This window comes from Streptomyces sp. ISL-100 (assembly GCF_018614615.1).
Classification (GTDB): Bacteria; Actinomycetota; Actinomycetes; order Streptomycetales; family Streptomycetaceae; genus Streptomyces.
Map to the genome: position 1 here is coordinate 57,672 of NZ_JAGGOK010000050.1, position 57,671 is coordinate 115,342.

A 57,671-nucleotide genomic window follows, 5' to 3' on the forward strand; every position below is an offset into this window, starting at 1 on the left:
TCGCCATCGCCCGCGCGTCCAACTACCTGCCGCCGGACGCCGGACGCGAGCAGGTCCGGGACATCCTCGACCTCTGGGTCGCCAACCTGCGGCTCGTCTGGAACTTCCGCCCCCTGCACGTCAAGGGACGGGTCACCCTGATCCGCGCGGCCGAGGAGACGTACGACTCGACCGAGGCGTGGCGCGAGCTGACCGCCGAGGGCGGCCTTGACGTCCGGGTGGTCGAAGGCAACCACTACACGATGATGCGCCACCCCCACATCGAGGGCGTCGCCACAATTCTGAACGAGGTGGTTGACAGTGCTTGAACTGCTCAAGGACCGGACGTACATCCGCTATTGGCTGGCTGTCGTCGCGTCCTTCCTCGGTGACGCGATCACCAAGATCACCCTGATTTACGTGGTGGCCACCGAGACCTCCAACCCGGTCCTGTACGTGTCCCTCGTGGTCATCGCGCAGCTGCTGCCCTCCGGCGTGCTGGGGGCGTTCGTCGGCCCGCTGGCCGACCGCTTCCCCGCTCGCGGGCTGATGGTCGGCTCCGACCTGGTCCGCGTCGCGCTGGTCCTGGCGATGATCCCGGTGCGCGATTCGCCGCTGCTGCTGCTCGTGCTGATCCTGCTCACCGGAATCGCCAAGGCGTTCTTCGAGACGGCGCGCATCACCGCGATCCCGCTGATCGTCCGGGGCCACAGCATCCCGACGGCGGTCGCCCTCTTCCAGTCCACGAACCACACGCTGAACCTGGTGGGCCCCGCCCTGGGCGGTCTGCTCCTCGCGTTCGGCAGCGTCTCCGCCGTATTCGTCATCGACGCGGCCACCTTCGTGGTCTCGGCGGTGCTGCTGGGCAGCATGGCGGTACTGCGCGAGGTCCCGGTCCCCGGCCCGAACAGCGGCCGGGAGTCGTACTGGAAGTCGCTCGGAACCGGCATCTCCGGCGTGCTCGCGGTCCCCTCGCTGCGCTTCCTCGCGGTCATCCTGGTGCCGGTGATGCTCGTCCTCGGACTCTTCACCACGAACCTCAACTCCCAGCTCCTCAGTGTCTTCGACCTGTCCGCCTTCAACTTCGGCCTGGCACAGGCCGCGTTCGGCGCGGGCTGCGTGATCGGGGCCCTGACCGGTCCGCCGCTGGTACGCCGGTTCTCCGACCGGGGGCTGCTCATCGGCTCGATCGTGCTGTTCGGGGTGTCCCTGCTGCTGCTCGCCCCGACCGGCTGGCTGCGGGACTCACTGGGGGACCAGCTGGGCCTGAGCGTCGTACTGGCCTGGTGCCTGGTGGCGGGGATCGGCTCCGGCCTCTTCCAGGTGCCGGTGGCCAACACCCTGATCAGCGACCTGCCCGAGGAACTGCGCGGGCGCGGAGTCGGGCTGCTCAACGCCCTGATGGTCAACTTCACCATCGTCGGTGTGGTCCTGGGCGGCCTGGCGGCCGACCTGATGGGCATCGCCGCGTCGATCATCGTGGCCGGCGGGCTGCTGCTGCCGGCCGCGGCGGTGCTGGCCGCGGCCTCGGTGCGTAACCGGAACAAGACCGAGGCCGAAGCGGGGGTGGCCTCGTGACGTCTGCGGAGCGGCTTCTCCCCCTCACACCCGCCCAGCGGCGGCTGTGGGCGCTGGCTCAAGTGCGGCCGGACGACCCCTTCTTCAGCATTCCGTTCGCCGTCGGCACCGACGGGCCTCTGGACGCGGCGGCTCTCGGGCGCGCCCTGGAGGAGGTCGTACGCCGCCACCCCGCCCTGCGCACCCGGATCGTGCGCGGCGCGGACGGGGAGCCCGCGCAGTGCGTCGGGGCGCCGGAGCCGGTGGCGCTGCCCGTCGTCGACGCGCGGGACGACTCGGCGGCGGTGGCCGAGGCGTTCGCGCGCGAGCCGTTCGCCGTGGACGGCGGTCCGCTGCTGCGGGTGCGGCTGCTGCGGCTGGACGACACGACGCACCGGCTGCTCGTCGGCGTACACCACCTTGTCTTCGACGGGGCGTCGCTGGAGGTCTTCACCTCCGAACTTACGGCGCTGTACGACGCGTTCGCGCAGGGACAGCCGTCGCCACTGCCGGAGCCGGTCGTCGAGTACGGGGCGTTCCTGGCGCGGCGTACGGAGGAGGACGAGCGAGCAGCGGCCGCGAACCTGGCGTACTGGACCCAGCGGCTGGCCGGCTCGCCCGAGGTGCTGGAACTCCCCCTCGCCGGGCCGCGCCCGGCGCGCGGCGGGCACGAGGGCGAGCGGCGCACGGCCGTGATCCCGCACGAGGTGGTGGAGCCGCTGCGGCGGCTCGCCCGTACCAAGCGGTGCAGCCTGTTCATGGTGCTCAAGGCGGCGTGCGACGTGGTGCTCAGCCAGTACGGGGGGACTGACGTCCTCACCGGCATGGCCGTCTCCGGCCGGGACACCACCGACAGCGCCGGGCTCGTCGGCTATCTCACGCGACCGGTGGTGCTGCGCGCCGACCTGTCCGGCGACCCGGAATTCGGGGAGCTGCTGCGGCAGGTGCGCGGTGATTTGCTGGACGCCCTGGACCACTGCGACCTGCCGGTCGACGAGGTCATGGACCGGCTCGGGGCGGCCCGTGACCCGAGCTATCACCCGCTGTACCAGGTCATGTACACGCATCAGCCGGCCGCGCCCGTGCGGCGGGTGGCGGACGCGGTGTTCACGGTGGGGGAGCTGCGGCTGCCCACCATGAAGACCGATCTGGCCATCGACACCATCGAGACCGACGAGGGCCTGCTCGCCCTGGTCGACTTCCGCACCGCCCTCTTCGAGACCGCGACCGCGGAACGGCTGCTGGTCCGGCTGCGGACCGTACTGGAGCGCATAGCCGCCGACCCCTCGTCGCGGGTGTCCGCGCTGCTGCGGCCGACCGCCGGGGAGCGGCGGCAACTGGTGGAGGAGTGGAACCCGGCGTGCGAGGGGTCTGCGGACGGCGATGTGCTGCACGCGATGGTGTCCGAGCAGGTCGCTCGTACGCCGGACGCGGTCGCGGTGGTGGATGGCGCGCGCACTTGGACGTACCGCGAACTGGACGATGCGGCGGGCCCGTTGGCTGCACGGCTGCTGGAGTACGACGTCACGCCGGAGACCCCGGTGGGCGTCTGCGCGCCCAAGTCGTTCGCGCTGGCCGCTGCCCAGCTGGGCGTACTCAAGGCGGGCGGGGTGTGCGTCCCGCTGGACCCGGAGCTGCCGGCCTTCCTGCTGAGGCTGGCGGTGGACGACGCGGGGCTGACGACGGTGCTCGCGGACCTGGACTCCTCCTCGCTCTTCGACCACACGCGGGTGCGGGTGGTCGACCTGGACGAGCCCGCGTCACCGGCCGGCTCTTCCTCGGCCCCGGCCGCTCCGCTGCCCGTCGTGTCGCCCGCCAACGCCGCCTGGGTGCTGCGTACGTCGGGCGCCACGGGTGAACCGCGCGCCGTGCTCGCCGAACACCGGAACCTGGCCTCCCGCCTCCGCTGGGCCCACCGGGAGCTGCCCGCCGGCACGCTCGACGCGGTGGCACAGCTCAGCCCGCCGGATTCACCGGGCGCGGTGTTCGAACTCTTCGCCCCGCTCACCGGGGGCGGCCGGGTGGTTGTGCCGGACGCTGCTTCCACGGGCACGGCAACGGTGAACGCTGCGCCCTCTGCCCTGGCGGGCTTTCTTGGCGACGGCCGGGAGGCCGTACCGGCGGCGGTCCTCGTCGGTGGTGAACTCCTCGCCCCGGCCGGCCTTCGTGCGGCGTACGCCGCCGGGGTCGGTTCGGTCCACCACCTCTACACCGCCGCCGAGACGGCGGGACCCGCCCTCGGCGGGCCGGCCACCCCGGACGGGACCGGCCGGCCGGTGCCGCTCGGGCTTCCGGCCGGCGCCACGGCGTACGTCCTCGACCGGCGTGGGGAACTCGTCCCCCCGGGCGTCGTCGGCGAACTCCACATCGGCGGCGCGGCCGTCACCCGCGGCTACCTGAACGATCCGCGCCGCACGGCGGAGTGCTTCCGCCCCGACCCGTACGGGGAGCGGCCGGGCGGGCGCCTGTTCGCCACCGGTGACCTGGTACGGCACACGCCCGACGGGCGGCTCGTGTTCGCCGGGCGGGCCCGGGAGCAGGCCCGGGTGCGCGGCGTCCGGGTGGCCGCAGCCGACATCGAGGCCGCGCTGCTCGCGCACCCCGGCGTCGCCCGCGCGCACGTACTGACGCCGACGGAGGCGGGCGACGGCATCGACGCCGCCGTCGCCGGCCGGCCGGGGGCAGGCCTCACCGCCGACGCCCTGCGCGCGCACCTGCGGGAGCTGCTGCCCGGTTACCTGCTGCCGACCCGGATCGGCGTACTGGAGCGGCTGCCGCTGCTGCCCGGCGGCCGGACGGACGGCGCCGCTGTCCCCAAGGCGCTGGCCGAGGCGCTCGCCGAGGAGGAGAAAGCCGCACAGCGCGAGGCCCAGCAGCCGCTGAGCGACACCGAGCAGCTCGTCGCCGGCGCCTGGCAGCAGGTGCTCGGCCGCACGGTCGGCCACGGCGAGAGCTTCTTCGATGCGGGCGGCAACTCGCTGCTGCTCATCCGGCTGCGCGACCGGCTGCGGACGGCGTTGGAGTGCGAGGTCGACGTGGTCGACCTGTTCCGGCACTCCACCGTGCGCGCCATGGCGGCCTTCCTGGGAAAGGGCACCGGCGGCAGGGACGGGGCCGGGGCCCCGCCCGTCCCGGTCACCGCCACCGGCGCGGAGGAGCGCGGCCAGGCCCGGCTGCGCGCCATGCGCGCCCGGACGACCAGGGAGCGCACCCCGGGGCGGTCGCGATGACGCCGAACCGCACGCTCGCGCCGGCACAGGCGCTCGTCCTGCGGCAGGGATACGCCGCCGACCGCGCGGCCACCGTCGGCGCGGACCGGACTGCGGCGGGCCTCCCACACACGGCAGCCCGCCGCGCCCGACGGCGCGCCATCGGGCGGCACGCAGACGGCTTGTGCGTCGAACTGGCCGTCGAGCAAGGGGAGTTCCCGCGCCCGGACGATCTGCCCGACCGTGCTGCCGGGCGGTCCAACCCGGCCGCAGACAGCGACCGCCGCGTCCCGCACGCGCGCGCAGAGCAGCCCGAAGTCCGGTTCCGGCACTGCCCGGCGGCCGACGCTGTGGCGCGGCGCGGGCGCCCGGCCGGCGGCGGTCTCGTGGAGAAGCTGGAACGTACATGGATATCGAGGAAGCGATGACCCCCGACACCGATACCGACACAGTCCCCCTCCCTCACCGCACGATGTACCAGTGGTTCGAGGAATCCGCCCTGCGCCTGCCGGACCACCCCGCGCTGGAGATCCGCGACGAAGTCCTGACCTACGCCGAGCTGCGCCGCCTCGCCCTCACCCTCGCCGCCCGCATCGTGCACAAGCACGGCGGGCTGCCCGACCGGGTCGCTCTGGCCGCCGCCCGTTCGGTGGGCGCGTACGCCGGGTACCTGGCGATCCAGCGGCTCGGCGCGGCCGTGGTGCCGCTGAACCCGGACTACCCGCAGCAGCGCAACCTCGACATCGCCCAGCGCGCCGGGGTCACCGTCGCTCTCGTGGACGACCGGTCCGCCGGTCTGTTCGGCCTGCTCCCCGAGCGTCACCGGCCGACGGTGCTTGAGCTGGGTGAGGACGAGCGCGCCGACCCGGAGCTGCTGGAGGGCGCGCTGGAGGAGACGCTGCCGCCGGTCCCCGCCGACCTCGAACGCGAGGCGTACATCCTGTTCACCTCGGGGTCGACCGGCCAGCCCAAGGGCGTACCGATCCTGCACCGCCACCTCTCGCCGTACCTCGAACACAACATCCCGCGGTACGAGATCGCGCCCGGCAGCCGCCTCACCCAGTCCTTCGGCCTGACCTTCGACGCGCACGCCTTCGACCTCTTCGCGACCTGGGGCGGCGGCGGCACCCTGGTCGTCCCGATGGCGGCCGACCTTTATACGCCGGTCGACTTCACCGTGGAGCGGAAGCTGACCCACTGGTTCTCGGTGCCGTCGGTGGTGCGTGAGGCACATCGGCTCGGGAATCTCCCGCTGGGACGCTGCGTAACGCTGAAGCACAGCATGTTCGGCGCCGAGCCGGTCACCGCTGAGCATGCCGCGCTGTGGCGCGAGGTGGCTCCGTACTCGCAGATCCACAATGTGTACGGTCCGACCGAGCTGGCCATCTGCTGCGCCAATCACCGCCTGACCGGGCCGAGTTCGGACTGGCCCGAGTTCACCGGCGGCACGGTGCCGATCGGCACGATGTACCCGGACACGGAGGGCGTCCTGCTCGACGAGGACGGACTGCCCGCCGACGAGGGTGAGTTGTGCGTACGCGGCCCACAGCGGTTCGACGGGTACCTCGACCCGCGCGAGAACACCGGCCGGTTCCTCTCGTACGAGGAAGGCGGCCGGGCCACCGTGTACGACGGCGCCGCTCCGCTCACCGACCGCCACTGGTACCGCACCGGTGACCGGGTCCGCCGCGAGGGCGGGCTCATGGTGCACTGCGGCCGACTCGACCAGCAGGTCAAGATCCGCGGCCACCGCGTGGAGATCGGCGAGGTGGAGGCCGTCCTGCGCCGCCATCCCGCCGTCGTCGACGTCGCCGTGGTCGCGCTCCCGACGGCGGAGGGCGAGACCGAGCTGGTCGCCGCCTACGCGGGCCGGGAGACGGACGTGGCGCGGTTCGACGCGTGGCTGCGCGAGCAGGTCCCGCTGCACATGGTGCCCGCGCGGATCAAGCGGCTGGACGGCCTGCCGCTCAACGACAACGGAAAGACGGACCGCAAAGCACTGGCGCGGATCCTCGGCACCCCGGAGGGGTCATGACTGACGCGACCGAGCTGAACCTGGGCCTGGGCCTGGACCACTGGCGCACCGAACTGGCCGGGCTCGAACCCCTGGAGCTGCCGGCCGACCGCCCGCGCCCCTCCGTGCGCGAGCCCGGTACGGCCCGTCACACCCGCACCGTCCCGGCCGGTACGGCGGACGCCCTGCGCAAGGCCGCGGCCGGATACGGCGCGCCGCTGCCGGTCGTGCTGCTCGCGGCGTACCAGCTGCTGCTGGGCCGCTGGAGCCGTCGGCAGGACGTTGCCGTCGGCACGCCGATATCGGGCGAACTCGCGGTCGTACGGACCGACCTGGCGGCAGCTGCGACCTTCGGGGACCTGGTGGCGCGGGTCGGTGCGGCGGTGCGCGCGGCTCAGGCGCGGGAGGCGCTGCCGTTCCATGACCTCGTCGCCGCCCTCGTGCCGGAGCCGGTCAGCAGCCACCACCCCCTGGTGCAGGCGCTGTTCGCCGCCTCGGATGCCGAGCTTCCCGCCCCGGTCGGCAGTTGCCCGCCCGACCTGGCGCTGGTCTTCGCGGACCGGGGGGAGTCGGAGATCGACGTCCACGTCGACTTCAGCACCGCCCTGTTCGACGAGGGGACCGCCGAGCGGTTCGCCGGAAACTACCTGACCCTGCTCGCCGCCGTCGCGGAGCGCCCCGGCGACCCCGCGCTGAACGCCCTCGACATCCTCGACGGGCCCGAGCGGAGCCTGCTGCTCACCGAGTGGGGCGTGCGCCCCGCCGAGTTCCCGACCGGGCGCGGGGTCGCGGAGCTGGTGGCTGAGCAGGCTGGGCAGAGCCCCGACGCTGTCGCGGTCGTCTTCGGGGACGAGGAAGTGACGTACGGCGGGCTCAACGTCCGCGCCAACCGGCTGGCTCACCACCTCCGCTCCCTCGGCGTCGCGCCGGACGTCCCGGTCGGCGTCTGCCTGGAGCGCGGCCCCGAGCTGATCGTCGCGCTGCTCGCGGTGCTGAAGGCGGGCGGGGCGTACGTACCGCTCGACCCCGAACACCCGGTGGACCGCCTTGACTTCGTCCTGCGCGACACCGCCGCGCCCGTCGTCGTCACGCAGGAGTCCCTGCGCGGCCGGCTCGCGGGGGAGGGCCGGGTGCTCGTCGCCGTCGACACCGACCGCGAGACGGTCGCCGCGCGCAGCGCGGCGGACCCCGCGCCGGCCCCCGCCGCCGGGCCGGACGATCTGGCGTACGTCCTCTACACGTCCGGGTCCACCGGCACCCCCAAGGGCGTCGCCATCACGCTCGGTTCGCTGGTCAACCTGCTCTTCGCGATGCGGGAGATCTTCCCGGCGCCCGCGAGCGACCGGGTCCTGTTCACCACGTCAGCGACCTTCGACATCGCGAACGTCGAGGTGTTCCTGCCGCTGATCACCGGCGGCCGGAACATCGTCGCCGACCGCGAGCAGGTCCACACCCCGCGCGCGCTGGCCGCCCTCGTCGACCGGCACGACGTCACTCTCGTGCAGGCCACCCCGTCGGCCTGGCGGCCGCTGCTTGACGCCCTCGGCGACCGGCCCGAGCCGCGCGAACTCACCATCTTCACCGCCGGTGAGGCGCTGCCCGCAGACCTGGCCGCGAAGATGCTGCGCGCGGGCCGCCGCGTCGTCAACGGGTACGGCCCGACGGAGACCACCATCTACGCGACGGTCGCCGAGATCCGCGACGCGGCCGGCCCCGTCCCGATCGGCCGCCCCACGCCGAACACCGAGGTGTACGTCGTGGACGAGGCCGACCGCCCGGTGCCCGTCGGCGTACCCGGCGAACTGCTCATCGGCGGCAAGGGCGTCGCCCGCGGCTACCTGGGCCGCCCGGAGCTCACCGGCGAGCGCTTCACCGCCCACCCCTTCCCGGCGTACGCCGCCGACGGGCCCGAGGCACGCGTGTACCGGACCGGAGACCTCGTGCGGTGGCTGCCGGACGGGAACCTGGAGTTCCTGGGCCGCCTGGACCACCAGGTGAAGGTGCGCGGCTTCCGCATCGAGCTCGGGGAGATCGAGTCGGCGCTCCTCGCCCACGAGGACGTGGCCTCCTGTGTGGTGACCGTCCGCGAGGACGTCCCCGGCGGCGTACCGGGCGAGAAGGCGCTCGTCGCGTACTGCGTGCCGGCGGACGGCCGCACGCTGAGCGTCGGCGCCCTGCGCGACTGGTGCGGACGCGGGCTGCCCGGCTACATGGTGCCCGGCGCCTTCGTCTTCCTCGACCGGCTGCCGCTGACCACCAGCGGCAAGACGGACCGCACCGCGCTGCCCGCCCCGGACGGCGAACGGACCGGGATGGACGCCGAGTTCGTGCTGCCCCGCACCCCCGCCGAGCGCGCAGTCGCCCGTATCTGGGCCGAGGCGCTGTGGGCCGACGAGGTCGGCGCCCACGACGACTTCTTCGAGCTCGGAGGCGACTCGCTGACCGCGACGCGGGTGGCCCTGCGGCTCCAGGAGGAGTTCGGCCTGGAGATCCCGGTGCGGGTGCTGTTCACCTGCTCAACCGTCGAAACGCTCGCCAAGGCGCTGACCACCGCGCGCCGCGCGGGGGGATTCACGGCCGCCTGATCCGTCGCCGTACGCCCAGCGGACTGTCACCCGACGACAGCCCGCAGGACCGGCACGCCCCTTTTCCTCGACCACTGCCCGACATCGCCCGACATCCACCCGTACGTCCACGCGCCTCGGCGCAGGCCCCTGCCCCGCACGGGCCCCGGAACACAGAGGTTGACCCATGAGTGACAAGCCGGTGCTTCTCGTCGTCTACGACACGGGGAGCCTCGCACCGACCCGGCTGGCGGAAGCCGCCCGGGACAACGGCTGCTCGCTGGTCTTCGTGACGGCGGGCACCGACCACGCGCGGGAGATGATCCCCACGCTGGAGACGGTCGGTTCCGTGGTGGACGCCGCGGGCCGCACCGAGGCGGAGCTGCTGGACGCGCTGCGGGCGCTCGCCCCGGCGGGCATCATCACCTTCAGCGAGTTCCAGATCGCGCGCACCGTCCGGCTCGCCGAGGCGCTCGGCCTGCGCTACCACCGGTCCGCCGACGTCGACGCGATCACGCACAAGGACCTCCAGCGGCAGCGCTTCGCCGAGGCGGGCGTCGACAGCGTCCGCTTCCGTACGATCAGCGCGCCCGAGCAGGCCGACGAGGCGATCGCGTACGTCGGACTGCCCGCCATCATCAAGCCGGTGATCGGCGCGTCCAGCCGCAACACCCAGGCCGTGACGACGCCGGAGGAGTGCCACGCCGCCCTGGCGCAGATGTTCTCGGGCGACGGCGAGGGCCAAGGCGGCCCCACCGAGACCGCCGTGATGCTGGAGGAGCTGCTGGTCGGCCGGGACACCCCGGCCCCCTGGGGCGACTACATCGCGGTCGACTGCGTCGCCGACGGCGACGACGTCCGCCCGGTGTTCGTGACCAGCAAGTTCGCGCTGGCCGAGCCGTTCCGCGAGCGCGGCGGATACGGCGGCTTCTCCGTCGTGCCCCAGGACGAGGAGCGCGCCGTACGGGACCTGGCGTGCCGCGCCGTACGCGCCCTGAACATCCACGGCGTCGCCGACGTAGAGATCAAGCTGACCGCCGAAGGCCCCCGGGTCATCGAGGTCAACGGCCGCCTCGGCGCCTGGGTCGACGACCTCGCGGTCCGCTCGGGCACCTCCGACCCCGCGTACGTGGCGGTCGCCGCCGCGCTGGGCCGCCCGTACGAGACGCCCGAGGTCAAGCAGGACGGGCCGATCGCCTTCCACTACCTGATCGTGCCCCCCGTCGGCGCCCGCAGGGTGGCGTCGATCCGCAACGTCTCCGCCCTGCGCCGCCTCCCGAACGTGGACCGCGTCACAGTGCTGGCCGAGCCGGGCGCCCCCGCGGACTGGCGCATCGGCGCGCGCGGCAACACGGCGGCCGTCATCGGCTCCGCCGCGAACCACCGGGAACTGGCCGCGACCGTCGCCGCCATCGAGAACGTGGACTGGATCACCTATGAGTGAGTTCGTCATCTTCGACCTGGACGGCGTCCTGGTCGACACCCAGGACGCCGAGAACGGCGGGCTCGCGTACATCGGCGAGCTGATGGGTCTTCACCTGACCAAGGAGCGGCGGGACGAGCTGTTCTCCGGAAAGAAGATGCAGGAATGCATCGACCTGATGGAGGAGATCTCCGGGGCCGCGCCGCCGGCCGACGCCATGGCGCTCGCGCGCGCCAAGTGCGACGAGCTCATCGGCTCCTGGCTGGAGCCCATCGAGGGGGTCGCGTACGCCCTTGAGCAGCTGAGCTCGGTCCTCGGCGCCGGGATGTGCGTCGCCTCCAACAGCCCGCCGGAGATCATGGCGAGCCGCCTGGGCAAGTCGGGCATCCTGCACCACTTCGAGGGGCGGCTCTTCTCGGCGTACGACATCAACGCCTGGAAGCCGGACCCGAAGCTGTTCCTGTGGGCGGCCGCCGAGTGCGGCGCCGACGTGGACGACTGCGTCGTGGTCGAGGACAGCCCGGTCGGCGTGGACGCCGCGCTCGGCGCCGGCATGCGGGTCCTCCAGTACACCGCCGATCCCGCCGTCGGCCCGCACCGCGACGGCGCCCTCGCCTTCCCCTCCATGCGTGAACTGCCCCGCCTGGTCCGCGACGCGTACCGGCTCGCGGCCCCCTCCTCGCTCGCCACCGCCCACCTCGGAGGTACGTCATGAACCAGCCCCGCAAGATCATGATCCTGGGCGCCGGCGACATCGGCCGCCGCGTCTTCCACGAGCTCGCCCACAGCACGCGCGAGCGCCACATCCAGCTCGTCGGCCGTGACGAGGAAGTGGCCCTGCGCGCCACGAACCTGACCCGCTTCTGCGCCGTGCAGCGCGGCTACACCCCCACCGTCAGCCACGCCCTCACGGACCTGACCGACGTGGCGCGCACCGCCGAGCGCATCGCGGCCTTCGCGCCGGACGTCATCTTCCTCGCCGCCAGTTACCAGTCGTGGTGGGTCATCTCGACGCTGGAGGCGTCCGCCTTCCAGCGGGTGTACGCCGCCAACTACGGCCCGTGGCTGCCGATGCACCTCGTCCCCGTGATGAAGGCCATGGAGGCCGTCAAGCTCTCCGGCACCGAGGCCGTCGTCGTCAACGCGGCCTACCCCGACGCCGTGCACCCGGCTCTCACCGCGATCGGCATGTCCCCCGACATCGGCATCGGCAACGTCGCCAACAACGTCCCCGGCATCACGGCCGCTGCCGCCGACGAGCTCGGCCGCAGCACCGCCGACGTCGAGGTGCGGCTCGTCGCCCACCACTACGTCTCGCACCGCCTGTCGCGCCACGGCAACAGCGGCCCGGCCGCCATGGGCCTCGGTATCCGTGTCGACGGCCGCGACGTCACGGCGGAGCTGGACATCGAGGCGCTGCTCAACCGGCTCCCCGGGCAGTACCGCCGCACCGGCGGCATGCCGGGGCAGACCATGACGGCGGCCTCGGCGCTCAGCGTCCTGGAGCCGCTGGCCGACGGCCGCGACGCCGTTGTCCACGCGCCGGGCGCGGACGGTGCGCTGGGCGGTTTCCCCGTGGCGATCGAGTCCGGCAAGTTCCGGCCGCTGCTGCCGGACGGCATGACGGAGGAGCAGGCGCACGCCATCAACGTGTCGGGCCAGGTTCAGGACGGCATCAGCGAGATACGCGCGGACGGCACCGTCGTCTTCGAGCCCGCCTCGATGGCCGTCATGACGGAGGAACTCGGTTACGAGTGCGCCGAGATGAAGCTGTCGGAGGCGGAGGACCGCGCCCAGGAGATCACCGACCGCTTCGCGGCATACCGCGCCCGGACGACGCTGTGAAGCTGCTGCTGCTCGGCGGTACGGGCTTCGGGGGCCGCGCGGTCGCCGAGGCAGCGCGGGACCGGGGCTGGGAGGTCACCGTCTTCCACCGGGGCGAGCACCCGGCGCCGGCCGGTGTGCGGGTCCTGCACGGCGACCGCACCGCACCCGACGGCCTGGCCGCCCTCGCCACCGGCGCGTGGGACGCGGTCGTCGACACGTGGTCGTCCGCCCCGTCCGTGGTGCGCGACGCGGCCCGGCTGCTCTCCGGCCGCGTGGGCCGCTACGCCTTCGTCTCCAGCCGCTCGGTGTACGCCTGGCCGGCCCCGCCGGGCCTCGACGAGGACGGCCCGCTGGCCGAGGGGGACCCCGACGCCGACGCGACCCAGTTCCCGGCGGACAAGCGCGGCGCGGAGCTGGCGGTGCTCCGCGAACTCGGCGAGGAGCGCACCCTGATCGTCCGGCCCGGCCTGATCCTCGGCCCCCGCGAGACCCCCGGCCGCCTGACCTGGTGGCTGGAGCGCATCGCCCGGGGAGCGGGCGGCGGTCCGGTGCTCGCCCCCGGCCCGCAGGACACGCCGCTCCAGTACGTCGACGCGCGCGACCTCGCGACGTGGGTGCTCGACGCGCTGGACGCTGGTCTGCACGGTCCGTACAACATGGTCGGCCCGCGCGACCACGCCACGATGGGCGACCTGCTCGACGCCTGCGTGCGGGCGACGGGCTCGGACGCCGAGCTGCGCTGGGTCTCCCCGGAGGCCATCGAAGCCGCGGGCGTAGAGGGATGGAGCGACCTGCCGATCTGGGCTCCACCGGGCAGCGAGCTCCACGCGGCGGTACACGCGGGCGACGTCTCCAGAGCCCTGGCCACGGGCCTGCGCTGCCGCCTGCTTCTGGACACGGTGAAGGACACCTGGTCCTGGCGTCAGTCACTGCCGCCGGACACGGAACCGCCGTTGGCGGACGCCCTGTCCCCGGAAAGGGAGGCGGAGGCACTGGCCAACTCCAGCCGTCCGGCTGATTCCAGCCCCTCCGGCGTCTGAGGAGCGGGGTCTGGGGCGTAGCCCCGCACACCAGGGCCCCGCCCCCCTGCGGAAGAAAGGTGGAGTATGCACGCATCTTGACGTGGAGCGGGGCCGGGCATAGCGTGCGGAGCGCTGAGCATGCGCTTGGAGAGGTCCACCCGTGCCGAACAATGATCCCCTGCGCGCCGCCGAAGCCGCGCTGACCGCCCCCGGCGCGCCCTTCGAAGTCGTGCGTGCGGAGGACGGCAGTCCGATGTACGCCGGCGGGCCCCGCACCTTGCGGGAGTTCGTCGAGGCGACCTGGGCGTACGGAGACCGGCCGTTCCTGATCGCGGAGAGCGGGACCTACACCTACGGCGAGTTCTTCGCCGCGGCCTGCGCCCTGGCCCGCCGCTTCGTCGAGGACTACGGCCTCGCCCCCGGAGACCGCGCCGTCATCGCCATGCGAAACCACCCCGAGTGGCAAGTGGCCTTCTGGGCCGCGCAGTTGGCGGGGCTAGTCGCCGTGCCGCTGAACGCCTGGTGGACCGAGGCGGAGTTCACGTACGCCCTCGACGACTGCACACCCAGCGTGCTGCTGGTAGACGGCGAGCGCCTGCCCAGAGTGCAGCCGTGGCTCACCACTCACAGCGAACGGCGGCCCAAGGTAGTCGTCTTCCACGGGGACGCGACCGAGTGGGCCGAGGCCTACGAGGGCATCAGGGCAGCCGACCCGCACCTCGCCCCGCCCGAAGTCGACGTACGCCCCGAGGACGACGCGACGATCATCTACACATCCGGCACCACCGGCCGCCCCAAGGGTGCGGTGGCCACCCACCTCGCCCAGGCCGGCGCCGCCACGCACCCCCGGTTCCACGCCGCGCTGTCCGCGCTCGGGCGCGGGCAGATTCCGGGGCAGGGGCCGACCCCCGTATCGCTCATGACGTTCCCGTTCTTCCACGTCGCCGCCTTCACCGCGCTGTACGCCGCCATGGCGGCCGGCGGCACCCTCGTCCTCATGCGCAAGTGGGACGCCGGGCAGGCGCTCGCGCTGATCCGCGAGCACAAGGTCACGCACTACGCCGGTGTGCCGGCCACCGCCCTCCAGCTGCTGGACGCCGCCGAAGCGGCCGGGGACGGGCTGGAGAGCCTCGCCATGCTCAACACCGGTGGCGCCGCCGCGCCCGCCGGCCTCGTCGGGCGGCTCACCGCCCGGCACGGCGAGCGCATCGAGCCGCGCAACGGCTACGGGCTCACGGAGACCAGCGGCGGCGTCATGGCCAACTACGGCGCGGCCTACCGCGCGTACCCCGGCAGTGTCGGCCGGCCCGCACCGGGCACCGAGGTCCGCATCGCCGGCCCGGAAGGGCAGCCGCAGCCCGACGGCGAGGTCGGTGAGCTGTGGCTGCGCGGGCAGTCGCTCGTCAGGGGGTACTGGAACGACCCCGAGGCGACCGCGCAGGCCTTCGCCGACGGCGGCTGGTTCAGGACCGGCGACCTCGCGACCGTGCGCGACCGGCGCGTCAGCATCGTCGACCGCATCAAGGACATGGTGATACGCGGCGGCGAGAACGTGTACTGCGTCGAGGTCGAGAGCGCGCTGCACGATCACCCGGACGTGCTCGACGCGGCCGTGCTCGGCGTTCCGCACCCCGTCCTGGGCGAGGAAGTGGCAGCGGTCGTGCAGCTTCGGCCCGGCGCCACGGCCGGTGTGGACGAGCTGCGCGCGCATGTCGCCAAGAGCCTCGCCGCGTTCAAGGTGCCCGCCCACGTGCTCGTACGGGAGGAACCGCTGCCGCGCAACGCCACCGGCAAGATCCTCAAGCGGGAGCTGCGCACCACCACGGACCGGCTCATCAGCGGCGGGTGACGCGGACCCGGAAGTTCCCGCGCTCGTCCTCCTCCGTCACCGAGATCCGTATCCCGTACTGCCGGTCCTTGAAGGTCTCGCCCTCCCCGAACGGCGCGTCCGACAGTTCCGCGTGCACATTGGGCCGCCGCGTGCAGCCCCCGCTGTCGCGCTCGCTGTCGGCGACGGTCACCGGGCCGTGGCCGGTGTCGACGTCGGCGTCGACGTGGTAGATCAGCACGCCCGGCTTGCAGACGGCCTCGTCGTTGCCGGCCCGGGTGCGTACCTCCACGGCGTACCCCGTCTTCTCCGTCAGAGGTATGAACACCAGCTTCACCCGGCTGTCCTCGCCGTCCTCGCTGTCCTCACTGCCCGCCTCGCCCTCGCGGCTCCCGGCGCGCGAGGCGAGCGGCGCGAGGACGTGCTCGCTGGTGCCGAGCTCGGACGTGCAGCGGATCTGCGCGCTGTCGAGCCAGCCCAGCTTCCACTTGTGCCAGCCGAGCAGATCGTTGTTGGCCCCCCAGTCCTCGGACATGATGTCCCAGTGCCCGACCGGACCTCCGCCGTCCACGGTGTAGAGGTCCGGCAGCCCGAAGACATGGCCGTTCTCGTGCGGCAGCACGCGAAAGCCCGTCTCGCCGTACGATCCCGACCCGTCGTCCTGGCGGCTGTAGACGAACGACGTGTTGGCGAGCGGGACGCCGTCCGCGCGCGGTGCTTCGTCGTTGCCGGAGAAGGTGACGGACAGGACGGTTTCCAGGGCGGAGGGCCCGGCGTTGGGCGTGACCAGGACGTTGATGAGATCGTACGAGCGGAAGTCCACCCGGTCGTCGGTCGCGGCGATGATGTCCTCGACGAGGCTGCGGTAGCCGGGTTCGTACGGTGAGCCGCGGTCTATCCCGTACTCCGCGAAGGGCATCGGCATCCGCACCCAGTCGGTGAACGGCATGACCGGCCGATAGCGCAGACGCCCGTACGAGCTTGTCGCGAACCACTTCGTCGTCTGCGGGAAGAACTCCTCGAACCGGTCGCGAGCCGGTCCTCTCCCTGGCGCGTCCGAGAAGTCGATCATGAGGGTGAGGGCGCGTATGTCGCCCGTGGAGCGCGCGAAGCCGGGCGGCGTCGGAAGACCCTCCGACATCTGTACGCCCATGGTGCCCGTGATCCGGCACGGTTCGAGGGCGGCTTCGTCGGCCACCGAAACGGCCTGGTCGGCGGTGGCCACCGGGCCGGCCGATGCCCTGGAGCCGTTGTTGAGCGGGGATCCGTCGGACGTCACGGAAGTGAACGCGAGGCCGGTGAGGGCGGCGACGCTGACTATGTGGCGGGGCTTGCGTATCCGGGGGCGGGTCCGCTGCATACGTTCGCCTTCGGGTCCGCGGCAGCCGGCCGTCCCCGACTGCTCTCGTTCGATCACCCTGTGCCGGGGGCCGTCCGGCCGCCCGCTGGGTGACCCGATCGTGGGAATTTCCGGGTCACGCTGTGTTCCGGGTCACATGTGCGACTTCGGGAAATAACCGGGGACGGTCTCCCCGTTTGCAGGAGAGTCAGCCGAAGCGGGGACTCGATCCCCGGTTACGTACGAAAGGAAGCGCCGTGGCCACCGTCACCCGCACCGAGACCGCCCAGCGCCGGATGCCGCGCCCGCGGGCCGACGCGCTGCGCAACCGGGAGCGGATCGTCGCCGCCGCGCGCGAGATGTTCGTCGAGTTCGGCCCCGAGGTGCCGCTCGACGAGATCGCCCGCCGCGCGGGCGTCGGCAACGCGACGCTCTACCGGCACTTCCCGGACCGTAACGAACTCATCCACCACGTGGTCGTCTCCGTCATGGCCCGCACCACGGACCAGGCACGGGCCGCGACCGCCGAAGAGGCCGACGCGTTCGACGCGCTGCGCCGCTTCGTCCACGCGGCCGCCGACGAGCGCATCGGCGCGCTGTGCCCGATGCTGGCCGACGGCTTCGACAAGGACCATCCGGAACTGCTCGCCGAGCGCGAGCGCCTCGAAGAGGCCGTCGACGGCCTCATGGCGCGCGCACGGCGGTGCGGACGGCTCCGCGACGACGTCGCCGTCGGCGACCTGCTGGTCGCCCTCTCCCAGCTCACCCGGCCGCTGCCGGGCAGCGCCTGCATGAACTTCGACCAGTTCGTGCACCGGCACCTGCAACTCTTCCTCGACGGCCTGGAGGCACCGGCGCGCTCCGTTCTCCCCGGCTCTCCCGCGACCTTGGAGGACCTGCGCCGGGAGTCCTGACTCCCACCGAACTCGCTCCTCCTCCTCCTCCTCCTCCTCCGACGACTTGGTTACGTACCTTTTCGCCTCTTCGCACCCCTAGGTGGATACCTCCATGCCAAAAACACCCGACACGGCCCTGCCTGATCCCAACCGCTGGAAAGCGCTGGTCTTCATCGCCCTCGCCCAGCTGATGGTGGTGCTCGACGCGACGATCGTGAACATCGCGCTGCCGTCGGCCCAGCAGGACCTGGGAATCTCGGACGCCAACCGCCAGTGGGTCATCACGGCGTACGCCCTGGCCTTCGGCGGTCTGCTGCTCTTCGGCGGCCGCATCGCCGACATCTGGGGCCGCAAGCGCACCTTCGTCGTCGGCCTGCTCGGCTTCGCGGCGGCCTCCGCGCTGGGCGGTGCGGCCACCAACGAGGCGATGATGCTCGGCTCACGCGCCCTCCAGGGCGCCTTCGGCGCGCTGCTCGCGCCCGCCGCGCTCTCCCTCCTCGCGGTGACGTTCACCGACGTACGCGAACGGGCCAAGGCATTCGGCATCTTCGGCGCGATCGCTGGCGGCGGCGGCGCGGTCGGCCTGATCCTGGGCGGCTTCCTCACCGAGTACCTGAACTGGCGCTGGACCTTCTTCGTCAACATCCCCTTCGCGATCGTCGCGGCCGCGGGCGCGTACTTCGTCATCCGCGAGCCGGCCGGCGGCCGCAACCGCTCGCCGCTCGACATCCCGGGCGTGGTCCTCTCCACCCTCGGCCTCGTCGCGCTCGTGTACGGCTTCACGCGCGCCGAGTCGGACGGCTGGGCGGCGGGCGCGACGGTCGGCCTGTTCATCGCTTCGGCGGTGCTGCTGCTCGCCTTCGTGTTCGTCGAGTCGAAGGTCAAGTCGCCGCTGCTTCCGCTGCGCGTCCTGATGGAGCGCAACCGCGGCGGCGTCTACCTGTCGCTCGGCCTCGCCGTCATCTCGATGTTCGGCCTCTTCCTCTTCCTCACGTACTACCTCCAGATCGTGAAGGGCTACTCGCCCGTCATGACCGGCTTCGCCTTCCTGCCGATGATCGCGGGCATGATCACGGGCTCGACCCAGATCGGCGCCCGCCTCATGACGCGGGTCGCGCCCCGCTACCTGATGGGCCCCGGCTTCCTGGTCGCGGCGCTCGGCATGCTGCTGCTGACGCAGCTGGAGATCGGTTCGTCGTACGCCGGTCTGATCCTGCCCGCGCAGCTCCTGCTGGGCCTGGGCATGGGTACGGCGTTCATGCCGGCCATGTCGCTGGCGACGCACGGCATCGAGCCGCGGGACGCGGGCGTGGCCTCGGCCATGGTCAACACCTCGCAGCAGGTGGGCGGCGCGATCGGCACGGCCCTGCTGAACACCATCGCGGCCAGCGCCACCACGGCGTACATCGCCTCGCACGCCGCCGGCGCCACCAACGAGCAGCTGCTCCAGGCGCAGGCGATGGTGCACGGCTACGCGAGTGCCATCTGGTGGGCGGTGGGCATCCTGCTCGTCTCGGCGACGATCGCGCTGACGCTGATCAACACCGGTCGCCCGGGAACGACGACGATCGCGGGCTCGGCCACGGAGACGGATGCGGAGGACGCGATGAAGATCCCCGTCATCGCGCACTGACGTAGCTGTCCGACCCGTCCTGACCTGCCCTGGTTCTGCTCAGCGGAGCCAGGGCAGGTCCGCGTCCGTGTCCTTCGGCTGCAGCCCCTCAGCCATGACCTGCATGATCTCGCCGAGCTGCCGCACCTGCTCGGGGGTGAGCCGGTCGAACATCGCCTGGCGGACGGTGGCGACATGGCCGGGCGCGGTCTCCTTCAGCGCCGCGTACCCCTCCTCGGTCAGTACGGCGTTCTGCCCGCGCCGGTCGGACGGGCAGTCCTCGCGGCGCACCCAGCCGTTGCGCTCCAGGCGGGCGACGGCGTGCGAGAGCCGGGAGCGGGTGATCTTCGCGATGCGGGCCAGCTCGGTCATCCTCAGCTGCCGCTGCGGCGCCTGGGAGAGCTGCACGAGCAGGCCGTAGTAGACGTGCGGCATCCCGGCGTCGCGCTGCAACTGGCGGTCGAGGTGGTCCTCCAAAAGCGTGGTTGCCTGGAGGTATGCACGCCAAGTGCGCTGTTCCTGTTCGCTGAGCCAGCGGGGTCCCGTCGTCATGCAACCACTCTACGACCCACTTCTTGAAACTTAAACTAGATGGAGTTAAGGTCCTTATAGGCAACACTTGAAACTTCAAGGAGGCTCGTCCGGCCATGGAGCGTATGCCCGCCCTCTACCTGAGCCACGGCGCCCCGCCGCTGGCCGACGACCCCGTCTGGCCCGGCCAGCTGGCGGCCTGGTCCGCCGGCCTGCCGCGTCCCCGCGCGATCCTGATGGTCTCCGCCCACTGGGAGGAGGCCCCGCTCGCGCTCGGCGCCACCGAGACGAGGCCGCTGGTCTACGACTTCTGGGGCTTCCCCGAGCACTACTACCGCGTCGAGTACGCCGCGCCCGGCGCCCCCGAACTCGCCGAATCCGTACGGAAGTTGCTGCGCGGCGCGGGTACGTCCGTCCAGGACTTCCCGGACCGCGGGCTCGACCACGGGGCGTACGTCCCGCTCGTCGAGATGTTCCCGGCGGCCGACATCCCCGTACTCCAGATCTCCATGCCCACCCTCGACCCGCAGCAGTTGCTGGACATCGGGCGCAAGCTCGCGCCCCTGCGTGACGCGGGCGTACTGATCGTCGGCAGCGGCTTCTTCACCCACAACCTGGCGGCCCTGCGGCACCAGGGTGGGGGAGTGCCCGGCTGGTCGGCGGAGTTCGACGCGTGGGGGCGCGAGGCGCTGGCGGCGGCGGATGTGGACGCGCTGCTCGACTTCGAGCACAAGTCCCCGGCCGGCCGGCTCGCCCACCCGCGCACTGAGCACTTCGCGCCGCTGTTCGTGACGCTGGGCGCGTCGATGGGCGAACTGGGTACGCAGCGCAATGTGATTGACGGCTTCTGGATGGGCCTCGCGAAGCGTTCGCTGCAATTCGGCTGATGCCGATGCCGCGCCGTCACACCAGCGGCTCGCTGAGCTCGATGGCGCGCAGCGCGGCCGCGAGCGCCTGCTCGTCGCCGATGTCGAGCGCGGTGTCGGTGAGCTTGATGACGTGCTCGTCGCCGTGCGCCGTCGCCCGCTCGAAGACCTCCTCGGGGGTGATGGAGCCGGGCGAGGCGTACGGCACGGGTGCGTCCGGGGCGTACATCGAGGTGACCGCGGCGGACGCCGTCCAGGCGGCGTGCAGGCTCGGTGCCCACAGGGTGCGGGGGAGTGCGGGCAGGACGCGCAGGACGGCGTTCGGGGCGGTCGCCGCGTGGACCAGCATGGTTTCGTCGCCGTGGCCGTGCGTGGCGTACCTGTGGGTGGCCGCCCGTACGAGCTCCGCCAGCTTCTGCCGCGCTTCGTCCGGTTCGATCGGCGCCTGCGACCCCTCCCAGACCGGGAGCCGCGTGACACGCGCGAGGCGGTCCGGGAAGCCTCCTTGCCGTACGTCGACGGGCGGTACGGCGTCGAGCGCTTGGGCAGCGGTGCGCGCGCCGGGGAGCGGGGCGGGCGGCTGGACGGGGAGGTGGCGGGCGGCCCAGTAGCCGAGGCCGTGGGCGAGCTCGGTGCGGCGGGGGGCGTTCTCGCCGCCCTCGCCGTCGGCCAGGAGGGTGCGTACCGCATGGCCCACGCGGATCACGGGGTGCGCGGCGCCGCCGTACATGCCGGGCAGCAGGCGGGGCCACCAGGCGGCGAGCACTTCGCGCCACGGCTGCTCGTCCACGAGGCGTGCGAAGTACGCAATCCAGTCGGCGGCACGGCGCGGATCGCCGAGCGCGGCCTGCCAGTTGCTGTCGTTCACCGGTGCGTGGAGGGCGGGGAAGTCTTCCAGCCTGTCGGCGTACAGATCAAGCCAGCGGTGGACGGAGCCGGCCTGGCCGTGCACGGCGAGCGATTCGACGGCCATCGGGGCGTGATTGGTGAGGCGGCTGAGGCGTTCGGGGCCGTGGGTGTGGAGGCGCTCCAGCGCTTCGTCGAGGGTGCCTGTCGTGTCCATGCGGTGGAGGCTATGTGCGGGGACGGGCGGGGCGTAACGGGCTGCGGACCTACGCCGGGGCGTAGGTCGCGAGGCCGAGGGGGCACTTCTGGGGCTCCGCCCCAGACCCCGCTCCTCAAACGCCAAAGGGGCTGGATGGTGCTGGCGAATTCAGCCCGTACGGCGTTCGAGGGCATGCCCGAAGGGCGTCTGTGTGGTCTGGGGGCCGGGGCTTGCCCCCCCAGACACGCACATCGCGAGCAACCAGAAGCCGGTGCGGGCCGTCTTCAGGGGTAAGAGCGCAACTGCGGGCGGCGCTGCCCGGCGGCCTCGGTGCCCGCGCTGACCTGCACCTCTGAGTGCGGCTGCGGCATGCGTCTCCCCTCAGCGGCCCTCGACGGGCCGACAGGGTACTGCAAGATCACGAAAATGAATGCACGCCATGGGAATTCTGTCCGGATTCCAGTCGTTGTTTCCATCGGAGGCAGGGCACCCGTAGGGAGTCCCGCAGCCAACCGACCGCGCAACCGCGACCTACTTACGCAAGGGAGCACCGCATGGCAACCCGTGCCGTCGCCCGTCGTCAGACCGCCACCGGCGGGTCCGGCGGGGTACGCAGCGTTCGCGCCGTAGGCGGGGAGATCGCCGACCGCGACCTGGTCGGCATGTACCTCGACGAGATCGCACGGACGCCGCTGCTCGACGCCGCCAAGGAAGTCGATCTCTCACAGACCATCGAGGCGGGCGTGTACGCCCAGCAGATCCTCGACAAAGAGGTGGAGAGCGAGGCGGGCGGTGCCTCCCGAGAAGAACTGGAAGCGCTGGTCGCCCAGGGCGAGCGGGCCAAGGACCTTTTCATCCGCTCCAACCTCCGCCTTGTCGTCGCCGTCGCGCGCCGCTATCCCCGCAGTGGCCTCCCCCTGCTCGACCTGATCCAGGAGGGGAACGCGGGCTTGGTGCGCGCGGTCGAGAAGTTCGACTACGCGAAGGGCTTCAAGTTCTCGACGTACGCGACCTGGTGGATCCGCCAGGCCATCACCCGGTCCATAGCCGACCAGTCCCGGACCATCCGGCTCCCCGTCCACCTGGTGGAGGAGCTGGGCCGCATCCGGCGCGTGCAGCGCGAGTTCAACCGCATGCACGGGCGCGACCCGGAGCACGCGGAGATCGCCGCCGAGCTGGACACCAAGACGGCGCGCATCAGCGACGTCCTGGACTGGGCGCGTGACCCGGTATCGCTCAACATGCCGGTCGACGACGCGGGCGAGACGCAGTTCGGCGATCTGCTGGAGGACACCTCGGCGGTGTCGCCCGAGCAGTCGGTGATGTCGCTCCTGCGCAGCGAGGAGCTGGAGGATCTCATCGGCCACCTCGACGAGCGCACGGCCTCGATCATCCGCATGCGGTACGGCATTGAGGACGGCCGCGAGCGAACCCTGACCGAGGTCGGCAAGCAGCACGGCCTGACGCGCGAGCGGATCCGGCAGATCGAGAAGCACGCACTGCTGGAGCTGAAGCGCCTCGCCCGCGACACGGGCTTCGAATCGGCGGCATAAGCGCCCCGCCCAGAGCCGAGCCCCGGTGCCCTCCCCCCCGGCGCCGGGGCTCGCCCTACCCCCTGTCCCTCATCCCCTGTCCCCGGTCGCACGGCTGATCCGTCCGCCGAGCCCGGCCAGATAGTCGACGAGTTCCGGCGGCTGGGACACGGTGAACTCGCAGTCGACCAGGGCGAGTCGGATCCCCAGCCACTCCATCGAGTCGGTGGAGGTGACGTCGAGTCGGCAGCGGCTGTCGTCGCCCGCCACCGGCTCCGGTGTGCCCAGCGAGCCCGGCAGCCGGGCCGCCACGAACTCGGCGGGCGCGTCGAACGTCGCCACCACCCGGTACTGCGCCTGCGAGCGGTTCAAGGACTGCCGGATGAACTCGGCGGCGTTCCCGCTCGGCAGCCCACGCGGCGTGAAGCGCGCCCCCGTGGCGAACGGTTCACTGACCCGGTCGACCCGGAACGTGCGCCACGCCTCCCGGTCCAGGTCGTACGCGACGAGATACCAGCGCCGTCCCGTGCTGACCAGCCGGTGCGGCTCGACGAGACGCCTGGTCTCGGACCCGTCCCCCGAGCGGTAGCCGAACCGCAGCCGCTCCTGCCCGGTCGCCGCGCCCGCCATCACCGTGAGCGTCCGCGGGTCGATCGTCGCGCCGTCGCCGCTGGTCAGCGGAATGGTGGCGGCCTGAAGGGTCGCCACCTGCCGGCGCAGCCGGGACGGCAGTACCTGCTCCAGCTTCGCCAGCGCCCGTACGGACGCCTCCTCGATGCCCTCGACCGCGTGGCCCGCGCCGGCCCGCAGCCCCACCGCGATGGCGACAGCCTCCTCGTCGTCGAGCACCAACGGCGGCATGGCCTTGCCCGCGACGAGCCGGTAGCCGCCGTCCGCGCCCATCGTCGCCTGTACCGGATAGCCGAGCTCGCGCAGCCGGTCGATGTCGCGCCGCACGGTCCGGCGACTGACGCCCAGCCGCTCGGAGAGTTCGCTGCCGGGCCATTCGCGGGGCGTCTGGAGGAGCGAGAGCAGGTGCAGCAGCCGGGCCGGTGTGTCGGTCGTCATGTTTCCAGGATGCCAACCATTTAGGACACGATCTGTCCTACATCACCCATAGCATCCCTCTCATGACTTCAACGCCCCCGCCCGACCGCCGCAGATGGTTCGCGCTAGCCATCGTGATGACCGCCGCCTTCATGGACCTGGTCGACGTCACGATCGTCAATATAGCGATCCCCAGCATCCAGCAGGACCTGGGCGCCGACTTCGGCGCGATCCAGTGGATCACCGCGGGATACGCCCTGGCCTTCGCAGCCGGGCTGATCACGGGCGGCAGGCTCGGTGACATCTACGGCCGCAAGCGCCTCTTCCTGATCGGCATCACCGGCTTCACGCTCGCCTCCGCGCTCTGCGGGTTCGCTCCCAACCCGGAGATCCTGGTCGCCTCCCGCATCCTCCAGGGCGCGATGGCGGCGCTGATGGTGCCGCAGGTGCTGTCGATCGTCCACGCCACGTTCCCCGCGCACGAACGCGGCAAGGTCTTCGGCCTGTTCGGCGCGGTCGTCGGCCTCGGCGCCGTGTCGGGTCCGATGCTGGGCGCGCTGCTCACCGAGTGGAACCTGTTCGGTCTGGGGTGGCGCCCGATCTTCCTCATCAACCTCCCGGTCGGCATCGCGGGCCTGATCCTCGGCATCCGCTTCATCACCGAGTCCAAGGCCCCCAAGGCGCTGCGCCTGGACCTCGTCGGCGTAGCGCTCGCGACGCTCGGCCTTCTCATGCTGATCTACCCGCTCACCCGGGGCGAGGAGCTGGACTGGCCGCTGTGGGGCCACCTGTCGATGATTGCCAGCCCGGCGGTCTTCGCGCTCTTCATCGCGTACGAGCGTTACAAGACCCGCAAGGACGGCTCCCCCCTCGTCGAACTCTCCCTCTTCAAGGTCAAGAGCTTCGCGGCGGGCATCGCGGTGCAGCTGACCTTCGGCGTGGCGCTCGGCATCTTCTTCCTGGTCTGGACGCTGTACATGCAGGTCGGCCTGGGCTGGAGCGCGCTGCGGGCCGGCACGACGGGCATCCCGTTCTCCATCGCGGTCTCACTCGCCGCAGGCCTCTCCGTACAGAAACTCGTCCCGCGCTTCGGCCGGAAGGTCCTCCAGGCCGGGGCGCTGACGATGGCGGCGGGACTCCTCCTCTACATCTGGGAGGCCGACCGGTACGGGACGGCCATCCAGTCCTGGCAGATGGCGCTGCCCCTCATCGTCATGGGCCTCGGCATGGGCCTGATCGTCGCGCCGCTGACCGACGCGGTGCTGTCCGACGTGCCGCGTGAGCACGCGGGCTCGGCGTCCGGCCTCATCAACACGATGGGACAGATGGGCAACGCGCTGGGCCTCGGCCTGGTGTCGGTCGTCTTCTTCGGCGTGATCGACGACGGCCTCGCACCGAGCGCGTTGGGCATGGCCTTCGTAGACGCGTTCCAGAACGCACTCTGGTGGACGACGGCGGTGCTGGTGGTCATCTTCTGCGTGATGTTCGCGCTGCCGGCGCGGCCGCGGCTGGGGGCGGAGGCAGCAGCCACCCCGGTGGCGAAGGAGCCGGCGCTCACTCTCTGACCCTTCTCCGCAGGCCACCCGACGGCGCCCGTGTCCCCTGGACACGGGCGCCGTACGGCATTCAGGAGGGCATCAGGCGCCCGAATATGTCCGTCGCCTGCCCGAATCTGTTTACATCCACGAAACCGAACCGTACTCTGCAAAGCGAAACCACAGGTTCGGGCATCGAACGGATGAAATCCCACATGTACGCACCGGAGCGCCAGCAGGAAATCCTCCGCCTCGCACGCGAGGGCGGACGGGTGGACGTGCTCTCCCTCGCCGAGACTTTCAAGGTCACCGCCGAGACCGTCCGCCGCGACCTCAAGGCCCTGGACCGCGCCGGCCTCCTGCGCCGCGTACACGGCGGAGCCATCCCCGCCGGCCGCCTCGACTTCGAGCCCGACCTGGCCGAGCGCGAGTCGACTGCCGCCGACGAAAAGGACCGCATCGCGCGAGCCGCCCTCGCCGAACTGCCCGACTCCGGCAGCGTCATCCTCGACGCCGGCTCGACGATCGCCCGCCTCGCGGCCGACGTACCGCTGGACGCCAGTCTCACGGTCGTCACCCACGCACTTCCCGTCGCCGCCCGCCTGGCCGACCACCCCGGCATCGACCTGCACCTCGTCGGCGGCCGAGTCCGCCACCGTACGCGCGCGGCCGTAGACGCCTGGGCCCTCCGTGCGTACGGCGAGATCCGCGCCGACGTGACGTTCCTCGCCACCAACGGCTTCTCCCCCGACAGCGGCCTCACCACCCCCGACCTGGCCGAGGCGGCAGTGAAACGCGCGTGTGTGGCGGCCGCCCGCCGCGTAGTGCTGCTGGCCGACTCCGCCAAGTACGGCCAAGAGCACTTCGCCCGCTTCGGCGACCTCACCGACGTAGATCTGCTCATCACGGACACCGGGCTCAGCCCGGAGGACGCCGCCGCCATCAAGGCAGCCGGCACCGAAGTGAAGTGTGTTTAGGAACGAGTGCACATGATCCTCACCATCACCCCCAACCCCAGCCTCGACCGGACGTACGAAGTCCCGTCCCTGGAGCGCGGCGAGGTGCTGCGCGCCACCGCCGACCGGATGGATCCGGGCGGCAAGGGCGTCAACGTCTCACGCGCGGTCGCGGCGGCCGGTCACCGCACCATCGCGGTCATGCCGCTGGGCGGGGCACCAGGGGCACTCGTAGCCGAACTCCTCAACGCCGAAGGCATAGAGGTCGCCCCGGTACCAGTAGCCGGCCACACCCGTTCCAACATCTCCATCGTCGAGCCCGACGGCACCCTCACCAAAATCAACGCCCCCGGCCCCGAACTCTCCCTCGCCGAGTCCGAGTCGCTGCTCACCACAACACAGAACGAGTCGACCGGCGCAGCCTGGATCGCCTGCTGCGGCAGCCTGCCACGCGGCCTCGCCCCCGAGTGGTACGCCGAACTCGTGGCCCGCGCCCACAAAGCCGGCGCCCGCATCGCCCTCGACACCTCGGGCCCGTCCCTCCTCGCGGCACTCCGCGAACGCCCGGACGTGGTGAAGCCCAATGCCGACGAACTGGCCCAGGCAGTCGGCCGCCCCCTCACCACCATCGGCGACGCGCTGAAGGCGGCGCAGGAACTCCGGGACGCGGGCGCGCGCATGGTCCTCGCCAGCCTGGGAGCCGACGGACAACTCCTCATCAGCGAAGAGGGCACGTACTACGCCACCTCCCAAGTCACCCTGATCCGCAGCAACGTCGGCGCGGGCGACGCCTCCCTGGCCGGCTTCCTCACCGCAGGAGGCGAGGGCCCGGACGCCCTCGCCTCCGCCGTAGCGCACGGCGCGGCGGCCGTGCAACTCCCCGGCAGCGTCATGCCGACGCCGGCCGACCTGAACCCGTCCGCGGTCACCGTGACAGCGGACGTGCCACTGGACCGCCCGCTGGCGGAGCCGGCCGCATGTGCACCACACCTTGTAAGGAGCCCGCGATGAGCCAGATGATCACCGCGGACCTGGTCGATCTCGACCTGGCCGCCGGCACGAAGGAAGAGGCGGCGCGTTCGCTGGCCGAGCGCATGGTGGCGCTCGGCCGCGTAACCGACCTCGACGGCTTCCTCGCCGACGTCGCGGCGCGCGAGGCACAGATGCCGACCGGCCTCGACGGTGGCATCGGCATCCCGCACTGCCGAAGCGAGCACGTCACCGAGCCCACACTGGCCTTCGGCCGCAGCTCACACGGCATCGACTTCGGCGCCCCGGACGGCCCGGCCGACCTGATCTTCCTCATCGCGGCCCCGGCAGGCGCGGACGACGCACACCTGACGATCCTCTCGGCCCTGGCCCGCCAGCTCATGAACGAGGATTTCACCTCGGCCCTCCGCGCGGCCGATGACCCGTCATCGACAGCGACCCTGATCCGCGGCGACACCCCGCAGGACGCGCCCACCACCGCTTCGCGGACCGAGGTGGCAGGAGGGGACGTGCTGGGGCGCTCCCCGCAGGGTGTCGAACGCGACCACCCCGAAGAAGGCGCGGTGCCCGAACGTTCGGCACCCGAGGAGACGCCGCAGCGCGGGACCGACCCCGAAGCACCCGCCCCGCCCGCCGCCGCTTCGCAGGCCGCTCCCTTCAGGATCGTCGCCGTCACTTCCTGCCCCACTGGCATCGCGCACACCTACATGGCAGCCGAAGCACTCGAACGGGCCGCAGTCCACAACAACGTCGAGCTGACGGTCGAAACCCAGGGCTCCGCCGGCTTCCAGCGCCTTGACCCCGCCGTAATCGCCGCCGCCGACGGCGTGATCTTCGCGCACGACGTGCCCGTACGCGACAAGGAGCGCTTCGCGGGCAAGCCAACAGTCGACGTAGGCGTGAAGGCAGGCATCAACCGCCCCGCCGACCTCATAACCGAAGTACGCGCCAAGCACCAACGCGGCGAGGTCACTTCACCGACCAAGGGCTCCCCAGTAGCCGAAACCGGAGAACCAGGCGAAGGCTACGGAACAAAGCTCCGCAAGTGGCTCATGTCCGGCGTCAGGTACTTGCGTCAAGACACTTGGGGAAAGTGCAGGTCAGAGCCATCATGGATGAAATTCTGGAGCGCTGGGCGACCGAACATGCGGCCAAGGCCCCAGCGATCGCCGTTGAAGAACTTCGCGAACTGGCAGACAGCCTCGGCATTGAACTGCCCGAATGATCCAACTACAGTGCGGCCCCCTCCCAGGAAGGTAGGGGGCCGCTCCGGCGTTACGGAGTGATCAGGACTGCTCGATCGCCTCGAAGATGTCGGCGTCGGTTTCCTTCTGCCAGTCCGGCAGTTCTGGCCAGTCCGCTACGTACCCCGGCTTGGGGTCTTCGAAGTGCTTGAACATTTGCGCTGTCCAGCAGATCGCGACGAAACGGCCCTTCTGCTCGCGCGACAGACGCGATGCGTGGTCGCCGCTGAGGTCGAGGAGTTGGCGCACCTGCTCGTACACAGAACCAGCGGCCTGGCGCTCCCACTCGGGGGTTTCCTCCCAAGGGGTGATGTAGCTCGCCTTCGGTTCACCAGGGAAGTGCTTTCGCACTCCAGTGAGCCACGCCTCTCGGAACACTCGTGCGCCCTCGATCTGCGGCATGCCTACCCCTCTCGTCATGTCTTGCTCAATGCGCCGATCTCGGCTCCAAGCTCGGCCACGCGGCTATCTCGGGCCAGTGGGCCGAACTCAGCTCGTAGCGTCTGGAGTCTACGGGCGACGTATCCGGAGGAAGATTCCCGCGCGAGTTGCAGGGCCTCATGGCCGAAGGTGATGACTTGGTCGGGATCGCGGCGCTTGGCTCCGATTGCGGCCAGGTCAGCAAGGACAACTCCTCGGCGGCGGAACGATTGTCCCTGGGCCAATGCGCCTTGGCCCAACGCTGCTTTCAGGGCTCGCTCAGCGAGGTCGAGACGGCCGAGCTGTACGTACCGGGCTCCGCGCTCCTCAGCCAGCCGTGAGCCGTCGAAGCGGAGCCATCCGCCGTTGTTGCCGGGCCCTGCCAGATGCGTAACTTTCTCTGCCTCATCAAGGGCACGTTCGCACGCTGTGAGGTCGCCCAAGCCCGCGTGGGCCTCGGCCTGGACGGATGCGACCCAATGCCGCGTGGCCAACGAGCTGTCCCCTCGCTTGGCGACCCTCTCGGCGGCCGACAGCACGTCTGTTGCCTCCTTAAATCGGTGCTCGTACACGTCGACGTATGCATGCCGCACGAGAGCGCAAGCCCAAAGGTCGAACGCTCCAGCCTCCTTGCTCGCTGACGCTGCAAGGGCATAGGAGTCGGTGGCGTCTGTGTACCGGTTGCTGTCGAAAGCGAGTTCTCCCGCGAGCTGGAAGAGGTCGCCGGCAGCACTGCACAACGGCTGCACCTGGGCGTCAGATCGGCCGGTCAACGTTCGGTTCAAGGACGATAGTTGCTCACTAACGATGGGACGCATAGAACGCTTGGAGCGTGCGAGCTGGTACACCTGCCATAGGTGACCGTTCATGCTTAGAAAGTCGGACGCAGTGCCTCGACGGGCGGCATCGTTCAGGGCCTCCCTGTCGTCGGCGGGCAGGGGTGCGAGCGTTCCGATTACCGCTATAGCCCGCAGAAATTCGCGTCGGATCATTTCCTCGGTGTCCCCCGAGCCGTAGTCGTTGCTGGGCGGTGTCCCCGCGGACTCCTGGGCTGGGGTTTGTGGCTGCGCAACCAGGGCGTCCAGTTCGGCAAGGTCTACTTGCAGGACCTCAGCGAGCTTGGGTCGTAGCGGCGGCTGAGGCGCGTTCTTATTGCTCTCCCAACGGCCGACCGTGGTGCGGTCGACGCCGAGTGCCTGGGCGAAGGTTTCTTGACTGTAGCCCAGGGCCTTGCGTCGCTCAGCAAGTCTCACGCGCGGTTCCCTCCTCCGCAGTGCCCGCAGTACGCGGACGGTGCACCCGGTGCATCGGATGTGCATCAAGACTGCCGCACAGATGCCGTGGAGCGCTTCGCCTTATGCCGGTTCCCTTGAGGTTGTCAGCAACGAGGGCAGCAAGGGGTGCCAATGGAGACGCAGAGCATCAACGCAGAAGCAAAACCACCACCTGAGCAAGAGGCGCAGGAGCAACCCATTACGGGTGTCACGGATGCGCAGCGGCGTGCGCTTGCTGAGGCGACGCAGACGTACACGGACATGGTGACGGCGCTTGCGGGGGCGGGCATCTACATGCCGGAGCTGCATATCGACATGGATCACCGGTCCAGCCACCCGCAACACATGATGATCTTGGGCTGGGTGTCGATGGGCAGTGCGCGGAAGCTGGTTCGCATTCTTGAGGCGGCCCGGCCGTGACTACTCGTCTCGTCCAGGTGGGCGACGTAGTAAGTGACGGTGCTCGATGCCAAGTTGGGGAAGTCAACGCCATCGACGGGGACCGGGTGGAGGTGTGCCGGCCTTCGGGCCTGACGTGGTGGGCGTCGAAGTACCACCTGCGTCCGGCGACTGCGAGGGAGCGCGAGCGCCTGGCGACGAACCGCCAACTCCGCCTGAAGTCCTTGGCGCGAACCGCCTTGTCTCCTCCTTCGTCGTCTTCCTGACCGCTGTCGCGGTCGGCGCGTTCTTCGTGGCCCTGTGGCTGAGGGCCAACCCGTAGAGACTCCCGAGACCTGGCAGAGCCTGTTTACCGGCAGTGGCAGGCGCGACGTACAGACCGGCGTCCTGTCGGGTCTCGGGGCACGACCACCACCCCCGCTGGGATGAGCTGTGCAAGCTCGGTCCCCCTTCGTCGCTTGCGCGGCGCGCGCCCCCTCGGCGGGGGTGGTGTACCAACCCTCGCTGATGGAGGCAACCACCAGCGAGACGCACTGAGGCGCAGCCATACCCGCAAGGCAATGCGGACGCCCGGTGCCGCCCCGTCTCCCGTTGATCAGTCGGGAGGCGGGGCCCCTAGACCCCCGTCCGCCTGCCCCTCGGTGGGGACGGAAGCAGGCGGGCGGGGTTGCACCACCATCGTGTCCGTACCGACAAAAGGGAGTCAGCCATGGCATGGGGAACCGGCAAGGGTGGCAGTGGCGGGGACGGCAAGCACTCGGGCGGCAAGGACCCCGGCACGTCCAAGCCGTCACCGGACAGTTCCAAGCCCAAGCCCGAACCGAAGCACGGGAAGTAAGGCGCGCTCCGCGATGACGAAGATGCAAGCGGCTGAGGAGATCGCCCTTCGCGGTCTCCTCGGCGCGGTTAATGAAGCCCTGGACGCGCCCCTTGCCCACGAGTGGGAACGCGCAATGTGGGCGGTACCCCGACACCAGTTCCTCCCGGACAAGATCTGGCTTGGGGATGACCTGACGACGTGTACGCGCGGCGTGGCCCCGGAAACGTGGCTGCGGACCGCGTACGCGGATGCTCCGGTGGTGACGCAGATCAACGACGGTGAGGACCCCGGTGAGGGGGAGCGCTGGCCTTCCTGCTCGGCGTCGGCCCCCTCGATCGTGCTGCGGATGCTCGACATGCTCAATCTGCTGCCGAACCATCGCGTTTTGGAGGTCGGCACGGGGACCGGATGGAACGCTGGCCTGCTGGCACACCGCCTGGGCGGTGATCAGGTGACCACCATGGAGGTGGATCCGGCCCTGTCGATGCAAGCTGCGGTCAACCTGAAGAACGTCCGCCTGGACCCGCACGTGGTCAGCGGCGATGGATCGGCCGGCTACCCGCCCGACGCACCGTACGACCGGGTCATTGCCACCTGCTCCGTGCGATCGGTACCCCCCGCATGGCTGGCGCAGACCCAATCGGGCGGCGTGATCCTCACCCCCTGGGAAACCCCCTGGTTCTGCTACGGCCTGCTACGCCTGAAGGTGACCGGTGACGGGAACGCCTGGGGCCGGTTCCATCCGCACTCGTCGTTCATGCTGATGCGCAACCAGCGCACTGACCTGCGCATCTACCGAGACGTTGTCCGCGATGATCACATGCCGCGCGAGTCGGTGACGCGCCTGTCCCCGTGGGCGGTGACCGGAGATGATTGGGCTGCCCAGTTCGCTCTCGGGCTCCAGCTCCGCGACGTGTGGCGGACCTGGCACGAGAGCCCCGGTGTGGACGGGGTGGCCTCGCGGCTGTGGCTGGCGACCACTGATGGGTCCTCGTGGGCGGCTGTCGACTGGGACGGGCACACCGATGAGCGGTTCACGGTGTGGGAGCACGGCCCGCGCGGCCTGTGGTCGGAAGTGGAAGCCGCTCACCACTGGTGGAGCCACGTCGGCAGTCCGGGCCCGGAACGCTTCGGCATGACCGTGACTCCGGACGGCCAGCACACTGCCTGGCTCGACTCCCTCGACCATCCGGTGCCCGTGATGGGCTGACCGCCTGCAACCTCCCCGGCCATCCACTCCCCTCCGTCGTGGGTGGTCGGGGCTGGCGTCGCAATGTTCCGGCCTTGCGGACGCAACCAAAGACCGGACCACCCCTGAGCCTGGCAGCACGCGGGGTGGTCCGGTCGGAGAGCCCCGTTCTGGACCCTGGTGCCGATGGTACCGGGGCTGTTGTCGTGCTCGCGTCCGGCCAGCCTCAACACTGCATGTGAACGTGTCGAGTTGCTGAACGGAAGAGAGTGAAGGCTTGCAGGATCGCGAGACGGTTGCTCGTTGCAACGCTGCCCCGTGGGTGGTGCACATGGTCACGCGGCTGGTTGGAGCGGCTTTGGCCGGTGTCCTGCCCGGTTTGGGGTCGGGCATGGTCAGGGGGCCGTACGCTGGCCCGGCAACTCGGGCAGGCTGTGCACCTGCCCGGAATTTGAACGAGTGGCCCCCTGGCCTTGCCCGACGCGGGACCCGAACCGGGGAGGTGGGTAAAGCCGCTTCGGCCGGCCGCCCCAGCCACAACAAACCCACCACGGCGGCGCGTATCCCTTCGGGCGGTCAGTCGTTGATGTGGCTGAGTGCACCACTCCCGTCCAGCTTGCTTCCCCTCGTGGGCCGGGCGGCATCCCTGACTGCCCCGAACACCGCGCCCGCCCCCCGGTCCCGTGGAGTTCGGGGCTTTCGGCTGCCTGGGTCGCCGCGGATTCCCGCTGGGGCGGGACAGCTGAGCTGTGCGCCTGGACGTGGTGTCTGCGTAGGTCGCTGTCGTGGATGTGGGCCTGGTGGTGTGGCTGCGGGATGGTCGGGTTGCTTCCTGGGCTCTGTCGGATCGCTTCTTGGGCCTTGCGCGCTGAGTGGACGGGGGCCGCCGGAGCGGTGGCGGAGACATGGAGCGTCGGCGGCCACGGGCCGCCAGCGCGCGCGGCCCGCGTGAGCGGGCCGCCTTGATCCAGTAAAGAAACTCTTAACAGCTCCGTTGCCGCCCTCATGGGACCTGATCCGCGAGGCGTTCCGGCTGCTGCCTCCCTCGCCCATGCCGCTCCCATCTCCGTATGACCTGATCTAGGCATGAATGCGCCGGTACGTTCCTCGGCTCGCCGGAAATTATCCACAGGGTCGCCGTTGCAGGATCGATTCCGTGGACACAACGCGCTTTCCATCAGCTTCCGCGTGCGCTCAAACCGGCTTGCTAACTGGGCGAGTTGGGCCGCGTGCTTCCTCTGCTTGCCGAACCGATGGGGGCTCGGTGGGGCCGGAGGGTTGTCCACAGGGTCAGGTGTTCGTGACTCGACGGGCTCGGCGGGGGCGAAACGCGAGAGGGGGCGTGTATGTGATCTGGGTCACGAGGCGTCACACGGCGGCAGATTCCGACACCTGTAGCAAGCGAACCCCCGGTTCTGCTCAATGCCGAGGGGCGGTGAGGGCGTGTGACGCACCGTCAGAAAAAAGATGAAAAAAGTCGGGCCCCGTTGTCTGAATCGGCCTTCTGGAACGGCTTGGTGTTAGTGAGGGGCAAAAAAAGGAGGGTCTGTGACGGGCGTCACAAATTGGCGGGGTCACACGCCCGCCCTCAAAGACACCTCTATGGGTGATCCCCCAGTCCATCCCCGCGCGTGGGATGGGCGCCTGAGCGGGGCGGGAGGGCAGGGCATGCGACAGAGAGGAAGTGAACGTGACGGGCGTCACAGAGTTTGGGCGGGGTGCGGTGTCACATCCGGGGGTTTCTCGCTCCCCTTCCTGGAGTGAGGGCGAAACGTCTGCCCGCCGGTCCGGTGGCGGCGGAACATAGCGCGCGATCGCCGGTTAGCCAAACCGGCGATTGTCCGGAACATCGAAGTCCCAGCACGAGAGGAGGGCGGCATGGCCCAGGTGAGTGAGCGCGCTTTGTGGAGGGCGCGGCCGGTGCGTGGAGCCGGTCTTTGCGGAATCTCTTCGACCTGTGTTGCCAGGGGTCGAACGGGATCGAAAAGGCATCGAGAGGGGTCGAGTGGGATTCACGCCCACTCCGTGTTTCCTCCGGGTGCTGGTGCCCGGTTCGATCTGTCCTCGGCCTTCATGCAGGGTGCTGGGAGGACGGCAATTCAGGGGCAGGTGGCGGCACTGCTGTGTGCCGGAAATGCCCGTCAGGCGGGACGGGCGGAAATTGGCTTCCCGCCTGGTGACCTGTTCGTCCATCCGCTCTTGGGTGTGGCCGGCGGCCCTGCTAAGCATGGCGGGGGCTTGCCCTGGCGGGTGATGGGCTTGCTGAGAGGCTTGCCGTGGCGGGTCAGGCGGTGGTTACCCCGGCGAGGGCAAGCCTTTGGGCAAGCCCTGCTGAGTTGGATGCGGAGCATGAAGGAACGGCACGGAAGCAAGGCGGGGAGACAGGAAATGACCGAGAACGAGATAGCGGCGCTGGACGAGGAATTGACCGACGTGTGTGCGTCGATCGCCCGTATTGATGCGATGGTCAGGGAAATAGCGGCGGCTATCGTTCCCGCTGTTCCTGCACATGCGCTGCGAGGCGAGACAGTGTTTCCTCGATCCGCTTGATGGCGGTCTTGAGCTCCGCGACTTCTTCGGCGAGGGATTCGGCGCTGGGGCCGGGAGTGAGGTCGGCTGTTTCGGCTATCTCCTCCCGGCCATCAGCCGGCGCGGCGGTGGCGCTGTTGCGAACGAAGCTGCCTCGCCCCTGGACGCTGTAGATCAGCCCCTCGCTTTTCAGCAGCCGCAGGGTGTTTTGCACGGTGGAGCTCGCGATGCCGTACCGCTCTTGCAGGGTCCGCGAGGAGGGCAGCTTGTCGCCGGGCTTCAGGCGGCCGGATGTGATCTCTTCCCGGAGGAGTTCGGCGGCCTGGAGGTAGGGGGGCCGGTCGTCGGCCTCGAAGTCCAGTGTCATGCCCGCAGGATACGGGCGCACCCGCTACGTGGCGACACACTCGCACCACCCGGCTCCATGCTGTAGCGCATCACTCCTCAAACCAACTGTTGCGCAACACTCACTGATGTGGCACTGTTGTGATCCGGGCCGAACACGCGGCCCAAACGATGGAAGGAAGTAACACCCATGGCACGCATCCGCGTTGGCCTGCTGGACACCACGGCGTTCATGGTCGGCACCCTGCCGGTGCCGAAGTACACCGATCAGGAGAAGACCCAGTTCGCCCTCGACCGTGAGACGAATCAGAGGCTCTACACGGTGACCGTGTTCCTGATGGAGGAAGAGCGGGCGGAGGCCATGAAGATCACCGTTGCGGCGGACGGCCTGCCGGACGGTCTCAAGCCCGGTGTGCCGGTGCGGCCCGTCGAGCTGTTCGCCACCCCGTGGGCCCGCATCTTCAACGGCTCCCTGAACGACGGCATCGCCTACCGAGCCGCTGCGCTCGAACTCCTGATCCCGGCCGCTGCCGGTGAGCCGGTCAAGAAGGCAGCCGCGTGACACAGCCCGCTCTCCGGTTCGGCGCTGAGGCGGTCTACCCGATCCCTCACGCCGGACCGGACCCCCGGTTCTCCGAATCCCTCATCAACTCCGTGGCCGCGCTCCTCGTCGGCTACGGATACCCGCCCTTCGCCGCCCTGGATGACTGGGCGGCCCTCGAAATGGCCCTTGCGGCCTTCCTCTACGAACACAAGGACACCAAGTGACAGTGCAGGAACTGAACGGCTACGCCCCCCTGGTGGTGGTAGCGGCCCTGACCCTCATCACCATCTGGGCGGTGATCTGGATAGTCCGCTACGCCCTGGCGGACAAGATGACGCGGGCCAGCATCCGGCAGGCAGTGCGGGTGCGCTGGACTTGGAAGCGGCTCGCGCCGATGGCCGGTCTGTCGGTCACAGACAAGACGCCCACCCCACTGGCGGCGTTCTCCACCACTGAGGGCAAGACGCCGAAACCGCGGGTCCTCATCCCGGCCCTGAAGGTGAAGCCCGACCAGTTCGGGATCGTCGGGCGGGCCAACTGCCTGCCCAAGGTCAGCTTGGATGAATTCCAGAAGGCCGCCCCGTATCTGGCGGACGCCTGGCGCTGTGAACGGGTTTCAGTCCTGCCGGACGGCCCCGGCCAGGTGATCATCCGTGGCGTGCGCGTGGACCCGCTCACCACCCGAACCGAACACGTCCCCACCGGTGCGGTGCCCAAGAAGGCTGCCATCTGGGACCTTGGGGTGGACGAGTACGCCCAGCCCGTGGTGGTGGACCTGTCCCAGGTGCCGGGCGTGACCGTGGCCGGCCTTCCCGGCTTCGGCAAGACCTCGCTCATCAACCGTCTGATCTGCGACTGGGCGCCCTCGCCCGCAATCCAGTTCGTCGGCTTCGACGGCAAGGTGTCCAAGGCGCACGAAGGCGACTACGCCGACCTGGTGAAGCGCATGTTCGCCTTCGTCGGGGACGACCTGGAGGACGCGAACAAGCTGTTCAACCGCCTCGTGGACCTGCGCCGGGCCCGCTCCTCCTCCATCCGTGCCGTGCTCGGCGTGAAGAGCATGTGGGATGTCGGTCCCTCCGCCGCGTGGCCGCTGGTCGTGGTGGTCATCGACGAAGCGCACACGTTCTTCCGCGACTACAAGGGCAGCGACCCCAAGACGAAGAAGCTCGCGGCGCTGGCGGCGGAGAACGCCCGGCTCGTGGAAGACCTGGTCAAGAAGGGCCGCAGCGTCGGCATCCTCGTCATCCTGGCCACACAGAAGTCCACGGGTGACGCCATCCCCACGTTCATCCGTGACGTGTGCCCGGTCGGCCTGTCCTTCGCGCAGAAGACCGCCGAAGCCTCGGTCGCCGCGCTGGGAGAGGACATCCGTAACTGGGACGACGCCAACCCCATCAACCTCCAGGACCCGGCCTATGTCGGCGTCGCCTCCATGAGCCACCAGTCACGCCCCGGCTTCGCCCGCATCCGCACCCCCTACGTGGCCGACGCCGACGCAGCACAGATCGCTGACGAGACCGCCCACCTCACCTACGACCCCGCCGAACTCCTCGAAGCGGTCATGGGCCCGCGCGTGTGGGACGCCCCGGTGGACATGACGAAGCCCGACGCACAGGCAGCCTGACCCCAACACCCCTGCACCTACGAATCACTTGAAGGGAGGTGAATCCTCATGAATGAGGACCGGATCACTCAGCGCACGGTGACCGTGGTCATGGTCGTCATCGCCGCCCTCGCGTTCGTCTTCTCCTTCGGTAACGTCTGGGCGCTGGCCCTGCGGCTCGGCGTCCCCGGCCCGATCGCCCCCCTGATCGCGCCCATGGTGGACCTGTCCGTGGTCGGGCTCCTGGTGGCCCTGCGCTACCTGTCCCTGCGCGGCGTCCCGCCCGAGGAGATGAAGGCGGCCACACGCCTCATGCACGTCTCCGGACTGCTGACCCTGGCCCTCAACATCGCGGAACCCATCGCCGCCGGACACTACGGACGCGCCGCCGTGGACGCGGTCGCCCCGCTCCTCCTCCTCGGATGGGGCACGGTCGGCCCCGGCCTCCTGCGCCACTTCCACGCCGTAACCGCGACCGCCCCGGCACCTTCCCCGGCCCCGGCCGAGGTGACCGACCCAGCCCCGGCGGCTGTCCCTGTCGAGACGGCACCGGAACCTGTGCCCGCCGTGGTCGATACGTCGCAACCGGTGCCCGCTCCCATCCCCGCCGCACCCGCGCCAGTGCCCGTCACACCTGCGGCACCTGCGGTGAAGGTCCCTGAGCCGCTTCTTGAAGAAGCCCGCTCCATCGCCGCGTCCCACCACACGGAGCACGGCGAGACCATCACTGCCGCCCAGCTCAAGCGACGGCTCGGCATCGGCCTGCCCATGGCCAACGCCCTGCACGCGGCCCTGTCCGCCTGACCTTCCGCCGGCCTTCCCGGCAAGCCCCGTCTCCCTGCCCTATCGGGCTCCATCAGTGACGCCCCGAACGGCACGTGCCGCGTTCAGCGCCGTTCGGGGCGTCGACCACTCAACCCACAAGGGGGCTATTCCAGTATGAACCGGACACCGATTCTGCGCCACATCATCAGCCCCGCCGTACGGGACCTGGTGGAACTGGCCAACCTCGACAACTTCGACCGCGTCACCGAACAAGTCCGCAACCTGCGCGGCTGCACCCGCCCCGTCAACCTCGTCGGCTGGACCACCACCACCGACACGGCGACCAACACTGTTCTGCGCTCCTACTCCACTGCTGACGAACCCACCGGACGGCTCCTGACCGCGTGCGGCAACCGCCGCTCGTCGCGCTGCCCGGCCTGCTCCCGCCTCTACGCCGCCGACACCTACCACCTGATCAAGGCCGGGCTGTCCGGCGGCAAGACCGTTGCCGAAAGCGTCCGCACCCACCCCCGCGTCTTCGCCACCTTCACCGCCCCCTCCTTCGGCCCCGTCCACAACCGCCCCACCACCCCCACGGGCAAGCGCCTGCCCTGCCGCTGCGGCGAACACCACCCCGAAGACGCCCCCATCCTCGGCACACCGCTCAACCCCGCCACCTACGACTACACGGGCGCCGTGCTCTGGAACGCCCACGCCGGTGCCCTGTGGGCCCGCTTCACCATCTACCTCCGCCGCGAGCTGGCCGCCCACCTCGGCATGACACAGAAAGCGCTGAAGGCTGCCCTTCGAATCTCGTTCGCCAAGGTTGCCGAGTACCAAGAACGCGGCCTGGTCCACTTCCACGCCGTCATCCGCTTCGACGGCCCCGACGGACACACCACTGCGCCCCCCGCCTGGGCCACCGTTGACGCACTGGATCACGCCGTGAAAGAGGCCGCCCGGCGCGCCGTGCTCACCGTCGAATCCGACACCGTTGGTGATCACCGCATCGCCTGGGGCGAGAGGATCGACGTACGCGAAATCACCGCCCTCGGTGACGGCGAACTCACCGATCAGAAGGTGGCTGGCTATGTCGCCAAGTACGCCACCAAGAGCGCCGAGGGCTCCGGCACCGTAGACCGCTCGTTGGTCTGCCACCCCTGCGGCGGACGCGGCTACCTGCGCGGCCCGGACAACTTCCGGGACCTGTGTACCGACTGCGACGGCACGGGGCAGGCCGAACCGCTCAAGGACCTCCGCGTGCAGCGCCACGTACGCCAGATGATCCACACCGCCTGGGCGCTCGGCCACCTGCCGGAATTCGCGGAACTCAAGCTCTGGAAGTGGGCCCACATGCTCGGATTCCGCGGCCACTTCTCCACCAAATCCCGCGCCTACTCCACCACCCTCGGGGCACTGCGCGACGTACGCCGCACCTGGCGCACCGAACAGGCCCGTGCCCGCGCCGGCCTTCCCGCCCCCGACGAAAACACCACCCTCGTCACCGAATCCTCCTGGCAATACCTCGCCTCGGGCTACCGCCCCGGCGAAGAGCTCCTCGCTGCCCAAGCCCGCCACGAGATCACACAAGCCCGCGAGCATGCCGAATGCGCCAAGACAGAGGGAGAGGTCTGGCAGTGACCACCGCTGTTAAGCATCCCGAATGCTCTCGGCCCCGTGAGGATGACCCTGTCGCCCAGCTCATCGAGGCGTGGGCAGCGCGACATGCGAAAGCTGCCCCCCGCTTGGGCGAGGGACAGCTTGAGACACTGCGAGACCTGTTTCAGTGAGGCGCCCGGAAGACTGGCTCCAACAGGTCGGGGTCGAACTGGCTGCTGCGCGCACGCCCCTTCGGAAGCGGATGGATGATCACCGCTTGCAGGACCGTCGCCGCTGCTTTGCGCTTCTGGCGCATGTCGAACTCGTCCCACTTCTCACGGGTGAAACCGGCAAGGAAGTTCTTGGCGGCCTGCTCGGCGTAGAACTCGGTGCGGTCCTTCTGGGACTCGCTGATCTGTGCATCGTTGCTGTCCCGGAACTCCAGGTACTCAGCCAGACTGAACGTCCCCGCGTCATAGCTGTTCTTGATTTCCTGGCGCTTGGCCAATAGCGCCTGCAACGTCTCTTCGCCGTACCACGTCTTCTCGTCGGGCTGCATGGCAGAGAACTGCTCTTCCAGCACCTTGATAACCACTAGCTCTATGGCCTTGTCCACGTAGTCAGCCCGGCGGCTCACCTTGTTGCAGCGTGGCTCACCGCACCGGTACCGGTCTTGCTTATTCGTCCCGCCGGGGCCCATGCCCTTGATCTTCGCCAGACACATGTTCCCCTTCTCGTCCACGTACCCACACCGCGCGATGTTGGTCAGGAAGAAGCGTCGGGTGGCCTCCGCGATCTCTCGGTAATCCTTCTTTCCTTCCCGCTTGACCTTGTCGCGGAAGCGGGAAGTTGCCGTATCTCCATCCAGGTTGAACCACACGCTGCACCGCCCAATGAGCTTGTACCACTCCTCTGGCGTGCAGATGGTGTCCCACTCGCCTACGACCGGTTCACCGGTCTTCGGGTCGGCCACCAGCTCGCCGTTGATCATCCTGTATCCGCAGAGAGCCGGGTTCGTGAGCATGTACTGAACCGGGGTGACGGCCCACTTGTTTCCCCGGTTCGTCAGATAGCCGCTCTTGTCCAGGTGCGCGACGATGCTGGTCCACGCCTTGCCCGCCAAGGCAAGATCGACTGCCTCGCGCAGAACCTTGGCTTCCTTCGGTTCCAGCTTCTCGTTCACCAAACGCCCGGTCTTGGGGTCTGGCCCCTTCCACCCGAAGCGGCGCGGCCCGGTTGGCTTCCCCTCCAACGCCTGGTCCCGCACATTGCGCTTGACCCTGCGCTTGACCTTGACTACTTCGCGCTCGCCCATGGCGGAAGTCAGCAGACCCCGGATCATCTCGGCGTCGCTGTGCACGTCCAAGACGGTCTTGGTATCGGTCACGCCGTACAGTCCGCGCTTGTCGACAGTGAGCGCCCGGTGCAGTCGTAGGTAGTCCTCGGGGAGTCGCACAACGCGCTCCTCCTCCACGACGAAGATGCCGTGGATGGGATAGCCCTCCTCGACCTGGCGGGCTCGAAGGTCGCGTACCAACCGCAAGAAGGCCGGCCGCTCGATGTCCGGGTCTGCTGCCGTGATGTGGTTGTCCGTGTACCGGTAGAGGATCGCGCACCCGTGCTGCTGGGCGAACTCGTCGCAGTTGCGGTGCTGGCGGGATACGCCGATCTCGTTGCGCTTGTCCCTGGTGATCCGGGCGTACGAACAGCATGGCTTGCGGCCGTCCAGCCACTCCTCGAAGGTTCGGCCCTCGTCAAGTGCCTGTTGTAGGTCGGGATGTATCTGCCACTTGGAAGACGCCTTCACCGCTGCTAGCCTCTCGCCGTCAGGTCAAGTACCTGGGCGATAGTAGCCCGTCAGCTACATGGTCCCGTTCGTGGCCGCAGGCGGCCTCCTCATAGCCCTGGGCTTCGCCATCGGCGGCTACGAGATCAACAAGGCCCCCTCGGTCATCGAGCACTTCGCCTGGACGGACACCACCAGCTGGGCCGCGCTGATGTTCCAGATCGGAGGCGTGGCCTTCGGCTTCCTGGTACCGGTCCTGGCCGGCTACATCGCGTACGGAATGGCGGACAGGCCAGGCCTGGTCCCCGGCTTCGTAGGCGGCGCAATCGCTGTATCCATCAACGCCGGCTTCCTGGGCGGACTGGTGGCGGGCCTCATCGCGGGCGCGGTAGTGATGGCGATCCAGAAGCTGAAGGTCCCGACCCCACTCCGCGGCATCATGCCGGTGGTGGTGATCCCCCTGATCTCCTCGATCATCGTCGGCTTCCTGATGTTCCTGGTGATCGGCGAGCCGATCGCGAAACTGCAGAGCGCGCTCACCGACTGGCTGTCCAGCCTCTCCGGCGCCAACGCGATCATCCTCGGCGTCATCCTCGGCCTGATGATGGCGTTCGATCTCGGCGGCCCGCTCAACAAGGTCGCCTACGCCTTCGCGGTAGGCGGTCTCGCCAACCCCAACGAGGGCAGCCTCAAGGTCATGGCCGCCGTCATGGCAGCCGGCATGGTCCCGCCCCTCGCGATGGCGCTGGCCACGACCGTACGCCGCAGGCTCTTCACCAAGGCGGAGCGCGAGAACGGCAAGGCGGCCTGGGTGCTGGGCGCGTCGTTCATCACCGAGGGAGCGATCCCGTTCGCAGCGGCGGACCCGCTGCGCGTGATCCCGGCGGCGATGGCCGGCGGCGCGGTGACCGGCGCCCTGTCGATGGCCTTCGAGTGCACGCTGCGCGCCCCGCACGGCGGCATCTTCGTGGTCCCGCTGATCGGCAACCCGTTCCTCTACCTGATCGCCATCCTGGCCGGAACGGCGGTCAGCACAGCCCTGGTAATCCTCCTCAAGGGCCTGCGCAAAACACCCCAGCCCACAACCGCCGGCCACGCCCCCACCCAGCCCGACAAGGTCGCGGTAGCGGCCTGACACCACCAGGGTCGACGCACCGTCACCGTCACCGCACCCGCGCGCGAAGCTCCATCGCTTCGCGCGCGGCGCGTTCCGTTTCGTACACCTCGCACATGTGGCGGCCGTCCGGCGTCGCCGTGTGCTCGACCTCCCAGAGGCTGACCTCGCTGTTGTCGCACAGCAGGAACGCGTGCTCGTACAGCGTGAAGCCGGCGTCCCGGCCTTCCACGCTGCACTGGCGGCCGAAGGCCTGCGTGATCTGGTGGGCGACGGCGCCGCTCAGACGCAGTGCGATGTCCTGCCCGGGCCGCCCGGCGTTCTCGGCGCGCCGGAGGACCCGGCGTGCGTGGTCGGCGGATTCGTCCGGGATGAAGATGCGCCGGGCAGCGGCCGGCCGCGTGGCCATGAGCGTGGCAAGGATTTCGAGGTCGGCGTCAAGCTCGGCGTCCCCGCCGTCCGGGTCGCGCCCGTCCGCATCCCCACCGGGCACCCCGAAGGCCTCCGCGCCGCCAGGGCTCGGCAGTCTGGACGCGGCCAGCCGGACCTCCGCCGCCTCCGCGTACAGCTCGTGCTGCGTGGAGCCGTCGCGCCCCGCGTTGTGCGCCAGCTCCCACAACACGAGCGAGGTGCCGTCAGCCAGCAGGAACGCATGCTTGAACGTCTCGCGGTGCAGCCCCGCGCTGTGGTGCGAGGAGTGCAGGGACGTGCTGTGTGCCAGCGCCGATTCGAGCCGCTCCACAGTCGCGTCGGGCAGGTCGAACGAGTTGAGTGCGCGCCCCAGGAGTCGCTCGAGGTGCTCCTCGGTTGTCTCGTACGGATCGCTCAAGGGTTTCTCCAGGCCGTCGCCGCTTGTTACTTGCCGAGTGCTCAACGTAGCCCCTGGGTCTGACAACGTCGCCGGGGTTGAGCAAAACGAAGGGGGCGCACCCAAGGTTCCCGCGCCTCCTGGCCAACTCGCCCCGCCAGTACGTCAGTAGAGGTCCCGGTACGCCGGGTAAACACCCCCGGGCCCCTCCACCCCCTCCGCCGCCAGCACGGCTTTCACCACCGCACGGGTCAGCGTGTCCGCACCCGCCCCCAGTACCTCGTTGAGGGCGGCCGCCCCGGCGTGCGCCGCGAAAGCGGGCTCCGCCGACCCTGCCAACAGCGGTTTCGTACCCGTAGCGAGCGCGAAAACGGTGTCCCCGTCGGTGAGCAGATGCACGGGCCGCACGGCGCGCGCGAGCCCGTCGTGCGCCGTACCGGCGAGCTTCTGCGCCTGCGCGCGGGTCAGCTCGGCATCCGTGGCGACAACAGCCAGGGTGGTGTTCAACGGGGGAAGCGCGGCACCATCCGCCCGCCGCTGGGTCTCCACCCGCGCGTCGGCCAGCCTGAGCTGCGCCGCCGCGTGCACCTCCGCCGCCGGATACTCGCACCGACCGTCGAAGTAGCTCCCGTAGAGCACCCCCGTCAGCGGATCGACGGCCGAACCGGCGGCGTTGACGACCACGAGCGCCCCCACCGTGGCACCCGAGTCCAGCATCACGGAGGCCGTGCCGACGCCGCCCTTCATCGCTCCCGCGACCGCACCCGTTCCCGCACCCACCCCGCCCTGCGCCACGGGCGCCCCGAGGTCCGTACGCGCGGCGTCCTCGGCGGCGGCCCGTCCCGTCGCGTCGTCCGGCCTGGCCCGCCAGTCGCCTCCGCGCCCCAGGTCGAAGAGGCAGGCGGCCGGGACGACCGGCACCACCTGCGCCGGGCCGGGCCCGACCCGGAAGCCCCGGCCCTGGTCCTCCAGCCAGGCCATCACCCCGGAAGCGGCGTCGAGACCGAAGGCGCTGCCGCCCGTCAGAACGATGGCGTCCACGCGCTGAACCAGATTGCGCGGGTCAAGGGCGTCCGTCTCGCGGGTGCCCGGGCCACCGCCCCGGACATCCACGGCTGCGACCGCCCCGCCCTCCGGCGCCAGCACGACGGTGGTGCCGCTCAGCGCCCGGTCACCCGGCACGTTCGCGTGGCCGACCCGCAGTCCGGCCACATCGGTCAGGGCGTCCGCCCTCGTCTGGTGTCCCATGAAGTCCTGCGTATCACGGGAGAATCCCCAGCAGGGCATGGCCGCGGAGACTGCCGGCGTACCCGCACGGGCCGTCCGCCGTACCCTGGAAACATGAGCACCGCCCCCGCCCACGGATCGCGAGACCCGGAGCAGACGTCCGAGCGGCAGGCCGAGAGCAAACCACGGCCGAAGCCGGCGCTGGACTTCGGCGATCCACTGGACCACCAATCAGCGGACGATACGGACCGAGGGTGGGGTGAGCGGCCTCCCGGCAGTGGTGGCAGCGCGGCCGACCTCGCCCGATTCCTGGACGAGAAGCCGCCGCACCACCTCTGAGCATGGGCTACGGCGTGTTGTCGTGGCCCGTGCCGCGCTGCGCGACCAGGACGTCCCTGATCTCCTTCAGCAGTTCGACCTCGGTGACCTCCATGACCTCCACGGTGGCTTCCCTCGCCTTGTCCCGCGCCGCCCGCCGCGCCAGGTACTTGGCCATGGGCAGGACCATGAGGAAGTAGACGACCGCGGCGGTGATCAGGAAGCTGAGGGCCGCGCTGAGAACGAGCCCCCAGTTGATCGGGATGCCCTGCATCACGCCGTTCTCGTCCAGCTTGCACGGATCCTTCAGGCAGGAGCTGTACTTCTCCAGGTCCTGTGTGCCGAACGCGCCGACCAGCGGATTGATCACGCCCTTGACGATCGAGTTCACGACGTTGGTGAATGCGGCGCCGATGACCACCGCGACAGCCAGGTCGATCACGTTGCCGCGCATCAGGAAGGCCTTGAAGCCGGCCAGCACGCTCTGCTTCTTCTCCTCGCTCACGAATGAGCCTCTTTTCGCATGTACGGGGGGCGGAGCAAACAGTTCCGAAACCTACGTCAGCAAGTGACGGCCCTGTCCAATCCCGGCCCACGCACCAGCGACTTGACAGGCGGCCAGTTCGAGACGGCACTCGAGTCAGCACAGTGTCACCGCCAGTTGGGACGTCGTGCCCACACCGGCCAGCGCCGCGGCCGTGGTTCGCGGGACGGACAGGACGACCAGCGCTCCGCCTCCCTCGGCCCCCGCGGCCTCGTGCGCCTTCGGCACCTCCGCCACCCGCGCACCTGCCGCCACCACCCGCGCCTCAGGCGGTTCACCGCCCGGCACCGACGAGTCGGCCGCCGCCGCGATCACGTCGACCCGGTCTCCGCGGCGCAGCAGCCGCACGGTTCCGGCGTCCGCGATACGCACCGGGGCGGACACCATCTCCACCGGACGGCGCTCGCGCCGCGCCGCCGCACCCGAGTCGGCCCGCGACAGCGCGTTTTCCTGCGCCCGAGCCTGTGCCTGCGCTCGCGCCTGTGCCGCGCCGCCCGTACGCCCCGCGTCGCGCGCCCCGGAAGCGGCCAGCGCGGCGGCGGTCATCGCGAGCCCGGCCGCCATCGCCCGCCTCCTGCGGCGCACCGCCCGCCGGAGCCGGTGCCTGCCGCCGCGCACCCGCAGCGGGGCGAATTCGGGCACACCGCACGGATCCGGCCCGGGAACGGGCGGCACGGGGGGAGTGGGGACGTAGGGATAGAGGGACACGGTGACCACCGCCTGCCACGAGGAGTTCCGGCTGAACGCTCCTCACGATCCACGGTCCGCCCGAATCCCACCCACGCCTGTGGACAGGCCTCCGGCTGTGGACAAACCGATCACCCGCTGGGGCGCCGATCACCCGCTGGGGCCCGATCACCCGCTGGCGCACCGATCACCGCTAAGGCAGCGTGATCCCCGTGTCGAGCCCGTCCAGCGCGTGCGAACACAGGCAGTCGCGCGTCTCGTCCGCCGGCAGCCCGGCCACCGCGTCGAAGAGCACATCGCGCAGCCGGTCCACATTCGCCGCGAACACCTTGAACACCTCTTCGTGGGAGACGCCCTCGCCCGCCTCCGCCCCGGCGTCCAGGTCCGTGACCAGCGCCAGCGACGTGTAGCAAAGTCCCAGTTCCCTGGCGAGCACGGCTTCGGGGTGTCCGGTCATGCCGACCACCGACCAGCCCGCCGCCGCATGCCACCGCGATTCCGCCCGCGTCGAGAACCGCGGCCCCTCGATGACGACCAGCGTCCCGCCGTCCACCGGCTCCCACTGCCGCCCGCGCGCCGCGTCGAGCGCCGCCTTGCGACCCTCGGGGCAATACGGGTCGGCGAAGGTCAGGTGAACGACGTTCGGCAGCACCCCGTCCACCGGCGTCTCGCCGTCGTAGAACGTCTGCGCGCGCGCCTTCGTACGGTCCACCAGCTGATCCGGTACGAGCAGCGTGCCGGGCCCGTACTCGACCCGCAGCCCGCCCACCGCGCACGGCCCGAGCACCTGACGCGCACCGACGGACCGCAGCGCCCACAGGTTGGCGCGGTAATTGATGCGGTGCGGCGGCAGGTGGTGACCGCGCCCGTGGCGGGGGAGGAAGGCCACCCGCCGTCCCGCGATCTCACCGAGGAAGAGCGAGTCGCTCGGCTTCCCGTAGGGGGTGTCCACCTCGACCTCGGTCACGTCCTCCAGGAAGGAGTAGAAGCCCGAGCCGCCTATCACGCCGATCTCCGCATTCACCATGGCGGCCACAGTAGCCGGGCGCGGAAACGCCGAGGACCCCGCCGTCGGAAACGGCGGGGTCACCCAGAAGCGGTGGGCCTAGGCGGCCGAGGAGCTGCTGGAAGAGCTGGACGAGCTGCTGGAGCCCGACGACGAGCCGGACGACGAGCTCGACGACGAAGCGGCCGGCTTCGAGTCGGACCCGGACGACGACGCGGACGAAGACGACGCGCCGGCCTTCGAGGACGACGACGTGGCCGACGTGCTGCTCGACGAAGAGCCGCGGCTGTCGTTCCGGTAGAACCCGGAACCCTTGAAGACGATGCCGACCGCGGAGAACACCTTCTTCAGGCGTCCCTCACAGCTGGGGCACACGGTCAGTGCGTCATCGGTGAACTTCTGCACCGCCTCGAGGCCTTCGCCGCACTCGGTGCACTGGTACTGGTAGGTCGGCACTTGCTCCTCCTGGCACTCTTACTCAATGAGTGCTAACGACGTTCCATACTGACGTATTCCGCTGGATCAGTCCACCGTCACAGGCACTCGGTGACTCACGCCACGTGCGGCGACCCGTCCCGGAGCCTTCGGTGCGAGCCGCGAGCGCAGTGCCACCAGGGTGGCGAGGGCGAGCGCGGTACCCACCAGAGGCACCAGGAATCCGGCGCTCGCGCCGTTGGCGTCCGCCAGCTGTCCCGCGACCGTGACGCCTGCGGCCTGGCCGAGCGCGACCGCGCCGGTCAGCCAGGTGAACGCCTCGGTACGTGCCGTGGCGGGCACCAGACTTTCCACCATCGTGTAGCCGGTGATCAGCGCGGGCGCGATGCACAGGCCGACGAGCAGTCCCAGACCGGCGAGCAGGGGCACGGAGTGCACCGCCCACAGCCCGGAGGCGGCCAGTGTCAGCGCGGCGTACCCGACCATCAGGCGGCGCCGGGGCCCGACCTTCCAGGCGATGGCGCCGCACGCGACACCGGCGAGCATGTTGCCCGCGGCGAACGTTCCGTAGAGCAGCCCGTTCACGCCGGGGTTACCGATCTCCTCGGAGAACGCGGTCAGCGAGACCTGCATTCCCCCGAAGACAGCGCCGATGCCGAGGAAGGCCACCACCAGCACCCGTACGCCGGGAATGGAGAGCGCGGAGGCGCGCGGCCCGTCGGACATCGACAGGCGTCCGGCCTGCGGCTGCGTACGTCGCTGTACGGCGAAGAACAGACCGCCGACCAGCGTGAGGACGGCCTCCGCGGCCAGACCTGCCGCCGGGTGCACACCGGTGCACAGCGCGGTCGCGAGAACCGGTCCCACGACGAAGGTGAACTCGTCCGTCACGGACTCGAAGGCCGCGGCGGTCGACATCAGCGGCGAGCCCTCCAGCTTGGCGGCCCAGCGGGCGCGCACCATCGGGCCGATCTGCGGAACAGAGGCACCGGTGGGAACAGCCGCGACGAAGAGCGCCCACATGGGCGCTCCCGAGAGCGCGAGCACGAGCAGCGTGACGACGGAAGCGGTGTGCACGAGAACGCCCGGAAACAGAACGGCGCTCTGTCCGAAACGGTCAGCCAGTTTGCCGCTCTGCGGCGCGAACAGTGCCATGGAAACGCCGGTGACGGCGGCGACAGCGCCCGCGCTTCCGTACGACCCTGTGGTGTGCTGCACGAGCAACACGATGCCGATCGTCAGCATCGCGAAGGGCTGCCGTGCCAGGAATCCCGGCACCAGGTACGTCCATGCTCCAGGGGTGCGGAGCAGCTGGCCGTAACCGGGACGGGGGGTAGTGACCGTGTCGGACACGGTCCTTGCCTTTCTGCCGCCTGGTGACGCTCCCCTGTGCACGCGGTGTGTGCGTGCGGGAGCCGCCGAGAGCTGTCCTCTTGCGCAGGACCGGCGGTAGATACCAGGACACCCACTGCGAGGGGGCCGGCCGCCGTACGGTCGCGCCAGCTCTGCGTCAGGCAGAGTTGGTCGATCAGTAGGCCTTCATGTTACGGGGCATCCGCCGCAGCGCACCTGCGATTACGTACGGATTACGTCACACCGCCTGTGATCAACGTGATCAATGGGAGCCGTTGCCGCCGGTTCCCAGCCACCCGGCGAGCTTGCCGCCCTGCCCGACGGCCCGCAGCCGCCGCTCGGCGGCATCCCGTACCGGATCGGTCGCCACCACGAGCAGCTCGTCGCCGCGCCGCAGCACGGTCGTAGGCAGAGGTACGAAGCTCGTCCCTTCCCGTACGACCAGGGTGACCGCGGCCCCGTGCGGCAGCCGCAGCTCGGCCACCTCCACGCCGTGCATCCTCGACTTCTCCGGGATCGCGACCGACAGCAGATGCCCGCGCAGCCGCTCCAGCGGCGCCGACTCGATGCCGAGGTCGGCGGCCTCGGAGGGGTCGTCGCCGAGCCGCAGCCACTTCGCCAGCCAGGGCAGCGTCGGTCCCTGGGCGAGGGTGTAGACGACGACGAGGACGAAGACGATGTTGAAGATCCGGTCGCTGCCCTCGACCTCCGACACCAGGGGGATGGTCGCCAGGATGATGGGCACCGCGCCGCGCAGCCCGGCCCACGACATCAGGGCCTGCTCCTGCCACGGGATACGGAACCGCAGCAGGCTGATCAGCACCGACAACGGCCGCGCGATCATGGTGAGAATCAGTCCCACCATCACCGCCGGCCAGAAGTCGACCAGTAGCTCGTGCGGCGTCACCAGAAGCCCGAGCAGGACGAACATGCCGATCTGCGCGATCCAGCCGAGCCCGTCCGCGAACCCGCGCGTAGCCGGCCAGTGCGGCAGCTTCGAGTTGCCCAGCACCATCGCGGCCAGATAGACGGCGAGGAAGCCACTGCCGTGCGCGATGGCCCCGGCGGCGTACGCCGATACGGCGATGGCCATGACCGCGATCGGATAGAGACCGGACGCGGGAAGCGCCACATGACGCAGTGCGTACGCCCCGAGCCAGCCCATCGCGAGACCGATGCTCGCGCCGATCGCCAGTTCCAGGACGATCGTGCCGAGCAGGACGTACCAGTCGTCCACCGGACCGACCGTAGAGAAGGCGACCACCAGGATCACGACAGGCGCGTCGTTGAAGCCCGACTCGGCCTCCAGTACGCCCGTTATGCGCGACGGCAGCGGCACCTTGCGCAGTACGGAGAAGACCGCGGCGGCGTCCGTCGACGAGACGACCGCGCCGACGATCAGGGACTGCCGCCAGTCCAGCCCCACCAGGTAGTGCGCACCGGCCGCCGTAACGCCCACGCTCACCGCGACGCCGACGGTCGACAGGACGACCGCGGCGGGCAACGCGGGTTTGATCTCCTTCCACTTCGTGCCCAGGCCGCCCTCGGCCAGGATCACCACAAGTGCGGCATAGCCGATCACCTGCGTCAGTTCTGCGTTGTCGAAGTGGACATCGAAAATGCCGTCCTGCCCTATGGCGATCCCGATCCCGAGGTACAGCAGCAGGCTGGGGAGCCCGCTCCGGGACGAGATGCGCACTGCCGCGACGGCGATGAGCAGAACGAGCGAGCAGATGAGCAGGAGTTCATTGAGCTGGTGGACAGTCAGCGGCCGTTCCTTCCCTCGCACGCCTGCCGGATCGTTCCTCCGGCGGCCGGTACTTCGTTACCTTACCTAATCTTTAACGTTTCCTTGACGCGCTCGATCGTCCGTACGATCGCCGTTGGAGGCACCGAGTCCAGGCCGCCTGAGCGCTGCGCCTATGGTTGCTCCAGCACTCAAGGACCACCCTGCCCCTCGAAGGACAGCGATGCCCGCCAACACCACCGCCTCTTCCGGCAAGAAGAAGGGGCGTCGCGCCCGCCTGATCGTGATCGTGCTGGTGTTGGCCCTCGTCGCGGGTGTCGGCTACGGCACGTACTGGAGCATCAGCACGGTGCGCGCCTCCTTCCCGCAGACCACAGGGTCGATCGAGATCGACGGCCTCTCGGCGCTCGTCGACGTCAAGCGCGACAATTACGGCATCCCGCAGATCTACGCGGACACCGACGAAGACCTCTTCCGCGCCCAGGGCTTCGTCCAGGCGCAGGACCGCTTCTACGAGATGGACGTCCGCCGTCACATGACGTCGGGCCGGCTCTCGGAGATGTTCGGTTCGGACCAGGTCGACACCGACGCGTTCCTGCGTACGCTCGGCTGGCGCCAGGTCGCGCAGCAGGAGTACGACACCAAGCTGTCACCGGAGACGAAGAAGAACCTCCAGGCGTACGCGGCGGGCGTCAACTCCTACCTCGAAGGCCGCGAGGGCAAGGACATCTCCGTCGAGTACGCCGCTCTGGGCTTCGTGAACGACTACAAGCCCGAGAAGTGGACTCCCGTCGACTCGGTGGCGTGGCTCAAGGCCATGGCCTGGGACCTGCGCGGCAACATGCAGGACGAAATCGACCGTTCGCTGATGACGAGCAGGCTGAGCGCGAAGCAGATCAAGGACCTCTACCCGTCCTACCCGTACGACCGGAACAACACGGTCGTCGAAGAGGGCGCGGTCGACGAGACGACGAAGAAGTACGACCCGAAGGCGTCAGCCACCTCGGACGAGGGAACCGGCAGCGGAATGGGAACAGCATCCGGCACCGGCACCGGCACCGGTACGGGCGTGGGCACAGGCACCGCAGGCACAGGCACCGCCGACAACGCCGCCGACGCCACCCAGGGCTTCCAGTCCCAGCTCTCCGGTATCTCCGACGCCCTCGACGAGATCCCCGCACTCTTCGGCCCGAACGGCAGCGGCATCGGCTCCAACTCCTGGGTCGTCTCCGGCAAGTACACGACGACCAAGAAGCCGCTGCTCGCCAACGACCCGCACCTCGCGCCCCAGTTGCCGTCGCTCTGGTACCAGATGGGCCTGCACTGCCGCAGCCTCTCCAAAACCTGCCAGTACGACACCGCCGGCTACACCTTCTCCGGCATGCCCGGCGTGATAATCGGCCACAACCAGGACATCGCCTGGGGCTTCACCAACCTCGGCGCCGACGTCACCGACCTCTACCTGGAGAAGGTCTCCGACGACGGCTACCTCTACGACGGCCGTACGAAGCCCTTCACCACCCGCGAGGAGACCATCAAGGTCGCCGGCGGCAATCCGAAGACCATCACGGTCCGCTCCACCACCAACGGCCCGCTGGTCTCCGACCGCAACGACGAGCTCGGGAAGGTCGGCGAGAAGGCCCCCGTCACCAACGCCGCCCCCGACCGCGGCGCCGGCTACGGGATCTCCCTCAAGTGGACCGCCCTGATGCCCGGCAAGTCCATGGACGCCGTGTTCGAGCTCAACCGGGCCACGGACTTCAAGACCTTCCGCGCCGCCGCCGCCCACTTCGAGGTCCCCTCCCAGAACCTCATCTACGCCGACACCAAGGGCCACATCGGCTACCAGGCCCCCGGCCGCATCCCGGTCCGTAACGCGGGCGACGGCACCACACCTGCCGCCGGCTGGGACTCCCGCTACCGCTGGAAGGGCTTCATCCCGCAGGCGGAGCTGCCGTACGAGTACGACCCGGAGCGCGGCTACATCGTCACCGCCAACCAGGCCGTGATCGACAAGAAGAAGTACCCCTACCTCCTCACCGAGGACTGGGGATACGGCGCCCGCAGCCAGCGCATCAACGACCTCATCGAGTCGAAGATCGCCGACGGCGGCAAGATCTCCACCGACGACATGCGCACCATGCAGATGGACAACAGCAGTGAGATCGCCAAGCTGCTCACCCCCCACCTGCTGAAGATCGACGTGTCGGACCCGAACGTCCGCGAGACGCAGAAGCTGCTCGAAGGCTGGGACTACACCCAGGAGCCGGACTCGGCGGCCGCCGCGTACTTCAACGCGGTGTGGCGCAACGTCCTCAAGCTCTCCTTCGGCAACAAGCTGCCCAAGGAGCTGCGGGCCAAGGGACAGTGCCTGAGCGTGCGTCCCGCCGACGCCACGGGCCCGGTCGACGACCTCGACGAGCGGGTGCGCGAATGCGGCCGGCGCGCCAAGGACTCGGCGCAGCCGGACGGCGGCGACCGGTGGTACGAGGTCGTCCGCAAGATGCTGGGAGACGAGAAGAACGAGTGGTGGCAGGCGCCGAAGAACCGCCTGGACGAGGCGACCGACACCCGTGACGAGCTGCTTGCCCGCGCGCTGAAGGACGCCCGCTGGGAGCTGACCGCCAAGCTCGGCAAGGACATCGACTCCTGGAGCTGGGGCCGCCTGCACCAGCTGAACCTCAAGAACCAGACCCTCGGTACGAGCGGCCCCGGCGTCGTCCAGTCGCTCCTCAACCGCGGCCCGTGGAACCTGGGCGGCGGCGAGGCGGCCGTCAACGCCACCGGCTGGAACGCGGCAGGCGGCTACGAGGTCATCTGGGTGCCCTCCATGCGCATGGTCGTGAACCTCAACGAGCTCGACAAGTCCCGCTGGATCAACCTCACCGGCGCGTCGGGCCACGCGTACAGCGCCCACTACACCGACCAGACCGACATGTGGGCGAAGGGCGAGCTGCTGGACTGGCCGTTCAGCGACCAGGCGGTCGAGAAGAGCACCACCGACAAGCTGGTACTCAGGCCGTAAGGCGTGAGGTGTCAGGCCTTGAAACGCCTGACACCGCCCGGCGTCACCACGGCGCTCACGGGGTGGTCGTGCGGTTCCCTCGGGACCCGCGCGACCACCTCTTCGTCGTACAGGAGCACCACCAGGTGGGGCCGAGCGCCCGCCGCCTCCAGCCGGGCGAGCACCCGGTCGTACGATCCGCCTCCCCGCCCGAGCCTCATCCCGCGCCCGTCCACCGCCAGTCCCGGCAGCAGCACAGCATCGGCCTCCAGCACGGCCTGTACGCCGAGCCGCTCACCCTGCGGCTCAAGGAGCCCGAGCCGGGCGCGCGCGAGCCGCTGGGCGCCCTCGTACTCGGCCCAGTCCAGATCGTTGTCCGCCAGCAGCACGGGAAGCAGCACCCGCACGCCCCGCGCACGCAGCGCGTGCAGCAGCGCGCGCGTGCCGGGCTCACTCCCGATGGAGACGTACGCGGCGACTGTCCCGGCGTCCGCGAGCTCCGGCAGCTCCAGTGCCACACGGGCCAGAACCGCACCGGCCTTCTCGACGTCATCCCTGGTCATCCGGGATCTCATGTCGAGGAGTTCTCTTCGCAACCCGGCCTTGTCAGGCTCGTCACACACCACAGCGGCTCCACAAAACGGCTCGTATGAGAATTTATTGACCGGAGCCTAATCTTCCCCCCATACGCAACGGATATCGTTCTGACCATGACTCAGTCGCACCCCGGGATCAGCAAGGCTGTCATCCCTGCCGCCGGCCTCGGCACCAGGTTCCTGCCGGCGACCAAGGCCACTCCAAAAGAGATGCTGCCTGTCGTCGACAAGCCGGCTATCCAGTACGTGGTCGAGGAGGCCGTGACCGCGGGTCTCTCCGACGTCCTCATGGTCACCGGCCGCAACAAGCGCCCGCTCGAGGACCACTTCGACCGCAACTACGAGCTGGAATCGGCCCTCGGCCGCAAGGGCGACGCCGAACGCCTCGCCCGGGTGCAGGAGTCGAGCGACCTCGCCACCATGCACTACGTCCGCCAGGGCGACCCCAAGGGCCTCGGCCACGCCGTCCTGTGCGCCGCGCCGCACGTCGGCGACCAGCCCTTCGCGGTGCTCCTCGGCGACGACCTGATCGACCCGCGCGACCCCCTGCTGTCCCGGATGATCGAGATCCAGACGCAGTACGGCGGCAGCGTCATCGCGCTCATGGAGGTCGACCCCTCCCAGATCCACCTGTACGGATCCGCGGCCGTCGAGCCGACCGGCGAGAGTGACGTCGTACGGGTCACCGGACTGGTCGAGAAGCCCGACGCGGCCGACGCGCCCAGCAACTACGCGATCATCGGCCGCTATGTGCTCGATCCCGCCGTTTTCGACATACTGCGCAAGACCGAGCCGGGCCGCGGCGGTGAAATCCAGCTCACCGACGCCCTCCAGCACCTGGCCGAGGACGAGAAAACCGGCGGCCCCGTGCACGGCGTCGTCTTCAAGGGCCGCCGCTATGACACCGGCGACCGCGCCGACTATCTGCGTGCCATTGTCAGACTCGCATGCGAACGTGAAGACCTGGGGCCGGAGTTCCGGACCTGGCTTCGCAGTTACGTGACCGAGGAGATGCAGGCACCTTGAGCAGCACGATCTGGTCTGTCGACGAGCACCTTGAGGACATCCTCGCCGCGGTCAAGCCGCTCGAACCCATCGAGCTGCAACTGCCCGACGCGCAGGGCTGTGTCCTCGTCGAGGACATCACGGTCCAGATCGCGCTGCCGCCCTTCGACAACAGCTCGATGGACGGGTACGCGGTCCGAACGAGCGATGTCGCGGGCGCCACAGAGGAGTTCCCCGCCGTCCTCACCGTCATCGGTGACGTGGCGGCGGGCAGCGGCCGGACGCTTCACGTCGGCCCCGGCGAGGCCGCCCGCATCATGACCGGCGCCCCGCTGCCGCCCGGCGCCGAGGCAGTCGTCCCGGTCGAATGGACCGACGGGGGCACGGGCGGCGGCCCGGCCGCCACGATGCGCGCCGCGAGCGACGCCCCCGAGGGCGCGTCCGGCGAGGTCTGCGTCCACCGCCCCGTCGACGCGCGGGCGCACATCCGCGCGCGCGGCAGCGACGTCCAGGCCGGCGACCTGGCCCTGGAGGCCGGTACGGTCGTGGGCCCGCCCCAGATCGGACTGCTCGCCGCCATCGGCCGCGCCACCGTCAAGGTCAGGCCCCGCCCCCGCGTCGTCGTCCTGTCGACCGGCAGCGAACTGGTCCAGCCCGGCGAGCAGTTGGCGGCCGGCCAGATCTACGACTCCAACAGCTTCGCGCTGACCGCCGCCGCCCGCGACGCCGGAGCCATCGCCTACCGCGTCGGCGCCGTCACCGACGACGCCGAGACGCTGCGCGCCACCATCGAGGACCAGCTGATCCGCGCCGACATGATCGTCACCACCGGTGGTGTGAGTGTCGGAGCGTACGACGTCGTCAAGGAGGCGCTGTCCTCCGTCGGCGACGAGGACGAGCCCGGCAGCGGCATCGAATTCCGCAAGCTCGCCATGCAGCCCGGCAAGCCCCAGGGCTTCGGCTCGATCGGCCCCGAGCACACCCCGCTGCTCGCCCTCCCGGGCAACCCGGTCTCGTCGTACGTCTCCTTCGAGCTCTTCGTACGTCCGGCCATCCGCGCCCTGATGGGCCTCAAGGACGTGCACCGCCCGAAGGTCCGCGCGGCCCTGAGCGCGGACAAGCCACTGTCCTCCCCCTCCGGAAAGCGCCAGTTCCTGCGCGGTACGTACGACGAGGAGGCGGGCACCGTCACCCCCGTCGGCGGCGCCGGATCCCACCTGGTCGCGGCCCTCGCCCGGGCCGACGCCCTGATCACAGTCCCGGAGGACACCACCGAGGTGGAGCCCGGCACGGAGGTCGACGTGGTCCTGCTCGGGTGACCGGGGCCCGGTGGGGGTAGCGTGTCTGCCCTCACAGGCCCTGACCGGGAGCGCCACACGTAATGAGTACGCACGAACGGCTCACGCACATCGACGAGGCGGGGGCGGCCCGCATGGTCGACGTCTCCGGCAAGGACGTCACCGCGCGCACCGCGCGCGCCACCGGACGCGTCCTTGTCGCCCCGCGCGTCATCGAGCTGCTGCGCGGCGAGGGGG

General features: G+C 70.1%; 48 protein-coding genes and 2 pseudogenes (2 of these 50 cut by a window edge). 33 read left to right on the forward strand and 17 right to left on the reverse strand.

Annotated features, from left to right (window positions below; all coding sequences use genetic code 11):
* The 11 genes from J7E89_RS22380 to J7E89_RS22430 form a co-directional block, all read left to right on the forward strand.
* On the forward strand, positions 1 to 308 hold the end of the coding sequence (locus J7E89_RS22380) for a non-ribosomal peptide synthetase (protein ID WP_214976155.1). It extends 3,766 nt beyond the left edge of the window; 308 of the gene's 4,074 nt are visible here — the last part of the coding sequence; its start codon lies off the left edge, out of view; it ends in the stop codon at positions 306 to 308.
* Complete coding sequence (locus tag J7E89_RS22385) at positions 301 to 1,557, forward strand: MFS transporter (RefSeq protein WP_214976156.1); 1,257 nt, start codon at positions 301 to 303, stop codon at positions 1,555 to 1,557. The genes J7E89_RS22380 and J7E89_RS22385 overlap by 8 nt, the downstream gene beginning before the upstream one ends.
* Positions 1,554 to 4,766, forward strand: coding sequence for a condensation domain-containing protein (locus J7E89_RS42075; RefSeq protein ID WP_214976157.1), 3,213 nt, complete (start codon positions 1,554 to 1,556; stop codon positions 4,764 to 4,766). Before J7E89_RS22385 ends, J7E89_RS42075 begins: the two co-directional genes overlap by 4 nt.
* Positions 4,763 to 5,173: a hypothetical protein gene (locus J7E89_RS22395; protein ID WP_214976158.1), complete on the forward strand. Its 411-nt coding sequence runs from the start codon at positions 4,763 to 4,765 to the stop codon at positions 5,171 to 5,173. Before J7E89_RS42075 ends, J7E89_RS22395 begins: the two co-directional genes overlap by 4 nt.
* A complete protein-coding gene (locus J7E89_RS22400) occupies positions 5,152 to 6,780 on the forward strand; it encodes an AMP-binding protein (protein ID WP_251060924.1) in 1,629 nt (542 codons plus the stop codon). The genes J7E89_RS22395 and J7E89_RS22400 overlap by 22 nt, the downstream gene beginning before the upstream one ends.
* On the forward strand, positions 6,777 to 9,344 hold the full coding sequence (locus tag J7E89_RS22405; RefSeq protein WP_214976159.1) for a non-ribosomal peptide synthetase: 2,568 nt from the start codon (positions 6,777 to 6,779) through the stop codon (positions 9,342 to 9,344). The genes J7E89_RS22400 and J7E89_RS22405 overlap by 4 nt, the downstream gene beginning before the upstream one ends.
* 166 nt (positions 9,345 to 9,510) lie before the next feature.
* Positions 9,511 to 10,767, forward strand: a complete 1,257-nt coding sequence (locus tag J7E89_RS22410) for an acetyl-CoA carboxylase biotin carboxylase subunit family protein (RefSeq protein WP_214976160.1) — start codon at positions 9,511 to 9,513, stop codon at positions 10,765 to 10,767.
* Complete coding sequence (locus J7E89_RS22415) at positions 10,760 to 11,461, forward strand: HAD-IA family hydrolase (RefSeq protein ID WP_214976161.1); 702 nt, start codon at positions 10,760 to 10,762, stop codon at positions 11,459 to 11,461. The genes J7E89_RS22410 and J7E89_RS22415 overlap by 8 nt, the downstream gene beginning before the upstream one ends.
* The gene (locus J7E89_RS22420) at positions 11,458 to 12,591 is read left to right on the forward strand and encodes a hypothetical protein (RefSeq protein ID WP_214976162.1); all 1,134 of its coding nucleotides are present in this window, start codon (positions 11,458 to 11,460) and stop codon (positions 12,589 to 12,591) included. Before J7E89_RS22415 ends, J7E89_RS22420 begins: the two co-directional genes overlap by 4 nt.
* Positions 12,588 to 13,613, forward strand: a complete 1,026-nt coding sequence (locus J7E89_RS22425) for an NAD-dependent epimerase/dehydratase family protein (protein ID WP_308315565.1) — start codon at positions 12,588 to 12,590, stop codon at positions 13,611 to 13,613. The genes J7E89_RS22420 and J7E89_RS22425 overlap by 4 nt, the downstream gene beginning before the upstream one ends.
* A 142-nt stretch (positions 13,614 to 13,755) precedes the next feature.
* Positions 13,756 to 15,444, forward strand: coding sequence for a class I adenylate-forming enzyme family protein (locus tag J7E89_RS22430; RefSeq protein ID WP_308315566.1), 1,689 nt, complete (start codon positions 13,756 to 13,758; stop codon positions 15,442 to 15,444).
* Here the strand turns inward: J7E89_RS22430 and J7E89_RS22435 are convergent.
* Complete coding sequence (locus J7E89_RS22435) at positions 15,431 to 16,783, reverse strand: M6 family metalloprotease domain-containing protein (protein ID WP_214976163.1); 1,353 nt, start codon at positions 16,781 to 16,783, stop codon at positions 15,431 to 15,433. The two genes, J7E89_RS22430 and J7E89_RS22435, sit on opposite strands and share 14 nt — an antisense overlap.
* Before the next feature lie 275 nt (positions 16,784 to 17,058).
* Between J7E89_RS22435 and J7E89_RS22440 the strand changes: the two genes are divergently transcribed.
* Both J7E89_RS22440 and J7E89_RS22445 read left to right on the forward strand, forming a co-directional pair.
* The gene (locus tag J7E89_RS22440; RefSeq protein WP_214976239.1) at positions 17,059 to 17,676 is read left to right on the forward strand and encodes a TetR/AcrR family transcriptional regulator; all 618 of its coding nucleotides are present in this window, start codon (positions 17,059 to 17,061) and stop codon (positions 17,674 to 17,676) included.
* Positions 17,677 to 17,770: 94 nt separating this feature from the next.
* The gene (locus J7E89_RS22445) at positions 17,771 to 19,291 is read left to right on the forward strand and encodes an MFS transporter (protein WP_214976164.1); all 1,521 of its coding nucleotides are present in this window, start codon (positions 17,771 to 17,773) and stop codon (positions 19,289 to 19,291) included.
* Positions 19,292 to 19,330: 39 nt separating this feature from the next.
* Here J7E89_RS22445 and J7E89_RS22450 read toward each other — a convergent pair whose 3' ends face one another.
* Positions 19,331 to 19,822, reverse strand: a complete 492-nt coding sequence (locus J7E89_RS22450; protein WP_214976165.1) for a MarR family winged helix-turn-helix transcriptional regulator — start codon at positions 19,820 to 19,822, stop codon at positions 19,331 to 19,333.
* A gap of 104 nt (positions 19,823 to 19,926) precedes the next feature.
* Here J7E89_RS22450 and J7E89_RS22455 point away from each other — a divergent pair, with 104 nt between their 5' ends.
* Entirely contained in the window at positions 19,927 to 20,688 is a 762-nt protein-coding gene (locus J7E89_RS22455) for a dioxygenase (protein ID WP_214976240.1), read from the forward strand.
* A gap of 16 nt (positions 20,689 to 20,704) precedes the next feature.
* Here the strand turns inward: J7E89_RS22455 and J7E89_RS22460 are convergent, their stop codons facing one another.
* Complete coding sequence (locus J7E89_RS22460; protein WP_214976166.1) at positions 20,705 to 21,730, reverse strand: questin oxidase family protein; 1,026 nt, start codon at positions 21,728 to 21,730, stop codon at positions 20,705 to 20,707.
* Between the two features lie 536 nt (positions 21,731 to 22,266).
* On the opposite strand from J7E89_RS22460, the gene J7E89_RS22465 reads away from it, so the two are divergent.
* A complete protein-coding gene (locus tag J7E89_RS22465) occupies positions 22,267 to 23,265 on the forward strand; it encodes an RNA polymerase sigma factor RpoD/SigA (RefSeq protein ID WP_214976167.1) in 999 nt (332 codons plus the stop codon).
* A gap of 69 nt (positions 23,266 to 23,334) precedes the next feature.
* Here the strand turns inward: J7E89_RS22465 and J7E89_RS22470 are convergent, their stop codons facing one another.
* Positions 23,335 to 24,312: a YafY family protein gene (locus J7E89_RS22470; protein WP_214976168.1), complete on the reverse strand. Its 978-nt coding sequence runs from the start codon at positions 24,310 to 24,312 to the stop codon at positions 23,335 to 23,337.
* A 62-nt stretch (positions 24,313 to 24,374) separates the two neighbouring features.
* Between J7E89_RS22470 and J7E89_RS22475 the strand changes: the two genes are divergently transcribed.
* From J7E89_RS22475 to J7E89_RS22490, 4 genes and pseudogenes are all read left to right on the forward strand, one after another.
* Positions 24,375 to 25,856, forward strand: a complete 1,482-nt coding sequence (locus tag J7E89_RS22475; RefSeq protein WP_214976169.1) for an MFS transporter — start codon at positions 24,375 to 24,377, stop codon at positions 25,854 to 25,856.
* 185 nt (positions 25,857 to 26,041) lie between these two features.
* Positions 26,042 to 26,803 (forward strand): DeoR/GlpR family DNA-binding transcription regulator, encoded by a 762-nt coding sequence (locus tag J7E89_RS22480; protein ID WP_214976170.1) that lies wholly within the window; start codon positions 26,042 to 26,044, stop codon positions 26,801 to 26,803.
* Between the two features lie 12 nt (positions 26,804 to 26,815).
* On the forward strand, positions 26,816 to 27,793 hold the full coding sequence (pfkB, locus tag J7E89_RS22485) for a 1-phosphofructokinase (protein WP_214976171.1): 978 nt from the start codon (positions 26,816 to 26,818) through the stop codon (positions 27,791 to 27,793).
* Positions 27,790 to 28,845: pseudogene (locus J7E89_RS22490) on the forward strand (fructose PTS transporter subunit IIA); the annotation flags it as partial. The gene pfkB and the pseudogene J7E89_RS22490, both read left to right, overlap by 4 nt.
* 213 nt (positions 28,846 to 29,058) lie before the next feature.
* Here J7E89_RS22490 and J7E89_RS22495 read toward each other — a convergent pair.
* Both J7E89_RS22495 and J7E89_RS22500 read right to left on the reverse strand, forming a co-directional pair.
* Positions 29,059 to 29,418: a hypothetical protein gene (locus J7E89_RS22495; RefSeq protein ID WP_214976173.1), complete on the reverse strand. Its 360-nt coding sequence runs from the start codon at positions 29,416 to 29,418 to the stop codon at positions 29,059 to 29,061.
* Between the two features lie 14 nt (positions 29,419 to 29,432).
* Positions 29,433 to 30,689: a helix-turn-helix transcriptional regulator gene (locus J7E89_RS22500; RefSeq protein ID WP_214976174.1), complete on the reverse strand. Its 1,257-nt coding sequence runs from the start codon at positions 30,687 to 30,689 to the stop codon at positions 29,433 to 29,435.
* A 153-nt stretch (positions 30,690 to 30,842) separates the two neighbouring features.
* Between J7E89_RS22500 and J7E89_RS22505 the strand changes: the two genes are divergently transcribed.
* From J7E89_RS22505 to J7E89_RS22510, 3 genes are all read left to right on the forward strand, one after another.
* The gene (locus tag J7E89_RS22505) at positions 30,843 to 31,130 is read left to right on the forward strand and encodes a hypothetical protein (RefSeq protein ID WP_214976175.1); all 288 of its coding nucleotides are present in this window, start codon (positions 30,843 to 30,845) and stop codon (positions 31,128 to 31,130) included.
* Between the two features lie 688 nt (positions 31,131 to 31,818).
* Positions 31,819 to 31,947, forward strand: coding sequence for a hypothetical protein (locus J7E89_RS41880; protein ID WP_285439273.1), 129 nt, complete (start codon positions 31,819 to 31,821; stop codon positions 31,945 to 31,947).
* Positions 31,948 to 31,960: 13 nt separating this feature from the next.
* Positions 31,961 to 33,139 carry a methyltransferase domain-containing protein gene (locus J7E89_RS22510; RefSeq protein WP_214976176.1) on the forward strand — a complete coding sequence of 393 codons (1,179 nt, stop codon included), beginning with the start codon at positions 31,961 to 31,963 and terminating at the stop codon, positions 33,137 to 33,139.
* Positions 33,140 to 35,603: 2,464 nt separating this feature from the next.
* Here the strand turns inward: J7E89_RS22510 and J7E89_RS22515 are convergent.
* Positions 35,604 to 36,014 (reverse strand): GntR family transcriptional regulator, encoded by a 411-nt coding sequence (locus J7E89_RS22515; protein WP_214976177.1) that lies wholly within the window; start codon positions 36,012 to 36,014, stop codon positions 35,604 to 35,606.
* A gap of 168 nt (positions 36,015 to 36,182) precedes the next feature.
* Here J7E89_RS22515 and J7E89_RS22520 point away from each other — a divergent pair, with 168 nt between their 5' ends.
* From J7E89_RS22520 to J7E89_RS22540, 5 genes are all read left to right on the forward strand, one after another.
* Positions 36,183 to 36,554: a hypothetical protein gene (locus J7E89_RS22520; RefSeq protein ID WP_214976178.1), complete on the forward strand. Its 372-nt coding sequence runs from the start codon at positions 36,183 to 36,185 to the stop codon at positions 36,552 to 36,554.
* Positions 36,551 to 36,760, forward strand: coding sequence for a hypothetical protein (locus J7E89_RS22525; protein ID WP_214976179.1), 210 nt, complete (start codon positions 36,551 to 36,553; stop codon positions 36,758 to 36,760). Before J7E89_RS22520 ends, J7E89_RS22525 begins: the two co-directional genes overlap by 4 nt.
* Positions 36,757 to 38,163 (forward strand): FtsK/SpoIIIE domain-containing protein, encoded by a 1,407-nt coding sequence (locus J7E89_RS22530; protein ID WP_308315567.1) that lies wholly within the window; start codon positions 36,757 to 36,759, stop codon positions 38,161 to 38,163. The genes J7E89_RS22525 and J7E89_RS22530 overlap by 4 nt, the downstream gene beginning before the upstream one ends.
* A gap of 48 nt (positions 38,164 to 38,211) precedes the next feature.
* The gene (locus J7E89_RS22535) at positions 38,212 to 38,946 is read left to right on the forward strand and encodes a DUF2637 domain-containing protein (RefSeq protein WP_214976180.1); all 735 of its coding nucleotides are present in this window, start codon (positions 38,212 to 38,214) and stop codon (positions 38,944 to 38,946) included.
* A gap of 135 nt (positions 38,947 to 39,081) precedes the next feature.
* Positions 39,082 to 40,548, forward strand: a complete 1,467-nt coding sequence (locus J7E89_RS22540; protein ID WP_214976181.1) for a replication initiator — start codon at positions 39,082 to 39,084, stop codon at positions 40,546 to 40,548.
* Positions 40,549 to 40,690: 142 nt separating this feature from the next.
* Here J7E89_RS22540 and J7E89_RS22545 read toward each other — a convergent pair whose 3' ends face one another.
* Positions 40,691 to 42,313, reverse strand: coding sequence for a recombinase family protein (locus tag J7E89_RS22545; RefSeq protein WP_214976182.1), 1,623 nt, complete (start codon positions 42,311 to 42,313; stop codon positions 40,691 to 40,693).
* 49 nt (positions 42,314 to 42,362) lie between these two features.
* Here J7E89_RS22545 and J7E89_RS22550 point away from each other — a divergent pair.
* Positions 42,363 to 43,427: pseudogene (locus tag J7E89_RS22550) on the forward strand (PTS fructose transporter subunit IIC); the annotation flags it as partial.
* 28 nt (positions 43,428 to 43,455) lie between these two features.
* On the opposite strand, the gene J7E89_RS22555 reads toward J7E89_RS22550, so the two are convergent.
* Together J7E89_RS22555 and J7E89_RS22560 are read right to left on the reverse strand one after the other, a co-directional pair.
* Positions 43,456 to 44,235: a DUF6227 family protein gene (locus J7E89_RS22555; RefSeq protein WP_214976183.1), complete on the reverse strand. Its 780-nt coding sequence runs from the start codon at positions 44,233 to 44,235 to the stop codon at positions 43,456 to 43,458.
* A gap of 144 nt (positions 44,236 to 44,379) precedes the next feature.
* A complete protein-coding gene (locus J7E89_RS22560; protein ID WP_214976184.1) occupies positions 44,380 to 45,462 on the reverse strand; it encodes a P1 family peptidase in 1,083 nt (360 codons plus the stop codon).
* A gap of 93 nt (positions 45,463 to 45,555) precedes the next feature.
* Between J7E89_RS22560 and J7E89_RS22565 the strand changes: the two genes are divergently transcribed.
* Positions 45,556 to 45,780 (forward strand): hypothetical protein, encoded by a 225-nt coding sequence (locus tag J7E89_RS22565; RefSeq protein ID WP_214976185.1) that lies wholly within the window; start codon positions 45,556 to 45,558, stop codon positions 45,778 to 45,780.
* Positions 45,781 to 45,787: 7 nt separating this feature from the next.
* Here the strand turns inward: J7E89_RS22565 and mscL are convergent, their stop codons facing one another.
* The 6 genes from mscL to J7E89_RS22595 all read right to left on the reverse strand — a co-directional run bounded on the left by mscL (position 45,788) and on the right by J7E89_RS22595 (position 51,573).
* Positions 45,788 to 46,264 carry a large conductance mechanosensitive channel protein MscL gene (gene mscL, locus J7E89_RS22570; RefSeq protein ID WP_214976186.1) on the reverse strand — a complete coding sequence of 159 codons (477 nt, stop codon included), beginning with the start codon at positions 46,262 to 46,264 and terminating at the stop codon, positions 45,788 to 45,790.
* A gap of 135 nt (positions 46,265 to 46,399) precedes the next feature.
* A complete protein-coding gene (locus tag J7E89_RS22575) occupies positions 46,400 to 47,011 on the reverse strand; it encodes a hypothetical protein (protein WP_308315568.1) in 612 nt (203 codons plus the stop codon).
* A gap of 172 nt (positions 47,012 to 47,183) precedes the next feature.
* Positions 47,184 to 48,017, reverse strand: a complete 834-nt coding sequence (locus J7E89_RS22580) for an S-methyl-5'-thioadenosine phosphorylase (protein ID WP_214976187.1) — start codon at positions 48,015 to 48,017, stop codon at positions 47,184 to 47,186.
* Positions 48,018 to 48,095: 78 nt separating this feature from the next.
* Positions 48,096 to 48,452: an FmdB family zinc ribbon protein gene (locus J7E89_RS22585; protein ID WP_214976188.1), complete on the reverse strand. Its 357-nt coding sequence runs from the start codon at positions 48,450 to 48,452 to the stop codon at positions 48,096 to 48,098.
* 66 nt (positions 48,453 to 48,518) lie between these two features.
* Positions 48,519 to 49,784, reverse strand: coding sequence for an MFS transporter (locus J7E89_RS22590; RefSeq protein ID WP_214976189.1), 1,266 nt, complete (start codon positions 49,782 to 49,784; stop codon positions 48,519 to 48,521).
* Between the two features lie 262 nt (positions 49,785 to 50,046).
* Positions 50,047 to 51,573, reverse strand: coding sequence for a potassium/proton antiporter (locus J7E89_RS22595; protein WP_308315569.1), 1,527 nt, complete (start codon positions 51,571 to 51,573; stop codon positions 50,047 to 50,049).
* A gap of 181 nt (positions 51,574 to 51,754) precedes the next feature.
* Here J7E89_RS22595 and J7E89_RS22600 point away from each other — a divergent pair, with 181 nt between their 5' ends.
* Complete coding sequence (locus tag J7E89_RS22600) at positions 51,755 to 54,556, forward strand: penicillin acylase family protein (protein WP_214976190.1); 2,802 nt, start codon at positions 51,755 to 51,757, stop codon at positions 54,554 to 54,556.
* Positions 54,557 to 54,567: 11 nt separating this feature from the next.
* On the opposite strand, the gene J7E89_RS22605 is transcribed toward J7E89_RS22600, so the two are convergent.
* On the reverse strand, positions 54,568 to 55,098 hold the full coding sequence (locus tag J7E89_RS22605) for a 5-formyltetrahydrofolate cyclo-ligase (RefSeq protein ID WP_308315570.1): 531 nt from the start codon (positions 55,096 to 55,098) through the stop codon (positions 54,568 to 54,570).
* A 147-nt stretch (positions 55,099 to 55,245) separates the two neighbouring features.
* Here J7E89_RS22605 and galU point away from each other — a divergent pair, with 147 nt between their 5' ends.
* The 3 genes from galU to moaC all read left to right on the forward strand — a co-directional run.
* The gene (galU, locus tag J7E89_RS22610) at positions 55,246 to 56,157 is read left to right on the forward strand and encodes a UTP--glucose-1-phosphate uridylyltransferase GalU (RefSeq protein WP_214976191.1); all 912 of its coding nucleotides are present in this window, start codon (positions 55,246 to 55,248) and stop codon (positions 56,155 to 56,157) included.
* Entirely contained in the window at positions 56,154 to 57,455 is a 1,302-nt protein-coding gene (gene glp, locus J7E89_RS22615) for a gephyrin-like molybdotransferase Glp (protein ID WP_214976192.1), read from the forward strand. Before galU ends, glp begins: the two co-directional genes overlap by 4 nt.
* Before the next feature lie 62 nt (positions 57,456 to 57,517).
* Positions 57,518 to 57,671 carry the start of a cyclic pyranopterin monophosphate synthase MoaC gene (gene moaC, locus J7E89_RS22620; RefSeq protein ID WP_214976193.1) on the forward strand. 326 nt of this gene lie beyond the right edge of the window, so the window shows 154 of its 480 coding nt (coding positions 1-154); its start codon is at positions 57,518 to 57,520; its stop codon lies off the right edge, out of view.

Excerpts from the sequence above, each read along its gene's own strand:
- J7E89_RS22400 (WP_251060924.1), top strand. The coding sequence starts at position 5,152 with ATGGATATCGAGGAAGCGATGACCCCCGACACCGATACCGACACAGTC.
- J7E89_RS22515 (WP_214976177.1), bottom strand. The coding sequence starts at position 36,014 with ATGACACTGGACTTCGAGGCCGACGACCGGCCCCCCTACCTCCAGGCC.
- pfkB (WP_214976171.1), top strand. The coding sequence starts at position 26,816 with ATGATCCTCACCATCACCCCCAACCCCAGCCTCGACCGGACGTACGAA.
- J7E89_RS22565 (WP_214976185.1), top strand. The coding sequence starts at position 45,556 with ATGAGCACCGCCCCCGCCCACGGATCGCGAGACCCGGAGCAGACGTCC.
- J7E89_RS41880 (WP_285439273.1), top strand. The coding sequence starts at position 31,819 with ATGGCATGGGGAACCGGCAAGGGTGGCAGTGGCGGGGACGGCAAGCAC.
- J7E89_RS22535 (WP_214976180.1), top strand. The coding sequence starts at position 38,212 with ATGAATGAGGACCGGATCACTCAGCGCACGGTGACCGTGGTCATGGTC.
- J7E89_RS22600 (WP_214976190.1), top strand. The coding sequence starts at position 51,755 with ATGCCCGCCAACACCACCGCCTCTTCCGGCAAGAAGAAGGGGCGTCGC.
- J7E89_RS22475 (WP_214976169.1), top strand. The coding sequence starts at position 24,375 with ATGACTTCAACGCCCCCGCCCGACCGCCGCAGATGGTTCGCGCTAGCC.
- J7E89_RS22395 (WP_214976158.1), top strand. The coding sequence starts at position 4,763 with ATGACGCCGAACCGCACGCTCGCGCCGGCACAGGCGCTCGTCCTGCGG.
- J7E89_RS22520 (WP_214976178.1), top strand. The coding sequence starts at position 36,183 with ATGGCACGCATCCGCGTTGGCCTGCTGGACACCACGGCGTTCATGGTC.
- J7E89_RS22580 (WP_214976187.1), bottom strand. The coding sequence starts at position 48,017 with ATGGTGAATGCGGAGATCGGCGTGATAGGCGGCTCGGGCTTCTACTCC.
- J7E89_RS22495 (WP_214976173.1), bottom strand. The coding sequence starts at position 29,418 with ATGCCGCAGATCGAGGGCGCACGAGTGTTCCGAGAGGCGTGGCTCACT.
- J7E89_RS22510 (WP_214976176.1), top strand. The coding sequence starts at position 31,961 with ATGACGAAGATGCAAGCGGCTGAGGAGATCGCCCTTCGCGGTCTCCTC.
- J7E89_RS22445 (WP_214976164.1), top strand. The coding sequence starts at position 17,771 with ATGCCAAAAACACCCGACACGGCCCTGCCTGATCCCAACCGCTGGAAA.
- J7E89_RS22480 (WP_214976170.1), top strand. The coding sequence starts at position 26,042 with ATGTACGCACCGGAGCGCCAGCAGGAAATCCTCCGCCTCGCACGCGAG.
- J7E89_RS22405 (WP_214976159.1), top strand. The coding sequence starts at position 6,777 with ATGACTGACGCGACCGAGCTGAACCTGGGCCTGGGCCTGGACCACTGG.
- J7E89_RS22410 (WP_214976160.1), top strand. The coding sequence starts at position 9,511 with ATGAGTGACAAGCCGGTGCTTCTCGTCGTCTACGACACGGGGAGCCTC.
- J7E89_RS22420 (WP_214976162.1), top strand. The coding sequence starts at position 11,458 with ATGAACCAGCCCCGCAAGATCATGATCCTGGGCGCCGGCGACATCGGC.
- J7E89_RS22460 (WP_214976166.1), bottom strand. The coding sequence starts at position 21,730 with ATGGACACGACAGGCACCCTCGACGAAGCGCTGGAGCGCCTCCACACC.
- J7E89_RS22415 (WP_214976161.1), top strand. The coding sequence starts at position 10,760 with ATGAGTGAGTTCGTCATCTTCGACCTGGACGGCGTCCTGGTCGACACC.
- galU (WP_214976191.1), top strand. The coding sequence starts at position 55,246 with ATGACTCAGTCGCACCCCGGGATCAGCAAGGCTGTCATCCCTGCCGCC.
- J7E89_RS22605 (WP_308315570.1), bottom strand. The coding sequence starts at position 55,098 with ATGACCAGGGATGACGTCGAGAAGGCCGGTGCGGTTCTGGCCCGTGTG.
- J7E89_RS22470 (WP_214976168.1), bottom strand. The coding sequence starts at position 24,312 with ATGACGACCGACACACCGGCCCGGCTGCTGCACCTGCTCTCGCTCCTC.
- J7E89_RS22465 (WP_214976167.1), top strand. The coding sequence starts at position 22,267 with ATGGCAACCCGTGCCGTCGCCCGTCGTCAGACCGCCACCGGCGGGTCC.
- J7E89_RS22435 (WP_214976163.1), bottom strand. The coding sequence starts at position 16,783 with ATGCAGCGGACCCGCCCCCGGATACGCAAGCCCCGCCACATAGTCAGC.
- J7E89_RS22560 (WP_214976184.1), bottom strand. The coding sequence starts at position 45,462 with ATGGGACACCAGACGAGGGCGGACGCCCTGACCGATGTGGCCGGACTG.
- J7E89_RS22455 (WP_214976240.1), top strand. The coding sequence starts at position 19,927 with ATGCCCGCCCTCTACCTGAGCCACGGCGCCCCGCCGCTGGCCGACGAC.
- J7E89_RS22440 (WP_214976239.1), top strand. The coding sequence starts at position 17,059 with ATGCCGCGCCCGCGGGCCGACGCGCTGCGCAACCGGGAGCGGATCGTC.
- J7E89_RS22540 (WP_214976181.1), top strand. The coding sequence starts at position 39,082 with ATGAACCGGACACCGATTCTGCGCCACATCATCAGCCCCGCCGTACGG.
- J7E89_RS22505 (WP_214976175.1), top strand. The coding sequence starts at position 30,843 with ATGGAGACGCAGAGCATCAACGCAGAAGCAAAACCACCACCTGAGCAA.
- J7E89_RS22450 (WP_214976165.1), bottom strand. The coding sequence starts at position 19,822 with ATGACGACGGGACCCCGCTGGCTCAGCGAACAGGAACAGCGCACTTGG.